44 protein-coding genes and 1 tRNA gene are annotated in these 42934 nt (G+C 44.2%); 21 read left to right on the top strand and 24 right to left on the bottom strand.

Going from position 1 to position 42934, the window contains the following annotated elements; translation table 11 throughout:
* Positions 1-77 precede the first annotated feature (77 nt).
* Entirely contained in the window at positions 78-434 is a 357-nt protein-coding gene (locus IGQ44_09015; GenBank protein HIK38117.1) for a DUF1818 family protein, read from the bottom strand.
* Positions 435-497: 63 nt separating this feature from the next.
* Complete coding sequence (gene rpsF, locus IGQ44_09010; protein HIK38116.1) at positions 498-962, bottom strand: 30S ribosomal protein S6; 465 nt, start codon at positions 960-962, stop codon at positions 498-500.
* 205 nt (positions 963-1167) lie between these two features.
* Here rpsF and IGQ44_09005 point away from each other — a divergent pair, with 205 nt between their 5' ends.
* Positions 1168-1956, top strand: coding sequence for a fumarylacetoacetate hydrolase family protein (locus IGQ44_09005; GenBank protein ID HIK38115.1), 789 nt, complete (start codon positions 1168-1170; stop codon positions 1954-1956).
* Between the two features lie 23 nt (positions 1957-1979).
* Here the strand turns inward: IGQ44_09005 and IGQ44_09000 are convergent, their stop codons facing one another.
* The 3 genes from IGQ44_09000 to miaA form a co-directional block, all read right to left on the bottom strand.
* Positions 1980-2459, bottom strand: a complete 480-nt coding sequence (locus IGQ44_09000) for a hypothetical protein (protein ID HIK38114.1) — start codon at positions 2457-2459, stop codon at positions 1980-1982.
* Between the two features lie 38 nt (positions 2460-2497).
* Positions 2498-2695, bottom strand: coding sequence for a hypothetical protein (locus tag IGQ44_08995; protein ID HIK38113.1), 198 nt, complete (start codon positions 2693-2695; stop codon positions 2498-2500).
* Positions 2696-2825: 130 nt separating this feature from the next.
* Positions 2826-3722, bottom strand: a complete 897-nt coding sequence (miaA, locus tag IGQ44_08990) for a tRNA (adenosine(37)-N6)-dimethylallyltransferase MiaA (GenBank protein ID HIK38112.1) — start codon at positions 3720-3722, stop codon at positions 2826-2828.
* 129 nt (positions 3723-3851) lie between these two features.
* Here miaA and psaK point away from each other — a divergent pair, with 129 nt between their 5' ends.
* Positions 3852-4115: a photosystem I reaction center subunit PsaK gene (gene psaK, locus IGQ44_08985; protein ID HIK38111.1), complete on the top strand. Its 264-nt coding sequence runs from the start codon at positions 3852-3854 to the stop codon at positions 4113-4115.
* Positions 4116-4208: 93 nt separating this feature from the next.
* On the opposite strand, the gene acsF is transcribed toward psaK, so the two are convergent.
* Positions 4209-5270 carry a magnesium-protoporphyrin IX monomethyl ester (oxidative) cyclase gene (gene acsF, locus IGQ44_08980; protein HIK38110.1) on the bottom strand — a complete coding sequence of 354 codons (1062 nt, stop codon included), beginning with the start codon at positions 5268-5270 and terminating at the stop codon, positions 4209-4211.
* A 188-nt stretch (positions 5271-5458) separates the two neighbouring features.
* Between acsF and hemF the strand changes: the two genes are divergently transcribed.
* On the top strand, positions 5459-6487 hold the full coding sequence (gene hemF, locus IGQ44_08975; GenBank protein HIK38109.1) for an oxygen-dependent coproporphyrinogen oxidase: 1029 nt from the start codon (positions 5459-5461) through the stop codon (positions 6485-6487).
* Positions 6488-6582: 95 nt separating this feature from the next.
* Here the strand turns inward: hemF and IGQ44_08970 are convergent, their stop codons facing one another.
* Positions 6583-7959, bottom strand: a complete 1377-nt coding sequence (locus tag IGQ44_08970; GenBank protein ID HIK38108.1) for a BCD family MFS transporter — start codon at positions 7957-7959, stop codon at positions 6583-6585.
* A gap of 428 nt (positions 7960-8387) precedes the next feature.
* Between IGQ44_08970 and IGQ44_08965 the strand changes: the two genes are divergently transcribed.
* Positions 8388-8633 carry a hypothetical protein gene (locus IGQ44_08965; protein ID HIK38107.1) on the top strand — a complete coding sequence of 82 codons (246 nt, stop codon included), beginning with the start codon at positions 8388-8390 and terminating at the stop codon, positions 8631-8633.
* A 127-nt stretch (positions 8634-8760) separates the two neighbouring features.
* Positions 8761-9033 carry a hypothetical protein gene (locus IGQ44_08960; GenBank protein ID HIK38106.1) on the top strand — a complete coding sequence of 91 codons (273 nt, stop codon included), beginning with the start codon at positions 8761-8763 and terminating at the stop codon, positions 9031-9033.
* Between the two features lie 131 nt (positions 9034-9164).
* Here the strand turns inward: IGQ44_08960 and IGQ44_08955 are convergent, their stop codons facing one another.
* Both IGQ44_08955 and IGQ44_08950 read right to left on the bottom strand, forming a co-directional pair.
* Positions 9165-10655 carry a UDP-N-acetylmuramoyl-L-alanyl-D-glutamate--2,6-diaminopimelate ligase gene (locus IGQ44_08955; GenBank protein ID HIK38105.1) on the bottom strand — a complete coding sequence of 497 codons (1491 nt, stop codon included), beginning with the start codon at positions 10653-10655 and terminating at the stop codon, positions 9165-9167.
* A 28-nt stretch (positions 10656-10683) separates the two neighbouring features.
* Entirely contained in the window at positions 10684-10944 is a 261-nt protein-coding gene (locus IGQ44_08950; protein HIK38104.1) for a glutaredoxin family protein, read from the bottom strand.
* Positions 10945-11011: 67 nt separating this feature from the next.
* Here IGQ44_08950 and IGQ44_08945 point away from each other — a divergent pair, with 67 nt between their 5' ends.
* Positions 11012-11911: a carbohydrate kinase gene (locus IGQ44_08945; GenBank protein ID HIK38103.1), complete on the top strand. Its 900-nt coding sequence runs from the start codon at positions 11012-11014 to the stop codon at positions 11909-11911.
* Between the two features lie 202 nt (positions 11912-12113).
* A complete protein-coding gene (locus tag IGQ44_08940) occupies positions 12114-13712 on the top strand; it encodes a 2,3-bisphosphoglycerate-independent phosphoglycerate mutase (protein HIK38102.1) in 1599 nt (532 codons plus the stop codon).
* 107 nt (positions 13713-13819) lie between these two features.
* Here the strand turns inward: IGQ44_08940 and groL are convergent, their stop codons facing one another.
* The 4 genes from groL to hisF form a co-directional block, all read right to left on the bottom strand.
* Positions 13820-15451, bottom strand: a complete 1632-nt coding sequence (gene groL / locus IGQ44_08935) for a chaperonin GroEL (GenBank protein ID HIK38101.1) — start codon at positions 15449-15451, stop codon at positions 13820-13822.
* 117 nt (positions 15452-15568) lie between these two features.
* Positions 15569-15880, bottom strand: a complete 312-nt coding sequence (groES, locus tag IGQ44_08930) for a co-chaperone GroES (protein HIK38100.1) — start codon at positions 15878-15880, stop codon at positions 15569-15571.
* A 171-nt stretch (positions 15881-16051) separates the two neighbouring features.
* Positions 16052-16240 carry a hypothetical protein gene (locus IGQ44_08925; protein HIK38099.1) on the bottom strand — a complete coding sequence of 63 codons (189 nt, stop codon included), beginning with the start codon at positions 16238-16240 and terminating at the stop codon, positions 16052-16054.
* 65 nt (positions 16241-16305) lie between these two features.
* The gene (gene hisF, locus IGQ44_08920) at positions 16306-17073 is read right to left on the bottom strand and encodes an imidazole glycerol phosphate synthase subunit HisF (GenBank protein HIK38098.1); all 768 of its coding nucleotides are present in this window, start codon (positions 17071-17073) and stop codon (positions 16306-16308) included.
* Between the two features lie 227 nt (positions 17074-17300).
* On the opposite strand from hisF, the gene IGQ44_08915 reads away from it, so the two are divergent.
* On the top strand, positions 17301-18407 hold the full coding sequence (locus tag IGQ44_08915; GenBank protein HIK38097.1) for a cobalt-precorrin-5B (C(1))-methyltransferase: 1107 nt from the start codon (positions 17301-17303) through the stop codon (positions 18405-18407).
* A gap of 1391 nt (positions 18408-19798) precedes the next feature.
* A complete protein-coding gene (locus tag IGQ44_08910) occupies positions 19799-20062 on the top strand; it encodes a ferrous iron transport protein A (GenBank protein ID HIK38096.1) in 264 nt (87 codons plus the stop codon).
* Between the two features lie 41 nt (positions 20063-20103).
* On the opposite strand, the gene IGQ44_08905 is transcribed toward IGQ44_08910, so the two are convergent.
* From IGQ44_08905 to IGQ44_08895, 3 genes are all read right to left on the bottom strand, one after another.
* Positions 20104-20517, bottom strand: a complete 414-nt coding sequence (locus IGQ44_08905) for a transcriptional repressor (GenBank protein HIK38095.1) — start codon at positions 20515-20517, stop codon at positions 20104-20106.
* 11 nt (positions 20518-20528) lie between these two features.
* Positions 20529-20999, bottom strand: a complete 471-nt coding sequence (locus tag IGQ44_08900) for a tRNA (cytidine(34)-2'-O)-methyltransferase (GenBank protein HIK38094.1) — start codon at positions 20997-20999, stop codon at positions 20529-20531.
* Between the two features lie 104 nt (positions 21000-21103).
* Positions 21104-21343, bottom strand: a complete 240-nt coding sequence (locus IGQ44_08895; protein ID HIK38093.1) for a 2Fe-2S iron-sulfur cluster binding domain-containing protein — start codon at positions 21341-21343, stop codon at positions 21104-21106.
* 349 nt (positions 21344-21692) lie between these two features.
* Here IGQ44_08895 and IGQ44_08890 point away from each other — a divergent pair, with 349 nt between their 5' ends.
* Together IGQ44_08890 and IGQ44_08885 are read left to right on the top strand one after the other, a co-directional pair.
* Positions 21693-21920, top strand: a complete 228-nt coding sequence (locus IGQ44_08890) for a hypothetical protein (protein ID HIK38092.1) — start codon at positions 21693-21695, stop codon at positions 21918-21920.
* 488 nt (positions 21921-22408) lie between these two features.
* Entirely contained in the window at positions 22409-22651 is a 243-nt protein-coding gene (locus tag IGQ44_08885; GenBank protein ID HIK38091.1) for a 2TM domain-containing protein, read from the top strand.
* On the opposite strand, the gene IGQ44_08880 is transcribed toward IGQ44_08885, so the two are convergent.
* On the bottom strand, positions 22648-23001 hold the full coding sequence (locus IGQ44_08880) for a carbon dioxide-concentrating mechanism protein CcmK (GenBank protein ID HIK38090.1): 354 nt from the start codon (positions 22999-23001) through the stop codon (positions 22648-22650). The genes IGQ44_08885 and IGQ44_08880 overlap by 4 nt on opposite strands.
* A 64-nt stretch (positions 23002-23065) precedes the next feature.
* The gene (locus IGQ44_08875) at positions 23066-23374 is read right to left on the bottom strand and encodes a BMC domain-containing protein (GenBank protein HIK38089.1); all 309 of its coding nucleotides are present in this window, start codon (positions 23372-23374) and stop codon (positions 23066-23068) included.
* Between the two features lie 222 nt (positions 23375-23596).
* Between IGQ44_08875 and IGQ44_08870 the strand changes: the two genes are divergently transcribed.
* The 4 genes from IGQ44_08870 to IGQ44_08855 all read left to right on the top strand — a co-directional run bounded on the left by IGQ44_08870 (position 23597) and on the right by IGQ44_08855 (position 28068).
* Positions 23597-24781 (top strand): coproporphyrinogen III oxidase, encoded by a 1185-nt coding sequence (locus tag IGQ44_08870; GenBank protein ID HIK38088.1) that lies wholly within the window; start codon positions 23597-23599, stop codon positions 24779-24781.
* 6 nt (positions 24782-24787) lie between these two features.
* Positions 24788-25636, top strand: coding sequence for a mechanosensitive ion channel family protein (locus tag IGQ44_08865; protein HIK38087.1), 849 nt, complete (start codon positions 24788-24790; stop codon positions 25634-25636).
* Positions 25637-25845: 209 nt separating this feature from the next.
* Positions 25846-27552: a glycosyltransferase family 39 protein gene (locus tag IGQ44_08860; protein HIK38086.1), complete on the top strand. Its 1707-nt coding sequence runs from the start codon at positions 25846-25848 to the stop codon at positions 27550-27552.
* Between the two features lie 442 nt (positions 27553-27994).
* Positions 27995-28068: transfer RNA gene (locus IGQ44_08855), tRNA-Arg, on the top strand.
* Positions 28069-28983: 915 nt separating this feature from the next.
* Here the strand turns inward: IGQ44_08855 and aspS are convergent.
* Positions 28984-30771, bottom strand: coding sequence for an aspartate--tRNA ligase (gene aspS / locus IGQ44_08850; GenBank protein ID HIK38085.1), 1788 nt, complete (start codon positions 30769-30771; stop codon positions 28984-28986).
* A gap of 63 nt (positions 30772-30834) precedes the next feature.
* Entirely contained in the window at positions 30835-31404 is a 570-nt protein-coding gene (locus tag IGQ44_08845) for a hypothetical protein (GenBank protein HIK38084.1), read from the bottom strand.
* A gap of 61 nt (positions 31405-31465) precedes the next feature.
* Between IGQ44_08845 and IGQ44_08840 the strand changes: the two genes are divergently transcribed.
* Genes IGQ44_08840 through IGQ44_08825 form a run of 4 tightly spaced genes read left to right on the top strand, consistent with a single transcriptional unit; the run spans position 31466 to position 35853 of the window.
* Entirely contained in the window at positions 31466-32443 is a 978-nt protein-coding gene (locus tag IGQ44_08840) for an ABC transporter permease (protein HIK38083.1), read from the top strand.
* Positions 32444-32475: 32 nt separating this feature from the next.
* On the top strand, positions 32476-34218 hold the full coding sequence (locus IGQ44_08835; GenBank protein ID HIK38082.1) for an HlyD family efflux transporter periplasmic adaptor subunit: 1743 nt from the start codon (positions 32476-32478) through the stop codon (positions 34216-34218).
* Positions 34219-34229: 11 nt separating this feature from the next.
* Positions 34230-34904, top strand: coding sequence for a 7-cyano-7-deazaguanine synthase QueC (queC, locus tag IGQ44_08830; protein ID HIK38081.1), 675 nt, complete (start codon positions 34230-34232; stop codon positions 34902-34904).
* A gap of 4 nt (positions 34905-34908) precedes the next feature.
* Positions 34909-35853 carry an ABC transporter ATP-binding protein gene (locus IGQ44_08825; protein ID HIK38080.1) on the top strand — a complete coding sequence of 315 codons (945 nt, stop codon included), beginning with the start codon at positions 34909-34911 and terminating at the stop codon, positions 35851-35853.
* Between the two features lie 4 nt (positions 35854-35857).
* Here the strand turns inward: IGQ44_08825 and IGQ44_08820 are convergent, their stop codons facing one another.
* Together IGQ44_08820 and purL are read right to left on the bottom strand one after the other, a co-directional pair.
* Positions 35858-36988 (bottom strand): aldo/keto reductase, encoded by a 1131-nt coding sequence (locus IGQ44_08820; GenBank protein ID HIK38079.1) that lies wholly within the window; start codon positions 36986-36988, stop codon positions 35858-35860.
* Positions 36989-37030: 42 nt separating this feature from the next.
* Complete coding sequence (purL, locus tag IGQ44_08815) at positions 37031-39340, bottom strand: phosphoribosylformylglycinamidine synthase subunit PurL (GenBank protein ID HIK38078.1); 2310 nt, start codon at positions 39338-39340, stop codon at positions 37031-37033.
* Between the two features lie 107 nt (positions 39341-39447).
* Between purL and IGQ44_08810 the strand changes: the two genes are divergently transcribed.
* Positions 39448-39915: a phosphate-starvation-inducible PsiE family protein gene (locus IGQ44_08810; protein ID HIK38077.1), complete on the top strand. Its 468-nt coding sequence runs from the start codon at positions 39448-39450 to the stop codon at positions 39913-39915.
* A 1-nt stretch (position 39916) separates the two neighbouring features.
* Here the strand turns inward: IGQ44_08810 and IGQ44_08805 are convergent, their stop codons facing one another.
* Both IGQ44_08805 and ppk1 read right to left on the bottom strand, forming a co-directional pair.
* A complete protein-coding gene (locus tag IGQ44_08805; protein ID HIK38076.1) occupies positions 39917-40177 on the bottom strand; it encodes a DUF3493 domain-containing protein in 261 nt (86 codons plus the stop codon).
* A 22-nt stretch (positions 40178-40199) separates the two neighbouring features.
* A complete protein-coding gene (gene ppk1 / locus IGQ44_08800) occupies positions 40200-42356 on the bottom strand; it encodes a polyphosphate kinase 1 (GenBank protein HIK38075.1) in 2157 nt (718 codons plus the stop codon).
* 212 nt (positions 42357-42568) lie between these two features.
* Between ppk1 and IGQ44_08795 the strand changes: the two genes are divergently transcribed.
* The coding region (locus IGQ44_08795; protein HIK38074.1) for a DUF2214 family protein at positions 42569-42934 on the top strand (366 nt) is incomplete at its 3' end.

The following is a 42934-nucleotide window of genomic DNA, read 5'->3' as shown; positions in this document are numbered from 1 at the left end:
GGTGCGCTACCAAGCTGCGCTACGCCCCGTTGCCAACACGACTCACCATTATAACGTATGACACGGAGTTTGTCAAGCTAAAAAAGCTCGAGGGACTGGGAGGCTTGTAGGAGTTCGGTTATGGCATAGGGAGGCCAGGTGCCTTCTCCCCGGCGAGGCTGGGAGAGGATTATCCTGAGGGAGTAATTGTCGGGATATCCTTCTGCCCCAAGCCACAACAGTTCGCTTTCCACCTCACAGACTACAGCTTCTTCTGGCATTAGGTGTTTGCTAATGTCGGCGACTGTTTGGTGAATATCCCGCAGAAGACGGCAAAAGTCACGCATCTCCTCTGCCGTAAGTTCCAAAGCCCAGTCCTCGGCGCCCACTAGACCCTTATAAACAGGAGCATCGGCTCGCCAACCCAGTCTCCAACCCCTACCCTGTTTTAGCAAGGTTCACCCCCTCCTCAGGGTTTTGCCATTGTCAACAGCAGTGACCCTCCCAAGGCCGAAAATTTAAACGGTCTCAGCAGTCTCTTCTTTTTCCACAGTCTCCTGAGTCTGTTGAGAGGTTTCGGCGGCTGTGCTCCCATTCTCAGCTACAGTGGTGTCGGTGGGAGCTTCTGCCGTCTCACCAGGAGTTGTTTGAGCCGTTGTCGGCGTAGGGGTCTCCTCCCCTATTTCAGGGATTTCCGTATCTTCGAATTCAAATGGTTCGTCCAGTCTGATGGTCAGATAGCGCAACACCTCTTCCCCCAGACGCATATCCCTCTCTATAATGGCCACCTGACGGCCATCCCCTGTGTAATGGGTGAGCACATAAACGCCCTCCTGGTATTTCTTGATGGGATAGGCCAGACGGCGTTTGCCCCAGATTTGAAGAGACACTTTTTCTGCGCCGTGTTGTTTAAGCAGCTGACGGTATCTGCGCAATTGTTTGTTTATTTGCACCTCAGTTAGGTCAGGGCGCAAAATAAACATCATCTCGTAGGTTCTAAGTTTACCCATATTCGTCTCCTTATGGACTATAAAGGCCCCCCGCAGGGAGCAAGGTTGTCGTCATCACTCTCGATGGTTTATATAAATATTGATACAGTGGGAGAATGATGCTTATATATTTATAGCAGAAAATGGACGATTGTACAACCATCTACCTTTTTTTTTGACTTGCCCTTGAGAGTTTGATATGGCCCAACGCTATGTGAGAGTAAAAACCAGCGGAGGACAAACTTATTACGGTAGACTACAGCCGAACCGCACGGTGGAGGTATTGGATGCCCCCCCCTGGTTGAATGGACAGGTTACCGACCAAATACTCAGTAGTGAGCAGTACCGGTTGTTGCCTCCCTGTGCTCCCTCTAAGATAATTGCCGTGGGGAAGAATTATTCCGCTCATGCGGCGGAAATGGGGTCTGAAGTACCTAAAGAACCTTTGATATTTCTAAAACCTCCCTCGGCAGTGATAGCCCACCAGGAGGCGATAATATACCCGAAGCAGTCTCAGAGGGTGGATTTTGAGGGAGAATTGGCCCTAGTCATAGGAACTAGGGTGAAAAACTGTCCTTTAGAAGAGGCCAATGACAAGATTTGGGGCTATACTATCGCCAATGATGTGACTGCCAGAGACCTACAAAAAAAAGACGGACAGTGGACGAGGGCTAAGGGTTTTGATACATTTTGTCCACTGGGGCCTTGGATTGTTAGAGAATTGACCCCTGGGGCCTGCATCAAAACCTATCTTAACGAGGACGAAGACAGTCCAAAACAGTCGGCTTCCATCTCAGATATGGTTTTTTCTCCTGAATATCTGGTATACTACATATCTCAGATTATGACCCTATTGCCGGGAGATGTGATTCTGACAGGCACACCCCCAGGAGTTGGCCCCCTACAGGTGGGAGATGTTGTAACCGTGGAGATAGAAAGCATTGGCAAACTGACCAACAGGGTAATACCAGCCCCCGACGATGACTAGACGAAGATGACTACTAGAATGGTTCACCAGGGTACCTGTGAGTGGGCGGCGGAGGATATGGCTGGGATTTCTGGATACTTGCCCGAAGCCGCTTGTACCATCGCATAAACGCAGGCTACTAGAGTGCCCAGAAAGACAGTATTAGCCAGAGTTTCGGTGATCAGGGAAAAACCTAATCCTCCAACGAGGTACCGAAATACAAGGCCTATAAGAATTAACAAGATGTCCATCAGAATAGCCTGCATTGTATTAAAGCGAATAAAATGACTAATGCGGGTATTTCTAACTACGGCTACAAATAAGAGAATGAACAGGATAAAACCGCCAAAGGGAATCGAATTGATAATGATGAGGGGGAAAAGGGGCACTGTAATTAGACTAAGGGGGGGAAATTGCCTGAACAGATAGCCACCAAATCCTAGGGCGTCTGTGAGGGGCACCAGGTATACAATAGAGGCAAAAAGTCTATCCAGCCACTGGGGGGAATAGTTGCGCCAGTTCATAGTGTTTCTCAGGAGCAGTTGATGTTGTCCACAAGAGTCTATGGGATATTAACAAGACGGAATCCCATCTGACACTGGTACAATTCTAACTGGGATGACTCGGATTTGCCCACACATTCCAGACAACTTAGTTTCCCCGATTGCCAACGGGGACTGCCATTCTGGGTTGCCCACAAACAGTTTTTACAAACGCTCTCTGCACTCAAAATCCCCTCTTTTTGCAGAATAACAAACATGATCCCCTCTTTTTCCGCCAAAACCTGGTCAGCGGGTTTCTCCTTTCACCCTTGTTTCTATTGTAATATTCCCTCAAAGAAAAGCTGGTTTTTTTGCTACATTTTGTTACCAGATTGATGTCAGTGGGGGTTATTGTTCTAAAAATCTAACTATTGTATCCCAAACATCTCTATGAAGATGGGGGTTGTCCACATCAAACCATTTAATTTCGGGATAGGCGTTAAACCAAGTGCGTTGTCTTTTGGCGAATTGACGGGTATGCAAAACAATTAATTCTTCTGCCTGAAAAAGGGTAATTTTGCCCTGGATAAAGTCTTTCATCTCTGCATAGCCGAGGGTGTTGAGCAGAGGCAAATCCTCGCCATACTTTTGCATTAACATTGCCGTTTCATGGGCTAACCCCTTTGCCAACATCTCACGGGTGCGACGGGCTATTCTCTCCTGTAGTCTCCTTGGTTCACACTGTAGTCCTATCTGGAGAATGGGATAAGGGGGCGGACTTTCTCCCTGGAGTTGGGAAATAGGTTTCCCTGTAACATAGTATACTTCTAAAGCTCTAATAGTCCTGGTTTCGTCATTGGGGTGTATTTTCTCACAAGCTATGGGATCTAATTGTTGCAAAAAGCTATATCTCTCCCGTTGACTGTATTTTGCCAGTTGTGCTCGTAATACAGGTTGTGGGGCTACCGGGGGGATTTTTAAGCCCTTGGTAACGGCTTTGATATATAATCCTGTACCCCCCACCAGAAGAGGAACAGAGGTGGCCCTGTTTATGATACCATATACCTGCTCTTGATATTCTGCCACCGTTAAAACTTGTTGGGGATGGCATATGTCAATCATGTAATGGGGCACTAATTCCCTTTCCTGAGGGGTGGGTTTAGCAGTGCCAATGTCAAAGTCTATATATACCTGACGGGAATCGGCACTGATGATAAAGGTTTTGAGTTTTTGGGCTATTTCCAGAGCCAAGGCCGATTTTCCTACCGCTGTCGCCCCACAAATTACTATTAGTTTTTTTTCCATTTATTCCCCGTCGGATAGCACTTTACAATTCTTAACAAAAATGCAAAGTATTGCAACAAGATGGCGGTTTTTGACAGGGGCAAAGATAAAATGGGGAGTCTGAAAAGTTAGTGAGGGATAGAACAGTAAATGCTATATCTGAATACTCTCTTTGCAGCCGTACCAGCCACTGTACAGTGGAGCCCCAGTGTGGCTCTAACTATGATTATATGCAATATTATAGCTATAGCCTTTGCCAAGTCTACCATGAAAGAACCCAGTGCTGAACCCAAACTCCCTGGGGATGTTTTCTTTGGCGGCATGGGATTCCCCGCTTTGTTGGCCACTACCAGCTTCGGACATATACTGGGGGCGGGTGTTATTCTCGGTTTAGCTAATCTCGGGGTTTTGTAATCCAGTAAAATACAATGAAAATGAGGGCTCACGTCACAAGCCCTCTGGGATGAACTGGCTGGCCAGGTAAATACCAACCAGTAGTACTAACTATTAGCGAACAGTACCCCTTAGGGGCTCAGTTTCAATTCCCTTGAGCAGGTACAATCGCAACAAGTTCCAGAAAATAGCTATTTGTAGCGGCAGTTTGCGGAGAAATTTGATGAAACCGGGTTGTTTGCTCTCGTCAATGCGGCAAATCTCTAAGTAGTAGTCAGCACACTTTTCTAGACGGGGGAAGAATTCGGGGTGGGAGGTGTCTAGGATTACAGGGAATGCTTTAGCTGCTGTTTTGTTGGTCTTTCTGACTACCATGCGATCGTATTCCTTTGCATCTAAACCAACGGCCTGATAAAAATCGCTTCTCTCGCAAACAGTTAAGGCGTGGGTTGCAAATACAGACAGGAGGAAAAACTTCGACCACAATTTAGCCTTCCAGCCTTTCCACATGGAGGTTTGTGAGCGTAACAGGGCGTTGAAAATGTCCCCGTGACGGTTTTCGTCTTGACACCAGTTTTCAAATTTCTTAAACAGGGGATAAAACTGATATTGGGGGTTTTTCTCCAGATGGCGATACATCAGAATATAACGCCAATAGCCGATCTTTTCAGACAGATACACGGCATATATGATCCATTCAGGTGGGAAGAAGGTATAAATCCGGTGTCTAGTTAAATAACCCAAATCCAGTGAGATTTTAAAGTCAGCCATGGCTTTGTTCAAAAACCCCGCATGGCGCGCCTCATCCCTTGCCATCAAGCTGAACATCTCACTTAACAGTGGGTTTTTGTCCTTTATGCGGCGGGAGATTTCTTTGAACAGGAGGAAACCGGAAAATTCCGAAACACAAGATCTTTCAAGAAAACTTATAAAGGCTTTGCGGGTTTTTTCGTCTATGTGCTCCCAAGATTTTTGGAATTCCTCGTCTCTTACAAAGTGATGACGATTGTAATCATTTCTCATCTCCTCCAGCATTGCCCTTAATTCGGTTTCCTGGCTGGAGATGTCCAATTCTGCTAGGGCTTTGAAGTCAGTGGTATAAAATCTGGGCGTCAGTAAATTCTCTTTAATCTCTGTCTTTTTATAGCTTGTTGGTTTAGCTCCTGCCACTACCATGGTTATATCTCTTTATGGTTATATTTTCTATCTGATTTTATCCCATAATTGCAGAACTTCGAAAAATTGTTACAATTGTTCACCAATGTGTTTTTCGGGAATAGTTAAGTTTTATTAAGTGATAGTGAAATTGAAGATTAATAACTTTATAGTTATTAAAAGAAAGTTTGGGAAAGCAACAGATAAATATGAGCAGCTTAACAAACCAACCAGTAGCACAAACAGAAAGCAAAAAACCCGCTGATGCCAGAGAAAGAGCAAAAAAACTAGTTCAAGAAATACAAGATAAGATATGTCAGGCTTTAGAAGAAGTTGATGGCAAAGCCCGTTTCCGTGAAGACTTGTGGGAAAGAAAAGAAGGTGGTGGCGGACGCACCAGAATAATTCGCGATGGGGGCGTATTCGAACAAGGGGGGGTAAACTTCTCTGAAGTTTGGGGAGACACTCTGCCACCGGCCATTTTAGTACAACGTCCAGAAGCCGCAGGTCACAGTTTTTATGCTACAGGCACCTCCATGGTGTTACACCCCAAAAACCCCTATGTTCCCACTGTACATTTAAACTATCGCTATTTCGAGGCGGGTCCTATTTGGTGGTTTGCCGGGGGGGCGGACTTAACTCCTTACTATGGTTTCGTGGAGGATGCCGTCCACTTCCACCAAGTACATAAAAAGGCCTGTGACGCCCACCACCCTGAATATTATCCCGTTTTTAAACTCTGGTGTGATGAGTATTTTTACATAAAACACCGTCAAGAGCCAAGGGGAATTGGTGGGATCTTCTTCGACTATCAAGATGACAGTGGTATTCTATATCGTGGGCCAGACACCAATGGTCGTGCCCATGCCTACAGTGAAAAAGTGGGAAGAGTATCCCGCAGTTGGGAAGACTTGTTCGCCTTTGTAAAAACCTGCGGTGATGCCTTCATAGAAGCCTATATCCCCATCGTAGAAAGACGTAAAAACATGGAGTATGGGGAAAGAGAAAGAAACTTCCAACTATATCGTCGTGGCCGTTATGTAGAATTCAACCTAATATACGACCGTGGTACTGTATTTGGCCTACAAACCAACGGGCGTACTGAGTCTATTTTAATGTCATTACCTCCCCTGGCACGTTGGGAATACTGCTACACCCCAGAAAAAGGCTCTCGTGAAGCCGAACTGACTGAATTCTTCCTGAAAGAAAGAGACTGGGTGAATGAGTTCAAGAGTTAAAGAGAGGGGGTGTTGATAAGCCATAGCAGTTAAGGGCAACAAAATGCCCTTATTTAAGGGGGGCGGCCAGTCAAAGCAGAAATACCCCCAACTCACTAGTCCAAATCCCCCTCCATTACCATGGCCGTTGCCTTGCGGGTAGTTTCATAGAATTCCTTAATGTTGACCTGGTTGAGGAGGAAAAGGGAAGCCATAATACAGAGGGCTTCACAGAAAAATACTGAGCTGTAGGCCAACCAGAGATTGTCAAACAGAAGGCGCCCTAAATCCAGAATCCAACCACCCAAGACAATGGCCACACCACGGGAGAGAGATTGAGCTAAACCCCAGGCACCCACAAAAGTGCCTGCAGTTTCTGCCAAGGTCAAGTCTAACATGAGACTAATAGAGCCAATAGTGGTAATCCCCGCGCATATACCAAAGAGAAACATTGCCCCCTTTAACAGACTGGGGTTTTTAGTCAAACCAGCCAGTATAATGAGCAAAAAACAGAGGGCAACCAAGATACAACCCAGACGGGTAGTTTTAGTTTTCCCCAGACGGGGTATCACTAAAAAACCAGTAGTGCTATACCCCACGAGAATGCCAGTGCCCCAAAAAGAGTTCAAAAGAGTGGTTTCTCCCAGAGGCATTTTGAACACTTGCGCTCCATAAGGTTCTAAAATTGCCTCCTGCATGAACAAACTAAGAGTAATCATCACTAAAAAGAAGAAAAATATGCCCGTCTGCCGAGAGGAGGTTAGTATTCTCAATGCCTCCCTCAAACCAATACCGTCTTCCCTGTCGGCAATTGAAGAGCGTTGGCGGTAGCGGGAATATTTCCTTTCTACCCCCCAGGTAGCAATGAGGGTGAGGATAAATACCACAGTAGGTACTACTAGGAAAATACTGTTGATGGGGGGTTGTAGTTTTTCAATGGGTATTGCACCATTGTCCCCTCCTGCTAAACTCTTTAGTAACACTTTTCCTGTAATCCCACCTATTACAATCCCCACCATTAACATAGACCATACCGTGGCCACCAATTGAGAGCGATTATCTTCATCCGATATATCCACTAGTAGGGCAGTAAAGGGGGTAGAACTAGCACCGGTTGCAATCCCCTGTACAACAAAAATAATACCCAGAACTATGCTAAGGCAAATGGTGACGGGATTCCACCTCCAGCCCCCGTTAGCAATTATATTTTCTCCCAGCAGCCAGACAATCTGGACAGCCAAAAACAGGGCCACGCCAGAGGCTAATACTCCCAAACGGACATAACCTGTGCGGTGGAAGCCAAAGAGTTTTTTGCTATCAGACAATTGTCCCAACCAGACACGGGTGGGGGATACCAATTGGGAAATAGCCAACACCCCGGCGGCGACAGTGGCGGGTATTTTCAATTCTGCTATCATTACTCGGTTTAATACCGCCAGAGTCAATACTGAAAACATACCAATCCCCAGGTTAAACAACCCCAGCCTCAACATTGTGGGTACTTTCACCTTGGGGATTATTTCCTCCCTCACCGACACTTGGCCATCCATTTCCATCTTACCCATGACCCAATAATAAACACCACTGATAACGAACGTGTAACACTTTTTATTGCTAATATTCTAGGCTAAAAGTTCACAATATTTTTTTCAAGTTGCTGTTTTTTTTTCACTCTTAACCACAATTTAGTTTCTATTCTATAACTTTTTACATTTTCTTATAATACTGTGATTAGCCAAACTTTTCGGCTCACCCCCAACAGTATAAACTGGGACTGTAGTGGTGTTGTTGGAAACCTATTATGTCAGTTGCCATTGAAAAAGACTTGAAAGACTATTTTGGGGGACAGTTTAAACAAATTGAGCTTAGGTTTCAACAAATTGACCAACGGTTTGAACAGATAGAAAAAAGATTTGAAAAAATTGACACCAGATTTGAGAAGGTAGAACAGAAATTCGAGAAAATAGAAGCCAAACTAGAAAAAATCGAGGGGAATATCACAGACTTAAAAGTGGGTCAAGCTAGACTGGAGGAGAAAATTGACGCCCTAGACAAGAGATTGGAATTTCAAGAATTTATAAATCGTGGGGTTTTAATAGGTTTTTTGGCCGCAATTTTGGCGGGTTTAGCTAAACTATTTGGTGTAATTCCCGATGCGGTAAACTAGAAAGAGAATCGGATTAGGAGTCCATCACATGTCAGTTACCATTGAACAAGACTTGAAGGAGTACTTAGCCCAACAGTTTAAACAAATTGAGCTCAGGTTTCAACAAATTGACCAACGGTTTGAACAGATTGACAAAAGGTTTGAACAAGTCGATAAGAGATTCGAGAAAATAGAAGCCAGACTGGAGAAGATAGAAGGAAACATGACGGAATTAAAGGTGGGCCAAGCCAGACTGGAGGGGGAAATCAAAAGAATCGAACAGAGTTTGGGAGCCAAAATTGACGCCCTGGATAAAAGATTGGAATTTCAAGAATTTATAAATCGTGGGATTTTAATAGGTTTTTTGGCCGCAATTTTGGCGGGTTTAGCTAAACTATTTGGTGTTATTCCCAGCGCCTGATTGTTGTTAATTTTTATTTAAAAAATTGAAAAAATAAGAATGAATAAGAAAAACTGCCCCAAAGAGCAGTTGGAGGCTTTAAAGAGTGTTAGGGTTGTTAGGGGGAAGCAAGAAAGAGAAATAAATAAAGTCTAGGAGTAGATGGAAGACAAGACTCTACGCGCCTCTTCTCTGTCGTCGAAATGTATTTTTTCTGTGCCCAGGATTTGATAGTCCTCATGCCCTTTGCCGGCAATTATGACACCATCCCCAGGTTGAGCCATCCTGATTGCCAATTCAATGGCTTTGGCACGCTCGCTCTCTACGATGGGCTTGACAGTGTCGGGAATGCCCTGTAAGATGTCTCGGATAATCTGATGGGGATTCTCTGTGCGGGGATTATCAGAGGTTACCACCACCACATCTGCCAAACGTGCCGCTATTTCCCCCATCACCGGTCGTTTAGTACGATCCCTATCCCCCCCACAACCAAACACACAAATCATCCTGCCACTAATGAAGGGCCGCGCCGCCTTGAGTAAATTTTCCAAACTGTCTGGAGTATGAGCATAGTCTACTATAACACTGATTGGCTGATTTGGACTCACTTGTACCCTTTCCATCCTCCCTGGTACTCCCTGGAATTGGGGCAAATATTCTCTGATAGTTTCCAGTCCATAACCTAGATGTAACATGGTAGCAACACTCGCCAGCAAATTGGATATGTTAAATTGTCCTACTAGAGGTGACACAAATTCTGTTTCCCCTTTTGGAGTGCGCAACAAACCAGTAACTCCATTTGCCAGGTAGGTGAGATTAGTGGTATAAAAATCTGCCTTGCTATTGTTGACGCTATAAGTCCAAACCTGGGCTGGATTTAGGGAGGAGATTAATCTTTGTCCGTAGGCATCATCATAGTTGATAATTGCCCTTCCCCTCAGGTACTCTGGAGAAAACAGTAAGGCCTTAGCTTGGAAATAGTCTTCCATATCCTTATGAAAATCTAGATGGTCTTGGGTTAGATTAGTAAACACTGCCACATCAAACTGACATCCCCTGACTCTTTTTTGAGCTAGGGCATGGGAACTAACTTCCATCACTACATACTCACTACCAGCCTTTAGAGCTTGTGCCAGTTGTGCTTGCAAATCTGGGGCAAAAGGGGTGGTGTGGGTGGCAGTTTTCTGATAACCCGGCCAACGGGCATATAATGTGCCTAACAAGGCTGTGGGCAAACCCACTTTTTGCAAGAAAAATTCTATCAGGTGGGTGGTAGTAGTTTTGCCATTGGTACCAGTCACCCCTATCATCTTCAATTTCATGCCGGGATAACCATAAAATCTGGCGGCTATATCGGCACAAACCGTGGGTATGTCTTCGGCCACAATCACACAGTCATCCTCGGTGGGGGGGATTTTTTCAGCCACACTCTCCCCGATTATACAGGCCATCGCCCCCTGTGCCATAGCACTTTGCCAAAACTCCCCCCCGTCTACCCTCAACCCCGGCATGCCAATAAACAAGTCTCCTTGGCTACAGGTGTGGGAGTTAGTGGAAATACCCCTCACCTCCTCTTCCAAATGGGGATGGGAAGGCAGACGACGAATCTGTGGTAGATTTTCTATTAGTTCCCGTAGCTTCATTTGCTCCTCCTCACATGCTAATAATTCTTCAGGTTTCTTGGTATTGTGCCAAAATTTTTGTCAACTGGCCAACAGAAATTCTCGGGGAAACACGGGGGATTAATTTTGCTCCCCCTTTGGTTTCCACGTACAATACCGGTATTTCATACTGATATTTCTCCCACCATTCACTGTTAGTATTTATGTCTCTTACTTCCAGGTCTATTTTTATTTCTGTAATTGCCCTTATTTTCTCCTCTAAACCCTCACATAGATGACAACCTGGTTTGCTATAAAGTATCAGCTTCATGTATTTTTGATATGGCAAAATTTTGGGTTTTATTGTAACACATCCTGTCTAATAGTACCTAGGAATTATGGGTAAAAAAATCCTAGCAGTGGGAGAGGCTTTGTTTGACATTTTGCCCAGTGGAGAAGCGTTGGGGGGAGCACCTCTTAATTTTGCCATTCACTGTGCCCAGTTGGGTGCTGATGTTACATTGCTGACAAGGGTAGGGAAAGACGATTTAGGGAGACGAATAGAGGCATGTTTGAGACAAAGAGGGGTAGACACAAAATACCTTCAGTGGGATGATAATAGGCCGACTGGAAGGGTGATGGTAAATATTTTAGACAACAAAGAGGTGGAATACGAGATAGTAGAAGACGTTGCTTGGGATTATTTAAACTTAGAGAATGAGTTGATAAATGAACTAGACAATTACCAATGCCTGTATTTTGGAACCTTGGCTCAGAGAAGTCAGAAAAGTAGGGAAACTATCCAGGAAATTGTGAGAAATTTTAAGGGCAAAATATTCCTGGATTTGAACTTAAGAAAACCGGAGCTTGACCATAAGATAATTAGAGAGAGTATTGAAAGAACCAACATCCTAAAACTAAACCTAGAAGAAGCCAGGTATTTGCAACAACACTGCGGGTTTAGTGAAAATATATCTCAGTGGCTAGGAGAATATGATTTAGATGTTATTATCCTAACCCAGGGAGAGAGGGGGACAAAATGGATAGACGAAAAACAAGAGATAGTGGCAGAGGTGCCCCAATTTACCCCCCAAGAGGAAGCTGACTGTGTAGGCGCGGGAGACGGGGTAGCAGCGGCAGTAGTAGTGGGTTATTTGCGAGGAATGCCACCATCAGAAATAGTTCGTAAGGCTAATGAGATAGGCGCCTATATTGCCAGCGAAAAAGGCGCAACACCAACTCTGCCCCTTTCCCTTAAAAACCAGTGGCTGGGGGGTAATAGAGACGAAAACTGTTGAAAAACTTGCCTAATTGTCCCCTATCCCTTATTATCAAACAATAGCTTTAATATTTTCTTAATATTTCCCTATTACGAAGGGAAAAAGCCAAGGGGAGGATTTGGCCAAATGTCAAGTGGAATTGAAATTTCCTAACGGCCAAAAGGTATCAGTGTTATCATCAAATTGCAACTATTTTTACAGTTTATTGGGTGACCTATTTATGACTGAAGGGACCGTAGCACCAGTAGTACTAGTAATCTTAGATGGCTGGGGATACCGCCCAGAAAAGGAGGGTAATGCCATCGCCCTGGCAAACACCCCAGTAATGGATAGTTTGTTAGAAGTATATCCAAATACACTGATTCACGCGTCAGGAAAGGCGGTGGGATTGCCAAAGGGACAGATGGGCAATTCAGAGGTGGGGCATTTGAACATAGGTGCGGGGAGGGTTGTGCCACAGGAATTGGTTAGGATTTCCGACGCTGTGGAGGATGGTAGCTTTTTCAAAAATCCGGCATTGGTAGAAATCTGTCAGAAGGTGGCTCAAAGTGGCGGAAAACTACACCTAATGGGATTATGTTCTGACGGTGGTGTTCACTCTCATATTGAGCACCTGTTCGCCCTACTGGATTTGGCTAAATTGCAGGGTATTAGAGAAGTCTGTGTCCATGTCATCACCGATGGGAGAGACACTAACACCACTGAGGGAGTGAATTACGTAAAAGCTATACAAGAACACATAGAAAAAATAGGGGTTGGGAAAATAGTTACTATCTGTGGTCGTTATTATGCCATGGATAGGGACTGTCGTTGGCAGCGCACTCAGAAAGCTTATGAACTTTATACCATAGATGGTCCGGGCTGTGGCAAAACGGCAGTAGAGGTGTTGCAAGAGTCTTATGGGAGGGGTGTTACCGATGAATTCATTGAGCCTACTAGAATAGCCAGTGGGGCTGTTACCGCCGGGGATGGCATAATATTCTTCAATTTCCGGCCAGACAGAGCTAGACAACTGTGTTACGCCTTTACCATGCCGGATTTTGATGGGTTTGAGCGGCAGTTGATACAACCTTTGCACTTTGTCACCTTTACCCAGTATGATCCCCTTTTACCTGTTAAAGTAGCCTTTGAGCCTCAGAGTTTGAAAAACATTCTAGGGGAGGTAGTAGCCAATGCTGGTTTAAGACAATTCCGCACTGCCGAGACGGAAAAATACCCTCATGTGACTTATTTCCTCAATGGAGGCTTAGAGGAGCCCTTTCCGGGGGAAGATAGACACTTGGTACCTAGTCCCAGGGTAGCCACCTATGACCTAAAACCGGAGATGTCTGCGGTAGAGGTGACAGAGGTAGCCTGTGAGGCCATTAGGAAGGGAATATACTCCCTGGTAGTGATCAACTATGCCAATCCGGATATGGTGGGGCACACGGGCAACCTGGAAGCCACCATCAAGGCCATCGAAACGGTAGATACCTGTTTGGGCAAATTGATCAAAACCGTAAATGGCATGGGTGGCACCCTAATTATAACAGCCGACCATGGCAATGCGGAGTACATGATTGACGAAGATGGGAACCCCTGGACTGCCCATACCACTAACATGGTGCCCCTGATTCTCATCGAAGGGGAGAAACGAAAAATACCTGGACACGGTGGCCATGTAAAGCTAAGAGAAAACGGGAAACTGGCAGATATTGCCCCCACCATCCTGCAAATTTTACAACTGCCACAACCGGAGGAAATGACGGGTGTGTCTCTAATCGAACAACCCCCCTATGAAGTAAAAGTGAGTCGCACGCCTATTACTATACCTTTCTAACCCAAGGGCAATTCAGGGCAACCATGTATGATACCCCCCGTGGGGGGGGTTAAGGCACAAAAAAAAGGGGGTGCTACCCCCCGTTACGACTAGCTTACAGAGTATTATTAGTAGTCGAAGTCACCACCACCGGCGCCGGCTGGGGCGGCTGGTTTTTCTTTTTCGGGCTTGTCAACGACGATACACTCGGTGGTGAGCACCATGCCGGCAATAGAGGCAGCGTTTTGTACGGCAGAGCGAGTTACCTTAGCCGGGTCAACGATACCAGCGTCGAACATGTTGACAAATTCACCCTTGGCGGCATCGTAACCCACATCGAATTCTTTTTCTTTGACTCTTTCAGCGATGATGGCACCGTTTTGACCGGCGTTTTCAGCAATCCGTTTCAAGGGGGCGCTGAGGGCACGGGCTACAATCATAGCACCGGTCAACTCTTCGCCCTGTAGGTTTTCCTGAGCCCATTTTTCTAGTTGAGGGGCGATGTGGGCCAGGGTAGTACCACCACCGGGTACAATACCTTCTTCTACGGCAGCCTTAGTGGCGTTGATAGCGTCTTCGAGGCGGAGTTTGCGATCTTTCATTTCAGTTTCAGTAGCCGCCCCTACTTTGATCACCGCTACCCCACCACTGAGTTTAGCCAGACGCTCTTGTAATTTTTCTTTATCGTAGCTGGAGTCGGTTTCTTCGATTTGACGACGAATTTGTTCGCAACGAGCCTTAACAGCTTTTTCGTTACCATCAGCTACGATTGTAGTGTGATCTTTAGTTACGGTGACGCGACGGGCCTTACCCAGTTGCTCGATGGTGGTGTTTTCTAACTTGAAGCCGGCATCTTCGCTAATCATTTGCCCACCGGTGAGGATAGCAATGTCCTCTAGCATGGCCTTACGACGGTCGCCGAAACCGGGGGCCTTCACAGCGGCCACATTCAGCACTCCACGGAGACGGTTGACTACCAGAGTGGCAAGAGCTTCTTTTTCAATGTCTTCGGCTACGATGAGTAAGGGCTTGCCTTGACGGGCTACTTGTTCGAGGATGGGTACTAAATCTTGGACTAGGGTGATCTTCTTGTCAGTAACCAGTACGTAGGGCTCTTCTAATATACACTCCATGCGTTCGGTGTCGGTTACGAAGTAGGGGGAGATGTAACCCTTATCGAAACGCATCCCCTCAGTGATTTCCAGCTCAGTTTCCATGGACTTGCCTTCTTCTAGGGAAATAACCCCTTCACGGCCCACTTTGTCCATGGCTTTGGCGATCATTTCGCCTACTTCCGGATCGTTACCGGCAGAGATGGAGGCTACCTGAGCGATGGCCTTGCTGTCTTCTACCTTTCTTGCGTGTTTGGCGATTTGTTCTACTACGAATTCGGTAGCCTTTTCAATACCACGCTTGAGGGCTATGGGGTTGGCACCGGCCGCCACGTTGCGCAACCCTTCTTTTACCATGGCATGGGCTAACACTGTAGCGGTTGTTGTACCATCACCAGCTACATCGTTGGTCTTGGAGGCAGCCTGACGGATGAGAGATACACCGGTATTCTCAATGTGATCTTCTAATTCTATTTCCTTAGCAATGGTAACACCGTCGTTTACAATTTGAGGAGCGCCAAATTTCTTCTCCAATACCACATTGCGTCCTTTTGGCCCCAGAGTCACCGCTACAGCTTCGGCCAAAATGTCAATACCCCTTTCTAGTGCGCGACGAGCTTCTTCGTTGTAGATGATGGTTTTTGCCATAGTTATCCCTCTTTTCCCTCTCTACTACTAACTAAACTGACAACAAACGGAAACCAGCAATACAAAGTTTAGATAATTAACTACAAGGTCTCTAGGTAGAAATTACTTATTAATTAATTAAGACAGGACAGCGAGGATGTCTTTTTCGGAGAGAATGACGTAATCTTCGCCACCGAGTTTAACGTCAGTACCAGCGTATTTGGAGTAGAGGACCTTATCCCCTACCTTAACCTCTACGGGGATTCTTTCGCCTTTGTCATTGAGTCTGCCTTCCCCTACGCTAATCACTTCCCCTACTTGGGGTTTTTCCTTGGCGGTGTCTGGCAGGTAGATGCCACCAGCACTTTTTTCTTCTGCTTGGGCTACTTTTACGAATACACGATCGCCCAAAGGCTTAACGGTGGATACGTTAATAGTTACCGCTGCCATAGACTCCTTTCTCCAATCTTCCTTGCTACTTGGTTTACCCTCGGTGGGCGCCTCTTGTTTTTGCTTTTTTAGCGCTCTCACCTTCCGAGTGCTAATTTAGCGAAAATTGGATGGAAGTAGCAACGGGTTGTCTTGTACGGGTTACCGAACGATTTTTTCGGCATACACCGACTAGAGGCTAGAGAAATACGAAAGACAATGGTTTGCCAAAATGTAGACCACCATCATGGCGGCGGCCGCCAATGCCACTAATGTCCCCGCCAGCATTAGGGAAAACTCCCGGCGGTCAAAGGCTTGTTGCATCAGATGCAATGACCAGGCTACCAATGCCACGTCCAAAATGAGAATCGGTATTAACATTTTTTAAGAATATGAGTTTTAGTCTATTCTAATATACCTTTGGTAGTGGAAAAATAAAATTACAGTTAAAGTCTCACGGTAACGCCCCTTTGACTCAGGTATTCTTTGATTTGGGGGATAGTCAACTGGCCATAATGTAGTAGAGAAGCCAATAAAGCCGCCTCCGCTTTCCCCTCCGTCAAAGCCTGGTATATATGTTCACAGTTACCGGCGCCGCCAGAGGCAATAACTGGAATTTCCACTCTTTCCGCTATAGCCCTAGTCAGTTCTAAATCATATCCCGCCTGGGTGCCGTCCGCATCCATGCTAGTTACCAACAATTCCCCTGCACCCCTTTTGGCTACCTCTTCCGCCCAAGAAACTGCATCTATTCCTGTATTCTCCCTGCCTCCCCGGATATACACGTCCCACCCCGGGTTTTCTGGATCTTTTCTTCTCCTCGCATCTATTGCTACCACTATACACTGACTGCCAAAACGATCGCTTGCCCTATTAATAAAATCTGGATCCTTTACTGCTGTTGAGTTTACACTAATTTTGTCTGCTCCTGCTCTTAACAAATTTTTAACATTCTCTAAGGTTCTGATGCCCCCCCCCACTGTCAGGGGTATAAACACCTGTTCCGCGGTACGATAGACTACATCGATGATGGTGTCTCTATCCTCGTGAGTAGCGGTAATATCCAAAAACACCAACTCATCAGCCCCCGCATCATTATACAGTCTAGCCAGTTCCACTGGATCCCCTGCATCTTTCAGATTCACAAAATTTACCCCTTTAACCACTCTACCGGCATTGACATCCAAACAAGGCAATATTCTCTTGGCTAACATCTATTACCCTCCTTTTAATCAGACATCACGATTTTACCCACAAATAAACAGACTGACAATTCCTACGACAACATTTACCCCCAGAAAAAATCTTGATCTTTGCACATTTTTGTAGTAGAATTACTCCCGTAAAATTATTCCTTATTGTTATTCCAATCTTTTCTTCTCCCCATTTTAATTACCCTTTTTACTGAACACGAACCTGACATTACTGTCCCCTAAAAAATATGGCAAGATCAGGCTACACTTTACCAGTTTTTGCTACTGCTTCTGCAGTGGCTGCCCTGAGGATTCTACAGAAAGAGATAGCTGAAAAGGAAGTGGAAATAGACTTGTTAAACCCTCCAGAAAGGGTTATAATTCCAGTTGAGCAAGTAGCAAGAATTGGTGACAATCAAGCCCTAGCAATTACTCGCTCAGACCCAGGGGATAACCTGGATTTGACTAGGAATACCCCCGTTTGGGCCTTGGTAACCCTTGTCCCAAATTCAGAGAAAAAAATTCTCATTCAAGGGGGGGAAGGGGTGGGGAGAATCATTGCCTGTAACAACAAACCGGCCATCTACAGCTATGCAAAAAATTTGTTAGAAATCAATCTGTTAGCTTACCTAGAAGACAATGCCCAAGTGGAAGTTAAAATTATTCTGCCTGAGGGTAAAAAACTAGCTGAAAGGACTTCTAATGCTGCTTTTGGTGTGGTAGAAGGTTTATCTTTACTTGGCACTAGTGGTATTTCTCAACCCCTGAGTTCCCCCGAACAATTAGAATTGTATTTAGAGGAGTTAACCAGTAAGAGCAAAAATTTTGAACATCTAGTTTTCTGTATTGGCGAAAATGGTTTAGATTTAGCCGCAAAAATTGGCTTCAACCCTGCACAACTAGTAAAAACCGCTAACTGGTTGGGGCCAATGTTAGTAAAAGCCGGGGAATTAGGGTTAAAATCTATTCTCCTATTTGGCTATCATGGCAAACTTATAAAATTAGCCGGCAATGTGTTCCAAACCCATCATTTTGTTGCAGATGCTAGACTGGAAATTCTAACATCCCTTGCCTGTTTTGTGGGAGTGCCTCAGGAGGTTTGTAGACAAATATTTATAGCGGAAACTGTAGAATCTGGTTTAGCGATTCTCCGTAATTTCGATGCCATAAATGGCACTAAATATCAGGACACGGTTTATCATCTCATGGCTAACAGAATAGAGGAAAACAGTCGTAATTACATTAAAAAGCACATAGATATTTCGGTCTATGTGGGTGCGATTCTTTTCGCCAGAAACCGGGAAATTATTGTCAAGGGTGAAACGGCTGAATCCATCTTGTCTTACTATCTTTAGTCAGAAAAACAACAACCGTTTTCGGCATAAAGTACCATTTTTTAGTTATTTTAACTCCTTCCCTTCCCATGACAGTCCCTCCCCATGACAGTGAGTTGTAACTAGGCCTGGAAAATTACAAAAAATATAACTTCGGATTACGCCTGGGCATTTCTTAGGCTAATTAAATTCCCAATTTGGGGTAAATATTTATTTCAATTTCCTGTATATCAATGTTGGCTTTTTATTCTAAATTTGAACCCAAAGCGGGGATATAATTTGCACTGTATTTGGCGTTAAAACAAACAGATAAACCTCTATGTTATTGGCGGATCATATTTTTTAATCATTCCAGACTCCACCCCTAAAAGCAGGCGCAGTGACAGAAATATATAACCTCGTTTAGTTGCCATAAATTGTGCCTAAAAAAACAAGCATATCCGTATTTGTATATTTCAAATAATTCCCACTGGGTATTTATCCTAAAGTCTCTACAACAACAGACAGTTATGTCACCCTCCAGTGACTTTGAATTCTACCCAACAACAGGCAAAAAACATACTTGAACCCGTATCATTGGTTTAAGTTATGCCCAAAGAGGATAAACATAATACCCTATTATTCTAGGCAACACCAAACAACAAATATACCCTTCTGGGGTAAGTCCAAATTGTACCAAAATTAACCAAGATTACCCTCCAAACCTGTGTTATAATTCCATGGCACCCCCAATTTTTGCAATACAAAGAATATTTACTTTCCTATACACCTACTATTCTGAATACGAACGGAATATGTTTTGTATTTTAACGGCAGTAACTCCTAAAAAATATTGAAAACACCGAAATGCCAGGCCCATAATATGATGGTATTATTATCAGAATTTGCATATTATCAAAAACCCAACATAATGCTTTAACATTTTTAACATTTGCGGCGCAAAATACACCTGTCAATTCTGTTGCCCTATTTTGGGAATCCATTTTTTATGTCTGCTTGTTTCAACAAATTGCGTATTCTGATATGTGAGATGTAATTGCCTTCATTTCTGGTAAAAAAAACTAACGAATACATATGTGTATATCCTTTGCCAATTAATATTAAACCCAAAAAAATATCCCCCCGTCTAGCTATTCCGAATTACACCCAAAGGCCAACGAGCCCACTCCCCCATGTTAGGTTTACATCATACCAAAAACAAACAAATTTTCCTCTGTGGACTTTTCCTAAAGGCTACCTAACAAAAGGCAAACATCTTTTTGTCCAGTCATTATGAAACACTATGCCTGGCAACAAGTAGACGGTTGGGTCATAATGGGACAACAATGTCTTTTGTGATAATATGGTTAATTAGGCAAGAACAAAAAGAATCGACAACAGAAATAGGATAACCAAAATAAATGGCAACAGGAATGGCAAACAATCAACACCATCCGCTGACAAACTTGGAAGTTGGGAAGGCTGCAATAGTCTGTCAAATCTTAACAGGAATCCATGGTAAAGCCTTGACAAATCGTCTCAAATCCCTCGGATTGGTAAGTGGGAAAAAAGTGAAAATCCTCCGCAAACTGTGGTGGGGGAAAACTCTCCATGTAAAAGTAGGTGCTACCACTACAATTGCCCTTAGAGACGAGGAGGCGAAATTAATTATAGTCAAACCAACTTCTGGTCAATGATTAATTTTAGTATACATATAGTGGGGAAAATCTTCTATAAACTATAAACTGTCTTTTTCATCAGCCATTCTTTGGCAGCATTCACATAAGCCGAAAAACTCTAGGCTATGGTAGTAAATACGAAAATTGTTTGGCACTAGTGATTTATAAACTGCCTCGTTGATGGGGCAATTATTGTCAGGAAGTAGTACGGATTTGCCACAGTTAATACAGTTAAAATGATGTTGATGGCTATGATTAATTAGCTGGTATAAAGACTCGCCGTCTACAGTGATTCTCTCCTTTACCAAACCCCGTAGAAGGAAAAATTTAAGGTGGCGATAGACGGTAGCCAAGCCAGTAGAAGAGCCATTTTTGCGTAGAATATGATAAATTTCTTGTGCACTAATCTCCCCCTCGACGCTTTTTAACACATCTAGGATTTTCTGTTGACTTTTAGTAAGTTTGCCAGTCATACTTTCCTGATTTAATTTACAGTGGTGGTGTATCCTAATTGTCGCAAGGATTCAAATAAAACTACAGAAACACTCACAGACAAATTAAGACTGCGAACAAATGGATTTCTCATCTTAATATAACAAGTAAGATCACAGGCATCTAAAATTTTCTGGGGCAAGCCGTCAGTCTCACTCCCGAAGAGTAACCAATCATCATCTCGGTATTGACAGTCAAGATAATTAGTCTTACCCCTGACACTCAAACCAATAAGCCTTCCCCCCTTTTCCTTGGCATGTTGCAAAAAATAGTCTTCACTGGGATGATAGGTTAGTCTAACATAGGGCCAATAGTCCAATCCAGCCCTTTTTAAATACCTATCGCCGATTTCAAAACCCAAAGGTGCCACTAAATGCAACTCCACATCCATGGCGGCACAACTGCGGGCAATATTGCCAGTATTAGGGGGAATTTGTGGATGCACTAGAACTATTCTTGGCATAGCATAGGGGTAGACTCACACCCAAATCCGCCATCTACAGGGGGATTATAGTGGGATTATAGTGAATAGTTGCCCTAGATACACCAAATTCAACAGTAAGGATTCTACCACACTGGGTCACCATAGAGGTATATGGTTAACTCCTCACTATCAACGGGGATAGCACTAATACAAGCACAAATGGGTGTACCATCCTCTAATTCTACCTCACAGGCATGACATGAACCCATCAAACAACCTGTAGGAATAAAAATACCAGCTCGTTTAGCTACTGCCAATATAGATTCTCCACTTTCCGCCGACACCGTCACATTATCCGGTTGAAACGTTACCCTTACACTCATAAAACACCTAGACAATCTTCTCTTTTTCCCATCCTAACACCACTGTTTTTAGGTTGCCTCTGTGTATTTTTGTAAATGTATTTCTTACAATCTAAATCATATGACAAGGCCTGTTGCAGTAGGGGTAGGATAAAGGGGTTAGAAGTGATAGCAGCTATTATACACCAAAGACCAGAATTGAGTGAGTGTACTGCCTACTAGAGAAACTACTATGAATTTCCCGAGCCGAAGTCTATTTTTGCCTACAATAGAGACTGGGAATCAGCCAATGAATTTATGCCACTTGCGATTGTGGGAAAAATACTCCGATATTAGTTGCTGTCATAGCCTATGTTTGGAATTTTGACACATGTTTGCCCAAAAACTAAAGACGGCACTTCTTCTTATAGAAAATATTTACAGTGCCATCCCAGGGGAAAATTCTTCCCGGGAAAAATTAAAAAGATTGGCGGTGTTGATACTGGAAGAAAGGGGGGGTAATTATCCCACCAGTTGTAAAATAAAAAAGGTAGAAAAATTTGAAGTCATCACCATGCCGCATTTAAGGCCAAGGAGATGGGGCTTTCTTTGTGGGTAAGGGGTAAAAGGAAATTTTCAACCCTCAACCGGTAAGCAGCAATTATAAGCCGGAAATAGCTCCGGAAAACAATGTTATTAAAACCGAATTTATCGCCGGTTAAAAAAAGATAATATCCCAGATAATAGCCCCGTTGGAAAATTTGGCTAAATTAGAGGGAAATAAACCCCAAAGACCCCACCTACTGGCTGTCTTTAAAAACCTAGATTAATCCAGTGTATCTCACACTTTGGACACCACTGTAATGGGAGATAATGAATTCAAAAATAGAGTTGACTGGGCAATAACACAAATACAATCAAGACTCCCCCGCCAAATATAATGGAAGAAGTCGAACTAGACAAAGGAGACAGAGAGTGAGATTTTTAACAGAAGCTAAATTAATAGGGATAATGGGGAGCTGGAAAAAATAGGATTTCCCTGATAAAAATTAACTAGTTGGGCTCGAATTTGTTACCATAAAAGTAACACTTTTAGAGAAGAAAAACATGCCGCCCCGTTGGCCAAGAAAACCAGACAGGAAAAACGATCCAGCCTACCGGAAATTAGATGATAGGATGAATTTTGCTGTCCATACCGCACTGTTTTTGGCAGTTAACTCGGGGGTGTGGTTTTTCCATAATCTTAACCACCCCGAATGGGCATGGACAACCCCCTTTACCCTCGGCTGGAGTGTTATTCTGGGACTACACTTGTTGTATATAGGTTTCCTGGCAGACTACTCCCATTAGCGACGCCCATTGCCGGGCAAGGCAATTCCCTCGACGGCTTGACGGTAGGGCTCAACCGCTTCTGTGTAATCTATAGGGAGTACGGCACAAACATTTTCATGGGGGCGAGGAATGATAACCCAGGATTCTAAAATAGCGCCTTCGGTGCGTTTAACAGCCTCAATCCCCGCCTCCACCGCCCTTTTCACCTCGGAGACGTCACCACGAATGTTAACGGTAAAACGGGCACTGCCGGCACGAATGTATCCCACCAGGGTGACTCTCCCTGCCTTTACCATGGCATCGGCGGCGGCTAAAACACCAGGAAACCCCCTGGTTTCAATGGAGCCCACTGCGGCTTGAGATGGCATACGCTCTCTTTCCTCCCTGATATAATGTTAAAACTAGATACTATAATAGGCAATATTGTCCCCATCAAAAACGATAGGGTTCCGACTTCTCCGTATATCTTATCGGTAACACGTCTACCACGTTCGGTGGGGGGTTGGGTACTATGTAGTGGCTCTGAATCACGCCGCCATAGACCTTACTGCCCGCTTCAATGCCGGCTTCCATGGCCTTTTGCACCTCGGAGACTGGCCCTCTAAAGGCAATTAGAAACTCACCTCTCTCGGCCAGCTCAAATTGTACAAGTGTAACACGAGCCGCTTTTACTACTGCGTCTGCTGCTGCTAATATGGCGGGAAACCCCACCGTTTGGATTACTCCTACTGCTTCAGGCATCGATTGTCTCTTTCTGTCTTCCCCTTAGCATATCAGCTATATTATCATTTTTTGACTGCTTTCAGGGAATACTAGTCTTTAACTCATCAATAAGGGTTTATTATTTTCCCATACTTGGCCACATTTTTTCCGTTTTACCCCGCCAAAGAAGGAGAGTTACTATTTTTGTGTTCATAGTTTCCTTTTTTCCCTATAACTAACCTTAACATTTTGGATTGATATATGATTATAAATGCAGCCTATATTCACATTCCCTTTTGTCGTCGTCGTTGTTTTTATTGTGACTTCCCCATTACTGTTTTGGGAGAAAATGGGGCAAATGTTTATATATCTCTTCAGGAAGAGTATGTTGATTTTCTGTGCCGAGAAATTAGGGCTACTCCTAAAAAGACATCTTCTCTAGCCACAGTATTCTTCGGGGGAGGTACACCTTCATTGCTTTACTTGGAGGGTTTGGCCAAAGTATTAGACGCACTGTCGCAACATCTTGGAATTAGTAAAGATGCGGAAGTTTCTATAGAAATAGATCCAGCTACCTTCGATTTAAATAAGCTGAAAAAATATAAATCCCTAGGAGTAAATAGGATTACCTTGGGGATACAGGCATTTCAAGACAATTTATTACAGAGTATCGGCAGAAGCCACCGCCTAAAAGACATTCAACAGGCAATAGATGATATTTATCAGGCTGATTTTGACAACTGGGGTTTGGATTTGATTTCCGGCTTGCCTTACCAAACCCTCGACGATTGGCAACAGTCTCTGGCAAAGGCTGTTGAATTACAGCCCAAACACATATCTTGTTACGATTTAGTACTAGAACCTACAACAGTATTTGGAAAAAAATACCAGGCGGGGAAAAAACCACTGCCTACAGAAGAAAACACGGCAGAGATGTATTGTATGGCGGTAGCTACGTTAGAAGCAGCAGGGTATCATCACTATGAGATTTCTAATTATGCTAAACCAGGCTATGAATGTCGACACAATCAGGTTTATTGGTTGAATCAACCCTATTATGGTTTTGGCATGGGGGCTGCTAGTTATACTGATAATATCCGATTTACCCGTCCTCGCACCCGTCAACAGTATTATGCTTGGGTGGTAGACTATGAGAGGAAAGGAGGCATTCTAGAAATTCCTCCCGTTTCCGAGACTGACAGGTTTTTGGAAACTTTGATGTTGGGATTAAGACTGAAAAAGGGGGTAAATTTAGCCGGATTAGAAGCTGAATACGGCCAAAATTTTGTAAAAAAACTTATCTCATCCCTCCGGGATTTCGCTCTAGAAAAACTGGTCATCTTAGACGAAAAAGAAGGCATAATCAGGCTGGCTTCTCCTCTTGGTTTTTTGTATTCCAACACTATTTTATCCAGAATATTTGCTGAATTTTTGGATGAAAGGTAAGGGTATATGTTCAGCAAAATAGCCCAGAATATACTGGCTGCATTTGATAAAATAATAATAACAATCCTAGGCTATCTTCCCAGTTTGCTGTCTGGTTTAGTAATCCTGTTGTTGACAAGATACCTGGCAGATTGGATAGAGACTTTAGTCCAGAGAATAGCAGATAGGACAGTTAAAAGCCCATCCTTGCAGATTTTATTCAGGAAAACGGCAAGTGTAGCGGTTTGGGTATTGGGGTTTATTCTGGCATTAGTTGTCGTTTTTCCAAGCTTTACGGTGGGTTATTTTTTCAGTACACTGGGAATAGGCTCAGTAGTAGTTGGATTTGCCTTTCAAGATATTTTAAAAAACTTCTTCGCCGGGATATTAATATTATCACAAGAACCATTTTCTATAGGAGATGAAATTGCCGTTGAGGGTTACCAGGGATTGGTGGAGCATATTGACATTAGAACCACAACTATTCGCACATATCAAGGGGAAAAAATTCTCATTCCCAATGCCACTCTTTTTACCAATTCGGTTTTAGTAAGGACTGGTTTTGATTACCGTCGCACAGACATAGAATTGGGGTTGGATTATAACACTGAGCTGGAAGAAATACAACAGTTACTTCTGAGGGTAGTCAAGAGTGTTGAAGGAGTGGTAGACAATCCGCCGCCAGAGGTGGATGTAGTGGGTTTTGGCGACAGTGCGGTCCGACTTGTGGTAAGATACTGGACACCACCACAACAAAAAACCGTCAGAAGAGTGCAAACCAGGGCTATTATTGCTATCAAAAAAGCCCTAGGGGGGGCATCTACCATTGTATCCCCTTCCGCCCGTGCCATTCATTTAGACCAACAGGAGTGTTAGAATTTAATCCCCCGGATTAGCAATATCCCCTTTGTCACCGGAAAAAAACTACTCTGCTCCCCGGCTTGCAAGGTATGATAAAGACTATAGGACAAGAGGAATTTCGCTGGGATGACTGACTTGTTACTTGTTATATTAGTGGTTCATTAAAATACCTGTAGACTAGAGTAGGACAAATTCTGCCCCGTAATACCCCCTGCTAACCAATTATGAGCCGTCAGATATTTGCCTGGGAAATCCCCTATTACCGGCTGAAATCCAGAGAATACTGGTGGGAATGCCTTTATGTTTTCCTCCTGTTGTTGGCAGCACTAGTTTTGTTCTGCCATAATTTAGGCAGTTTACCACTGAGAGACTGGGATGAAAGTACATTCGCGCAAGTAGCGAGGGAAATATACGAGTCTTCCTTTTCCCACTGGCAATGGTTATTTCCTACCCTTTGGCGGAAACCCTATTTGAATAAACCGCCTCTAATTCACACCCTGACGGCTATAGCCTATAGCTTTTTGGGGGTAAATGAATTTTCTAGCCGCATTGTGGGCGCCTCCTTGACGGCACTGTCAGTGCCCCTCCTCTACCTAATGGTGAGGGAATTATTTATACCCCGTTATTATGCCCTTTTTTCCGCCCTAGTCTATCTTACTACCCTACCTGTGGTAAGACATGGGCGTTTGGCGATGCTGGATGGGGCAGTATTATGTTTTGAAATACTATTTTTCCTCTGCTTGTTAAAAACGAGACGGGATTTGCGATACAGTTACGGGGTGGGTATTAGTCTAACTCTTCTTTGTTTGACTAAGGGGTGGATGATGGCCGTCTTATTGGGGGTAATAGGATTGGTGTTTATCCTGTGGGATACTCCTAGACTAGTGACTTCATTTTACTTCTGGGGTGGGGTGATTCTTGGCATTCTCCCCTCTGTCGCCTGGTATAGTGCCCAATATTTATATTATGGGGAACAGTATCTAAAAACTGCCATTCAACATCAATCCCTTAATAGGATTTTTCAGGTGGTGGAGGGAAACAGTGGGGCAGTCTGGTATTATTTGTTAGAACTGGCAAAATATTATCATCCCTGGCTTTTCCTTTCCTTTTGGGGCATAAGACAGGCCTGGTTACATCGTAACTGGAGTTGGGGAAGACTTATTATCGCAACTGTTATTCCCTTTTTGATTGCTATTTCCCTAATGCAGACTAAACTTCCATGGTATATTCTTCCCATCTATCCATTTTTAGCAATAACAACGGCGGTAGCATTGGCAGAAACTAAAAATCTTCCCTCTTCCCAACCCTATCCCCCCCTATGGAGTGGGTTTTTCTTCACCCTAACCTTGGCAACAATGGGGGGAATGGCCTATTTTATCTTAACCCAGCCGGAAGCGGAACATATTTTGGCCAATCTGATTCTATTGTCAATAACCTTCCTTGCCGTGGCCATTTTCCTACAGCGTAGGGATGAACAATTTATAGTTGTTTTATTTTGGGGCATGTTTATTTCCCTAGCAGTCTTTGTGTCATCTCCCTATTGGCTATGGGAATTAAACGAGGCTTTTGCGGTTAAACCGGTAGCAGAATTAATAAGAGAAAATGTTCCAGAAAACAAGCCAGTTTACATCAATTTTGAATATGAAAGGCCCAGTCTTAATTTTTATAGCCAAAGGCTAGTGCCCACCTTTAAATGGGAGGAAATTGAGAAACTAGCCCAAGACAGTTATCTGCTCATCCCAAGAGATAGTCTAGATAGTTTGCGGCACTCACACCCCACTGTCTACCGAAACTCCTGTGATAATGGAGCATGCCTTGAAAAGATTGGAGGTAATTTTATCTTATTGGAACCCCAAAATCAATACAAGGAAAATGAGTGGAAAATTGAGTATAATCAAGTCAAAAATAACCCCCAAGAGAAATATAAATAGGCCCGAAATAATAAGGATTGTCCTGTGGTTTATTTTCTGGGTCATAGTTTATCACACCAGCATGGCAATTAGGGCAGAATTTATATTCATACCCATGCTTCTAAATCTGCCCCTGGCTACCTTCTTCTGTTTAGGGGTAATCTTACAACTACTTTGAGTTTCGGTACTACTCTACCCCCCAGAATACGACTGGGTTGCCAAATTGTTGGGGTGGGTTTTCACTTTCATCCTCTATGGGGGATACCGCCACCTGTTCCACCCTGATTCCCCCAACTGGAAAGAAAGAATCGTCTCCAGACTTCGGGAATCTCTCTTCTGGATTTTTCCCTGGCTAATAACCATGTACACCCTGGGACATATGCTCAATTTTCTCTGAACCCCCTTGCAATCGTCCCCTTAATATGATACAATGAGTAGGTGTCGCCGATAGGGGCTATTATAAGGGCGCGTAGCTTAGTGGATTAGAGCGGCTGACTACGGATCAGCAGGTCGGGGGTTCGAGTCCCTCCGTGCCCGTGGCAGGCAACCCGGTAAATACAAGGGAGGGTTTGTCGGGTGTTCCCCATGCTCCCCCGTGTGGCAGTGGGGTGTCTTCCGAGTCTATTAAAGGGTTGGGGGTTCGACTCGCCTCCCGCTATTTTTTTCTCCCTCATCTCATTTTTTATCTTAAGAGTTTTAGCTGTCTGACGTTGTCCCCACCAAAGGGGGGCATTTTGTTCCCCCACTCGGGAGTGCCAACGGACATAATAAGACATCACTGGGGGAATGCCTCTTTGTAATGTCTCCAATCCCGGGACAGTCAGCACCCTCAGAAGCCCTATTGGGGTTTGGGGCATGGAATAGACGTTTTGTTGAGGCAGTATGGACTAGGAAGAAGAGCACCTCATAAAAAAAGTCAAAAATAAGAAACCCCACCCGGTTCCGATAAATTGGACCACCAGGGGGGCCATTCTAGTCCACGATAGCACTATAAAGGGAGTCTTGGGGGCATCTCCAGGACTATTTGAAAAAACCGTAATATTTCTTAATTTTTAGAAATAAAGAAAAGCTTTCTAGCTACATATGTATCAAGGTTTAATACAAAATTTGGACAGGGAAAAGGCAATTTTGTCCCATGGTAGCAGAAAAAATAGGTTTTCAGATGCCCCCCGGGGGGATTTTTGGGGAAGATTATGAAGATAATGTAATAATCCTTATTCTACTGAAACATTTTGGGGGTGCCTCAGTAGGATTTTAGGGGTGTTTATGGGTTGGAAACTAGGCTGGGGGGAAGAAAAAATAACTATAACTGCACTGCTAGAGAATGGGATGTGGCACTATTAGGGCAGGAAACTATCGGGAACGCCGCTAGGGGGACATATGATGGCATAACGAGTGGCATGACAGGAACTGTGGGCGGGTGGGGAAAAGGTGACCCACCCCTGTTTACATCTATTCTTGCTTAGGTTGAACGGTAGAGACGATATGTAATTCCTGAAGTTGTTTTTCTTCTACCTCACTGGGTGCACCGGTGAGTAGACAGCAGGCTTGTTGGGTTTTGGGGAAGGCTATTACATCCCTTATGGAATTTTCTCCTGCCATCAGCATCACTAGACGATCTAATCCGTAGGCAATACCGCCATGAGGTGGTGCACCATATTCAAACGCCTCTAGCAAAAAGCCGAATTTGCTTCTGGCTTCTTCTGAAGATAAGCCTATGGTGGTGAATACCTTTTCTTGTATCTCCTTCTGATGAATTCTGAGACTGCCACCGCCAATTTCCACCCCATTTAATACTAAATCGTAGGCTAAGGCTCTGGCATTGGGTAAATCGTCTATGTCGTCCGGGTGTGGCGCGGTGAAGGGGTGGTGTAATGCCTCTAGTCGTTTTTCTTCCTCATTCCATTCAAACATGGGGAAGTCTGTTATCCATACCAGGTTGATTTTGTTTTCGTCTATCAACCCCAATTCCCTACCAATGGCCATGCGTAGTCTATCTAGAGTCTTGTTGACAATATCAAAACTGCCAGCAGCAAACAGTAATAGGTATCCTGCCTCTGCCCCGGTTTTCTCTAATAATGCCTGTTTCTGGGAAGGGGAAAGGTTGTCCTTGATGGCGCCAATGGTGTCTATTTCCCCACCCTCTCTAACACGAATATAGGCGATTCCTCTTGCCCCTGCAATAGTTGCCTCTTTGAATAAATCTCCGCCGGGTTTGATTCTGACGTTGGCGATTTTCTCTCCCTGGGGTATGGGTAGGACTTTTACTATGCCCCCCTGCTTAACGGCATCGGCAAATACTTTGAAGCCACAGTCTTTTACTATTTCTGATACGTCTACTAATTCTAGACCAAAACGGGTGTCAGGACGGTCGCTCCCATAACGACTCATGGCTTCGGCATAGGTTAGACGGGGAAAAGGACGAGGCAAGTCAATATCCTTTACTGTCTTGAAAATGTGACAAATTAATGCCTCATTGAGTTCTAAAATTTCATCTAGACTCATGAAACTCATTTCCATGTCTAACTGGGTGAATTCCGGTTGTCTATCTGCCCGTAAATCTTCATCCCGGAAACAACGGGCAATCTGATAGTAACGGTCACACCCTGCTACCATTAGTAGTTGTTTGAATAACTGGGGCGACTGGGGAAGGGCATACCATAGTCCCTCATTCACCCTGGAGGGCACTAGGTAATCCCGAGCTCCTTCTGGTGTAGATTTTGTTAGGATGGGGGTTTCCACTTCTATAAAATTGTGTTCATCTTCCAGAAACCGACGGATAGCCTTGACTACCTGATGTCGCAGTTGGAGGTTACGACTCATTCTTTCCCGTCGCAAGTCAAGATAGCGGTATTTTAGCCGTAACTCTTCTCTCACATTCTCCTCGTCTACACTGGAAATGGCAAAGGGTAACTGTTTCCTCACCTCGTTTAACACTTCAATTTCCGTAGCATATACCTCTATTTCCCCCGTTGCTAGCTTCGGATTTATTGATTCTGTTGGCCTTTTACACACCCTCCCTGTCACCCTTACCACATATTCACTCCTCAGCCTTTCAGCACACTTGTATGAAATAGGAGTACGCTGCGGATCGCTTACTATTTGCACTATACCGGTTTTATCTCGTAAATCGATAAAGATAACACCCCCATGGTCTCTACGGCGATCAACCCAGCCATATAGGGTTACAATCTTATCAAGGTGTGCCAAACCCAATTCGCCACAATAATTCGTACGCATAATGTAGTTAATTGTCTCCCTGGACAACTTGCCTATCTCCGGAAAAACTGTACAAACCCCCTATTATAACTCGCCAATGGCCTCCAGATAGGGTTGCACATATCTCCTCCCTTTGTTTATAAAAAACTCCGTGAAGACATCCCCAAAATTCTCTTGGATTATGTCAAAGGCCCTATTCATCCTCTCTCTTCCATACACCAAAAACTGTGCCGTGGAAAGGGCGTAGAATTCTCTTTCTTTTTCTGGCAAGTTGTTCTTAAACGCCTGAATATATAAACTTCTTCCCTCATCTATCAGCCTAGCAATTTCCGGGGGAAAAGTAATGGTTTCACTCTTCAAATATATTCTTTTATTCTTGATGGAAGACATGGAAACGCTCATGCATTTTCTGGTTTTTTCTATGGGCAAACAATCCTTATCCCCCCGCCTATAAGCCCATTGGGTACAGCCGTTAGTAACCTCCAGGGCCCTTAATATTGCTAGTTTATCTAAGTTTTCTTTGTCTAAATTTGACCAGATGGTGATATAATCTACAATCAAATTCTGAAAGGAATCAAAATCATGAGAGAAATGATTTTTCAATTCTTTTATCTCTGCCAACTTTTCCCAGTGGATTGTCTTTAATAGTTCCATAAGGTAACACAAAGATTACGGGGCTTGTTCAGAGAATATTGTAGACAAAAAATAACTGGATATGTGGTATATTTTTAAGCGCATCCTACAGGGGATATTAACACTTTGGTTAGCCTCAGTGCTATGTTTTACCGTAAGTCAGCTTACCCCGGGGGATTATCTGGATAATTTGCGTCAAAACCCTACTGTTTCCCCCGAGACTATTGAGGAGTTAAGAATACGCTTTGGCTTGGATAAACCGGCTATTGAACAATACTGGCTATGGTTGAAACAGATAGTAACAAGGTTTGATTTTGGCCAGAGTTTTGTGTACTTTCGCCCTGTTTCTAGTTTGATTTTGGAGAGAATACCTGCTACCTTATTGCTGGCTATTTCTTCTTTGATTCTAACCTGGGCTATAGCTATACCTCTTGGGATTATAGGGGCAGTTCAACAAAATAGCCTTCTTGACAAGGTTTTGAGGGTGATTAGCTACATCGGACAGGGGTTTCCCAGCTTTATCACTGCCCTGCTATTGCTTATTGTGGCCCAAAATCTCTCCCCCCTTCTGCCAGTGGGCGGCATGACTAGCATCAATCACAGTGAGATGTCCACTTGGGGGAAAATTATGGACATCGCCTGGCATATGATTATGCCTACCATTGCCCTCACCATCACTGGTTTTGCTGGCTTACAGAGAATTACTAGGGGACAAATGCTAGATGTACTGAGACAAGAATACATAAGAACTGCAAGAGCTAAAGGATTGCCAGAAAACCGGGTGATTTATGTCCATGCCTTGCGCAATGCCATCAATCCCTTGATAACCCTTTTGGGGTTTGAATTTGCTAGTCTATTGAGTGGCTCGTTTATTGCTGAATACTTCTTCAACTGGCCAGGTTTAGGTAAACTGACACTACAGGCTTTACAAGCACAAGACAAGTATCTGGTAATGGCAAGTTTGATGATGGGGGCCACTATGTTGATCTTGGGAAACCTAATGGCAGACATTCTTTTAACTTTTGTAGACCCGCGCATACGTTTGGACAACATGAACTAAACTTGTATAGCTAGGAGAATAGAGGTGGAAGTATGATTCAAACTGACAACAGGAAACATGAAAGAAATGGCAAGGAAAGTATAGACGACTTGTCATCAGCTAGTGTGATATATGACAGTAACCAGAAGGAGGACACCCAGGAAGTCAATCTGGATTTATCGGGCTTTGACCAAGATGTAGTTTTAAGACCTACACCCGTGTGGTCGAGGGCCACCGCCTGGAGTCTTATGGGGGTGACTGTATGTAGTATTGTCTGGGCGGCTACCGCCGAAATTGAACAGGTGGTGATGGCGAGGGGGCAATTGAAACCAAAGGGCACAGTTAAGGAAATCCAGGCGCCCTTGTCAGGGGTGGTCAGAGAGGTAAAAATCAAAGATGGACAGCATATAAAACAGGGTCAAACCCTGGTAGTCTTCGACTCAGAAGCCAGTCGAGCCCAATTACAGTCTCTAGAGAAGATTAAAAACACCCTCTTACAAGAAAATAAATTCTATCGTGCCCTCACCCAGGCTTCCCTCACTCCCACGCTAGTGGAAAGGGAATTATTAAAACTGAATCTGCCGGCAGAAATCTCGGCTTTAGCCCTGAATAGGGCAGCTTTGGTGGCAGAAAACCAACTTTTTGAGGTTTTCTTGGGGGAAAACAAGAACATTAGCGCCCTTGCCCCAGAAGAGAAGGCAAGATTGGATACACTCTTGAGTGAATTAAACTCCCGCGCCTTGGCTGCCAAGTGGGAAATTACTCAATGGGAACACCAATTAAGTCAAAATCAGGCTAGACTTAATAATGCCCGTCAACAATTACGTGAGGAGGAATTGGTACTAAAAAAAATTGAACAACGGAATCGGCAGGCCATTGCTAAGGCAGAGGAAATACTGAAAATAGACCAAAATATTCTAAACACCCTCTCCCCTCTTGCGGAAGAAGGCGCCCTAGCAAAACTGCAATTAGAAAGGCAAAAACAGCGGGTAATGAGTAGCCAAAAAGAAGTGATTCAATTGCGGGCTGATGGGGAGATTGAAAGGAAAAAACAACAACAACAAATCCAAAACCGCCTGGCGGAAATTAGACAACTAGAAGAAGAGAATGAGCGTATTGTGGCCAATATTCGTCAGTCGCAACAGAAATATAAAAATGCCCTTGATGTCACCAGAAAGGAAATAAGAGAGCGTCTAGCAGAAAACCTAAAACGCCTCGCTGACATAGACAGTCAAATAAACAAATTAATCTTAGAAAATGAGAAGAAAATAGCGGAGTTGAACGGTCAAATTAGTGTGGCAAAACAGACAATTAAATATCAGGAACTAAAAGCCCCAGTGTCAGGGGTGGTGTTTGATTTAAAGGCCAATCCCGGTTTTGTGCCTAAGACTGGACAAGGGGAGACTCTGTTGAAAATTGTACCGGACCCAGGCCCAGAAAATCCCCTAGTTGCCGAAGTTTATGTTACCAATAAGGACATCGGTTTTGTGGAAGTTGGACAAAAGGCAGATGTACGTATTGACGCCTTCCCCTATAGTGAATTTGGTGATATTAAGGGTAGAGTCTATTTTGTCGGCTCTGATGCCCTAGAACCAAATCAGATTTACAACTTTTATCGTTTTCCCGTGAAAATAGACTTGGAATCCCAAAAACTGATAGTTCGGGGTCAACCGGTGGACTTGCAATCTGGTATGTCTGTTACTGTTAATATTAAGGTGAGGGAGAAAAGAACTGTATTAAGTCTATTTACAGAACAATTTACAAAGGGAGTAGAAACCCTCAAGCAGGTAAGATAAACAACAGGGCAATGGCAAAAAAGGCGGTAGTATTATTGTCGGGAGGATTAGACTCGGCAACAGTGGCGGCAATTGCAAGGGAGGATGGCTATGAGACTATTGGACTATCCTTCCATTATGGCCAAAGACATGTAAGGGAATTAGAAGCGGCAAAAAAACTGGCACCAAAACTGGGTATCCGGAAACATTTTATCGTGGAGGTGAATCTTTCCCTCTGGGGTGGCTCTTCTCTTACTGATACTAGTCTACCTGTGCCCCAAGAAGGTGTTAATCCTAATATTATCCCTTCTACCTATGTACCCGGGCGTAACACAGTATTCATTGCCATCGCCCTTTCCCTAGCAGAGGCGGTGGAAGCAGAAGCAATATACTTGGGTGTCAACGCCATTGACTATTCTGGTTATCCTGATTGTCGTCCGGAATACCTAGAGGCTTTTCAGCGGCTGGCCAATCTCTCTTCCAAGGCTGGTATCGAGGGAAAGGCGCCAAAGCTGGTTGCCCCCCTTATCCAACTGTCTAAGGTGGAAATAGTAAAAAAGGCTATTAGTTTAAGTGTACCAATTGAAGAAACCTGGTCTTGTTATCAGGGAGGAGAAAAACCTTGTGGGGTTTGTGACTCTTGTCGCATTCGTAACAAGGCTTTGATAGAGGCAGGCTATCCGGAATTAGTTAACACTGGGGGATGAAAATATGTTGTCGGAGACAGCCATTTTAACTGTCGGTTTGACTAAAAGATTTGAGAGACATATTGCTGTTAATAACGTCGACTTGGAGGTGAAAAAGGGGGAAGTTTATGGTTTAATTGGGCCTAATGGTGCTGGCAAAACCACGTTAATTCGCATGCTGGCAACGGCGGAAACCCCCAGCAAGGGGGAAATTTATCTTTTTGGCGAAAGGCTATCTACTGACTCCTCTTCCTCTCGCCTGAAACAGTATATAGGCTACCTGCCCGATGATTTTCCTGTCTATGAGGATTTGACTGTTATTGAATATCTGGAATATTTTGCCCGTCTATACAATGTCCCCCCATCCCAAAGACATCGCCGTCTCTCCGAGGTTCTAGAATTAGTACAACTAGAGTACAAACGAAACTCGGATATTTCTACCCTTTCTAGGGGGATGAAACAAAGACTAAGTCTAGCTAGGACTATTATCCACCAGCCTTTGGTATTACTCTTGGACGAACCCGTATCTGGATTGGATCCCATTGCCCGTAGGGAGTTTTGTAATATAATCAAAGTACTGAGAGAGGCGGGGATGACAATACTAATATCCTCTCACGTTTTGTCGGACTTGGCTGAATTGTGTACTGCCATAGGCATTATGGAATTAGGGTTTCTGGTGGAAAGTACCCCCCTTGCAGAATTATATCAACGTTTGGGGAGGAGATTTGTTCACATTACTGTATTGGGGGAGGAGGAGAGGCTAGAGAGGGAATTAAACAATTGCCGTAATGTTAGGGATTGGGAGAAACAGGGGAGACGGTATAAACTGGAGTTTGACGGCAGTGAGGCGGAGATGGCGGAGTTTCTCAAAGTTTTAGTTGTCGGGGGGATTCCCGTTTGTGACTATCACTGCCAACAGGAGGATTTAGAAACTATCTTCTTCAAACTGGGGCATAAACAGGTATCCTAGACTGCTAGTCTTCCCATAGACGTCTACGAGGGCTTCCATTGAAACGAGTATGGGCATCTTGTAGCAATTGGGGTATGTTAAGATTACAAGGACAACGAGGTAGACAGTCGCCACAAGAGGTACACTTGTCACCTTTTTTACCCCAAAACCAGTGTCCAGCATTTTCAAACATCTGATAGCGATACTGGGCGTATTCTGTCATCTCTAATCCCACCCCCAGATTGCGCAACCGGAGAATCTCAGGGATGTTAATGCCCTCTGGACAGGGCAAACACTGGTAACATTGAGCACAGTAGTCGGCAGCAAGGGTATGTTTTAGGGTGGTGGTGATTTTCTCTAAAGCCGCTGACTCTTCTGGTGTCAACTTTCCATCCTCGTCTGCCACCGAGAGGGGAAAATCTAACTCCTCTGGATTGCTAGGGCCCATACTCAGGGTGGTAATGCGTTTATCTGCCAGAAGGAAACGATAGGTTAACAGAAGGGGGTGGAAGGGATGACAGACTTGTTGTAGTTTAGCAGGAGGTTGATACAAACGCCCCCCCTTATCAGCTGGGGAGATAATAAACACCCCCAAATCCATTTTGTATGCCAAGTCTATTATGGGGTTATGGCGTTGGAAGAAGAAGTAGTAGTGGAGATTAACAAACTCAAACAACCCCGTTTCTATGGTTGCTTTGATAATATCAGAAGTGCCATGGGTGGAAAAACCAATATGACCAATTTTCCCCGCTTCTTTAGCCTCTTGCAACACTGTCAGACAACTATTGTCCCTTGTCAGTAATTCCAGATGCTGCCAGGTGTTTACCCCATGAATTGCCACACAGTCAATATAGTCTACCTTTAGCCTCCGTAACGATTCATCCAGATATTGTTGATAGAGTTGAGGTTTATCCACTGGTATAAACTTAGTAGTTATAATTACCCTCTCTCTGGGGTATTGGAGTCTTTTTAAAACACGTCCTAAATACAATTCACTATCCCCATAAGCCCTAGCCATTTCCAGGTGGTTGACTCCCAATTCCAATGCTCTAGCTACAGTTGCATACATTTGTTCTTCACTGTAGCAACAACGCATCAACCCCAGGGAGAAAACCGACAAGTTTAATCCAGTTTTGCCGAAACGACGGTACTTCATGAAGGTGGGGTGGGGTATATTTTTAGCCCCTCCCATTGTATCCTAAAAAGACAATCGTCTGGAAATGGCCGTAGTCCAGGTTTCGGTGATGTCGGATAGGGGTAATTCTAACAGACTGACGTTGTTGCCGGTGATAGTGAGAAAATTGCCACCCACTACCCCTATTAGTTGCCAACTGCTACCCAGATTTTCTTGTAAAAGGGCTTCCCAGGCGGTTTGCTGCTGGGGGGAAACAGAAACAACAATAACACTCGCTATCTCGCCGAATAACAACTCATCAAACCGTTTGTTGGGATGGCAGACAGTTACCTGACAACCTAGTTGGGAGGCAATACAACACTCAGCCAAGGCAACAGCAATACCACCCTCCGCACAGTCATGGGCAGATTTTACATAGCCAAGATGAATCCCCTTACGACAAGCAGATTGTACCTGTTTTTCCAAATCATAGTCCAAATGGGGGGGTTTGCCGGCTACAGTATTGTGGATGAGCGCGAGGTATTCGGATGCCCCAAGGGTGGGGTTAAACTCTCCTAAGAGATATATCAAATCTCCCTCTTGCTGCCAGGACAGTCCTACTGCCCTTCTAATATCAGGTATAATGCCAATCATGCCAATAACAGGGGTAGGATAGATAGGCTGGGGGTTACCTTCCTTGTCAATGGTTTCGTTATATAGGGACACATTGCCCCCAGTAACGGGAGTATTGAATCGGCTACAAGCCTCTGCTATTCCCCTACAGGCATGGTATAACTGCCAATAGCCTATTGGATTTTCCGGGCTGCCGAAATTCAAATTGTCCGTTACAGCCACTGGGGTTGCACCCACACAACTTAGGTTTCTGGCTGCTTCTGCCACTGCCAATGCCGCACCTCTGTGGGGGTCTAGATATACATATCTCCCATTACAATCTGTAGTAGCCGCCAAACCAATAATAGCTCCCCCTGGACTTTCATCCAACTGCCTTAACCGGATTACCGCTGCATCTGCTCTACCGGGTAACACTGCCGTATTGTTTTGTACCTGGTAGTCATATTGGCGGTATACCCATTTTTTAGAGGCAATGGAAGGGCTATCTAGGAGTTTTAGGAGGACATCACCCCATTTTTGCCCTAAAATGCCCTTTTCGTTGTCTTGAGGTAGCTGTAGGGGGGTCCAAGACCATGCTTTTTGAACATAGGAGGGAGGTTCGGACAGGACTTCTCGGTGATAAACGGGGGTATTTTCGGCGAGGGCGGTGGCTGGTACCTCAGCCGCAATGTTGCCCTGGTGGAGGATACGTACTACTGGTTCAGCTATAACCCGTCCAGCCACTACAGCGTGTAATCCCCAGCGTTTGAAGATAGCAATCAACTCGTCTTCCCTGCCTTTTTCGGCCACCAACAGCATTCTTTCCTGGGATTCCGAAAGGAGGTATTCGTAGGCAGTCATGCCGGTTTCCCTAGCGGGGATTTTATCCAAATCCAGTTCGATGCCCACACCTCCTTTTGCCGCCATCTCCGAGGTGGAACAGGTAATGCCGGCGGCGCCCATGTCCTGTGCTGCCACCACTGCCCCTGTTTTAAATGCCTCGAGACAGGCTTCAATGAGGCATTTTTCCAGGAAGGGATCTCCCACCTGGACGGCAGGACGATGGTCTATGGAGTCTTCTGTCAACTCGGCACTAGCAAAACTGGCACCTCCCATGCCATCCCTGCCGGTAGTTGAGCCTACGTATAGTACAGGATTTCCTATCCCCTTGGCGGCTGACTTTACAATTTCTTCCGTTTCCATCAATCCTATAGCCATCACATTCACCAGGGGGTTATCCTTATAGGCGGCATCAAAATACACCTCACCCCCCACGGTGGGCACTCCCACACAATTGCCATAATGGGAGATACCGGCTACTACTCCCTGGAATATTCGTTTGACATGGGGGTTATCTAGATTGCCAAAGCGAAGGGAATTCAAAACGGCGATGGGGCGTGCCCCCATGGTGAATATATCCCGAAGTATACCCCCTACTCCTGTGGCGGCCCCTTGAAATGGCTCGATGGCGCTGGGATGGTTGTGGGATTCTATTTTAAAGGCTATTCTTAGGCCATTACCAAAGTCTACCACGCCCGCGTTTTCTCCAGGACCTACTAGTATTCTCTCTCCCTGGGTGGGAAATTGGGACAATAACGGTTTAGAATTCTTATAACAACAGTGTTCTGACCACATCACCCCGAACATCCCCAATTCTGCCTTATTGGGGTGTCTTCCCAGTCTTTTTACTATTTCCTCATACTCTTCTGGTTTAATCCCCTCGGCGGCTATTTCTTCCGCTGGGAAGGGTGCTGTTTCTATTGCTGCCTGTTTTTTTTTCATGGAATCCCTCTTAACCCTGTCACAGACACCAGATACAATATACCAGTAATCGGGAGCTGTCTTTTGGCCTCTGATGGTTTTATTTTATTACTTCTTCCAATTTTTATATGCTAAAGAGACTTTGGTATTTCTTATTTACCCTGTTACCGGACAAAAGTTTCATGGCTTTAATTCATATAACTGAGAATATTGTTTCAAAAATTCTCTCCCTGGCGCTAATTGTTGTTATATTCGTTTCTATTTTTGACTTAATTTATGTCCTATTATCTGACTTGTTGTTCGACGAAAAAATAGGTTTTTTGAACAACACTTTAGTAGACATTTTTGGCCTTTTTTTGAATGTGTTAATTGCCCTGGAGTTATTAGAGAATATAACAGTGTATTTGCGTAAGCACATTGTGCAACTGGAGCTGGTTTTAATAACAGCAATGATTGCCGTGGCTAGGAAAATAATAATTTTTAACCCGGAGAAGTATGACAAAAGCAGTATAGTGAGTCTGGGGCTTGGAATCTTGTGTTTGGCTGGCAGTTATGGCATAATTTACTATGTAAATAGAAAAAAGGAAGGGGATTAGGTTATTTTTTCTTGTCTCTATCCTCCCGAAGATAAAGAAGAACCATGATAGTTACAACTGCAATTTGGACAAAAAGATTATAGAAATTTTCAGAAATATTTTGCCCGTTTATAATACGGGGCACAATAAAAAAAATGCCAATGAAACCAGAGGCAGCGAAAGTGAAATAAAATAGTTTCCTAAGGCCCTTATAAGGGGCCTTTATTTCTGCCTTTAATTGAGCGTATTTCTGTGAATGGGGATGATTATTGTGCTTGTCCATGGAAAAAATCAATATTAGGATATCAGATCATATTACTAGTTTCTAGAGCCATTTGCATAAGAGTTTCTTGGGCAATAATTTCCTTTTCGCCAGGTTTGGGCTGTCGTCTCACATAACTGCCATCACTTTGTAACTCCCAGGCATGACAATTGTCTGCAAGCATTACCCCCAGAATCTCTTGTAACTGTTTCATCAACTTTGGCTCTTCTACAGGTGTTACAGTTTCCACACGACGGGATAGATTACGAGTCATCCAGTCTGCGCTACCAATGTATACTTCTTCTCTACCATTATTGTAGAAGTAGAAAATACGAGAGTGTTCCAAAAAGCGGCCAACAATACTAATAACCTTGATATTATCACTAATACCCTCTAAGCCAGGACGAAGACAGCAAATACCACGCACAATCAAGTCGATTTTAACACCGGCACGGGAGGCACGATACAGAGCCCGAATTACTTGAACATCTACCAGGGCATTCATTTTAGCAACAATACGGCCAGTGCCCCCATTGCGGACATTTTCTGCTTCCCTATCGATCATGGCGATGATTCTATCCCGCATAGTCACGGGGGCAACTAACAACTTGCGGTAGGATTTTTGTCTAGAATAACCAGTAAGGTAGTTAAACAAGTCAGTTACATCCGCACCCAAATCCTCCCTGCAACTAATCAACCCCAAGTCTGTGTAGAGTTTAGCAGTTTTGGGGTTATAGTTGCCCGTGCCAATGTGGACGTAACGACGAATTGTATCTTTCTCCTTGCGTACTACTAGGGCTATTTTAGTATGTGTCTTTAAACCCACGATACCATATACCACGTGGACTCCCGCTTTTTCTAGCCGCCGCGCCCAATTTATGTTATTCTCTTCGTCAAAACGAGCCTTTAATTCTACTAAGGCTACCACCTGTTTTCCTCTTTCTGCAGCCTCGATTAGAGCTTGTAGAATGGGAGAATCACCAGAGGTTCGATAGAGAGTCATTTTGATAGCAAGAACTTTTGGATCCCTGGCGGCCTGTACGATAAACTGTTGCACAGTGGCGGCGAAGGAATGATAGGGGTGGTGTACCAACAGATCCGACTTACGGATCATAGCAAAGAACTCTTCACTGATGTCTTCGTCACTGTCAGCCTTAGCGTTTTCCAAATTCTGGAATTCGTCAAAGGGGGGGGGCACAACTCCATTCCAGGGAGGATCTTTTAATTCTGGTAATGGCAAAGACATAAGGGAAAATAGGTCATTCAGGGCCAGTAAACCATCTATTTCGTAAATGTCAATGGGTTGTAATTCTAATGCCTCCATCAACATTTGCTTAATTTTCTCAGGCATGTTAGGATGAATTTCTAGCCTTACGGCTGAGCCTGCAAAATGCCTGCGACGCAATTCCTGTTCAATGGCTTGTAGCAAATCATCCGCCTCATCTTCTTGTACGGCTAAATCCGCATCACGGGTTAAACGAAACTCATGGCACTCTTGTACATCCATGCCTGGGAAGAGGGCATCCAGATGATGAGCTATAACTTGTTCCAAGGGTACTGCAACAAAGAGGGCATTTTCCGGGGAATCGGCCAAATGGAGGGGTAATGGGAGAAAACGGGGAAGGGTTTTAGGCACTTTTACTCTGGCAAATAATTCTTCTCCCGTGTCGGGATTTTTCACCAACACCGCTAAGTTTAAACTCAAATTGGAGATGTGAGGGAAGGGGTGACTGGGGTCCACTGCCAGGGGCGTTAAAACAGGGAAAATATTATTGGCAAAGTATTCGTGAAGGTATTGTCTCTGTTCTAGATTTAGCTCTACAAAGTCTAACAGGTATACTCCAAATTTTTTCAACTCCTGTCGCAGTCTTTCAAAGTTGTCTATTTGTAGCCTGATAAGGGGTCGTAGTTTCTTGTTAATATCCTGTATTTGTTGAAGAGGGGTCCTGCCGTCGGGGGTTAATTTGGTTACCTCTGCTTCCACTTGACGTTTTAACCCTGCCACCCTCACCATGAAAAACTCGTCTAGGTTGGAACTGAAAATAGCAGTAAACTTGAGTCTTTCCAACAGGGGTGTCCTTTCACTTAAAGCTATTTGTAACACTCTATAATTAAATTCTAGCCAGCTCAACTCCCGATTGAAGTAGTATTCTGGATTTTTAAGGTTAATATCCTCCCCAGGCAGATATTCAGTCTTCATTCCCTTTGTTTTTTCCTTCTTTGGTGACATTACCCAAAAAACAATACTATGCCTTCCATAACCATGTTAACCCCTTTCCAAGATAAGATTACAGGGAAAGTGAAACTGGTGGCCATACCTTAGGATTGTCCGGATAAAGGGCCAAGAGACGTTTGGGGGAGTAGGCAAAGACGTGTTAAGCTAGGAGTTTGAAGTTTTGTAAAGGGAATTTTATGTGGGCAAGTGCCATTACTGCTTATTTGCACTATTTAAGCATAGGAGTTATCTTTGCCGCCCTGGCCATTGAGTATTTCACCCTCAAGGAGGATTTAGAAGCCAAAGAGGCGTGGCGAATTTTATGGGCAGATAGTGCCTATGGTATTGCCGCCGTAACCATTTTAGTGACTGGCCTTTTGAGGGTATTTTACTACGGCAAGGGGACTGCTTATTATACGGCTATGACAGTATTTTGGCTGAAGGTGGGACTATTTTTGGTGGTGGGGATGGTATCCTTGTATCCCACCTTCTCCTTCCTCATGTGGTTAAAATCCCTTATTGGCGAAAAGCCTGCAGAAAGGGTAAAGCTATTGCACTATAGG

It is taken from the genome of Geminocystis sp. M7585_C2015_104 (assembly GCA_015295805.1).
In the GTDB taxonomy this organism is placed as follows: Bacteria; Cyanobacteriota; Cyanobacteriia; order Cyanobacteriales; family Cyanobacteriaceae; genus DVEF01.
The sequence above is the reverse complement of the archived record's forward strand: the minus strand, read 5'-3'. Positions and strand labels throughout refer to the sequence as shown.

Coding starts and splice junctions, on each gene's coding strand:
- queC (HIK38081.1), top strand. CDS start 34,230: ATGGCAAAAAAGGCGGTAGTATTATTGTCGGGAGGATTAGACTCGGCA.
- IGQ44_08840 (HIK38083.1), top strand. CDS start 31,466: ATGTGGTATATTTTTAAGCGCATCCTACAGGGGATATTAACACTTTGG.
- IGQ44_08945 (HIK38103.1), top strand. CDS start 11,012: ATGGGTAAAAAAATCCTAGCAGTGGGAGAGGCTTTGTTTGACATTTTG.
- IGQ44_08890 (HIK38092.1), top strand. CDS start 21,693: ATGTTTGCCCAAAAACTAAAGACGGCACTTCTTCTTATAGAAAATATT.
- IGQ44_08835 (HIK38082.1), top strand. CDS start 32,476: ATGATTCAAACTGACAACAGGAAACATGAAAGAAATGGCAAGGAAAGT.
- IGQ44_08825 (HIK38080.1), top strand. CDS start 34,909: ATGTTGTCGGAGACAGCCATTTTAACTGTCGGTTTGACTAAAAGATTT.
- groL (HIK38101.1), bottom strand. CDS start 15,451: ATGGCAAAAACCATCATCTACAACGAAGAAGCTCGTCGCGCACTAGAA.
- IGQ44_08845 (HIK38084.1), bottom strand. CDS start 31,404: ATGGAACTATTAAAGACAATCCACTGGGAAAAGTTGGCAGAGATAAAA.
- groES (HIK38100.1), bottom strand. CDS start 15,880: ATGGCAGCGGTAACTATTAACGTATCCACCGTTAAGCCTTTGGGCGAT.
- IGQ44_08925 (HIK38099.1), bottom strand. CDS start 16,240: ATGTTAATACCGATTCTCATTTTGGACGTGGCATTGGTAGCCTGGTCA.
- IGQ44_08870 (HIK38088.1), top strand. CDS start 23,597: ATGATTATAAATGCAGCCTATATTCACATTCCCTTTTGTCGTCGTCGT.
- IGQ44_08805 (HIK38076.1), bottom strand. CDS start 40,177: ATGGACAAGCACAATAATCATCCCCATTCACAGAAATACGCTCAATTA.
- hemF (HIK38109.1), top strand. CDS start 5,459: ATGAGCAGCTTAACAAACCAACCAGTAGCACAAACAGAAAGCAAAAAA.
- IGQ44_08810 (HIK38077.1), top strand. CDS start 39,448: ATGCTAAAGAGACTTTGGTATTTCTTATTTACCCTGTTACCGGACAAA.
- psaK (HIK38111.1), top strand. CDS start 3,852: ATGCTATATCTGAATACTCTCTTTGCAGCCGTACCAGCCACTGTACAG.
- IGQ44_08955 (HIK38105.1), bottom strand. CDS start 10,655: ATGAAGCTACGGGAACTAATAGAAAATCTACCACAGATTCGTCGTCTG.
- IGQ44_08880 (HIK38090.1), bottom strand. CDS start 23,001: ATGCCATCTCAAGCCGCAGTGGGCTCCATTGAAACCAGGGGGTTTCCT.
- acsF (HIK38110.1), bottom strand. CDS start 5,270: ATGGTAGTGGCAGGAGCTAAACCAACAAGCTATAAAAAGACAGAGATT.
- IGQ44_08895 (HIK38093.1), bottom strand. CDS start 21,343: ATGAGTGTAAGGGTAACGTTTCAACCGGATAATGTGACGGTGTCGGCG.
- IGQ44_08820 (HIK38079.1), bottom strand. CDS start 36,988: ATGAAGTACCGTCGTTTCGGCAAAACTGGATTAAACTTGTCGGTTTTC.
- hisF (HIK38098.1), bottom strand. CDS start 17,073: ATGTTAGCCAAGAGAATATTGCCTTGTTTGGATGTCAATGCCGGTAGA.
- IGQ44_08910 (HIK38096.1), top strand. CDS start 19,799: ATGGCAAACAATCAACACCATCCGCTGACAAACTTGGAAGTTGGGAAG.
- IGQ44_08905 (HIK38095.1), bottom strand. CDS start 20,517: ATGACTGGCAAACTTACTAAAAGTCAACAGAAAATCCTAGATGTGTTA.
- rpsF (HIK38116.1), bottom strand. CDS start 962: ATGTTTATTTTGCGCCCTGACCTAACTGAGGTGCAAATAAACAAACAA.
- IGQ44_08995 (HIK38113.1), bottom strand. CDS start 2,695: ATGTTTGTTATTCTGCAAAAAGAGGGGATTTTGAGTGCAGAGAGCGTT.
- IGQ44_09005 (HIK38115.1), top strand. CDS start 1,168: ATGGCCCAACGCTATGTGAGAGTAAAAACCAGCGGAGGACAAACTTAT.
- purL (HIK38078.1), bottom strand. CDS start 39,340: ATGAAAAAAAAACAGGCAGCAATAGAAACAGCACCCTTCCCAGCGGAA.
- aspS (HIK38085.1), bottom strand. CDS start 30,771: ATGCGTACGAATTATTGTGGCGAATTGGGTTTGGCACACCTTGATAAG.
- IGQ44_08970 (HIK38108.1), bottom strand. CDS start 7,959: ATGTTGAGGCTGGGGTTGTTTAACCTGGGGATTGGTATGTTTTCAGTA.
- IGQ44_08885 (HIK38091.1), top strand. CDS start 22,409: ATGCCGCCCCGTTGGCCAAGAAAACCAGACAGGAAAAACGATCCAGCC.
- IGQ44_08860 (HIK38086.1), top strand. CDS start 25,846: ATGAGCCGTCAGATATTTGCCTGGGAAATCCCCTATTACCGGCTGAAA.
- IGQ44_08950 (HIK38104.1), bottom strand. CDS start 10,944: ATGAAGCTGATACTTTATAGCAAACCAGGTTGTCATCTATGTGAGGGT.
- IGQ44_08875 (HIK38089.1), bottom strand. CDS start 23,374: ATGCCTGAAGCAGTAGGAGTAATCCAAACGGTGGGGTTTCCCGCCATA.
- IGQ44_08865 (HIK38087.1), top strand. CDS start 24,788: ATGTTCAGCAAAATAGCCCAGAATATACTGGCTGCATTTGATAAAATA.
- miaA (HIK38112.1), bottom strand. CDS start 3,722: ATGGAAAAAAAACTAATAGTAATTTGTGGGGCGACAGCGGTAGGAAAA.
- IGQ44_08940 (HIK38102.1), top strand. CDS start 12,114: ATGACTGAAGGGACCGTAGCACCAGTAGTACTAGTAATCTTAGATGGC.
- IGQ44_09000 (HIK38114.1), bottom strand. CDS start 2,459: ATGAACTGGCGCAACTATTCCCCCCAGTGGCTGGATAGACTTTTTGCC.
- IGQ44_08915 (HIK38097.1), top strand. CDS start 17,301: ATGGCAAGATCAGGCTACACTTTACCAGTTTTTGCTACTGCTTCTGCA.
- IGQ44_08900 (HIK38094.1), bottom strand. CDS start 20,999: ATGCCAAGAATAGTTCTAGTGCATCCACAAATTCCCCCTAATACTGGC.
- ppk1 (HIK38075.1), bottom strand. CDS start 42,356: ATGAAGACTGAATATCTGCCTGGGGAGGATATTAACCTTAAAAATCCA.